General features: G+C 59.9%; 49 protein-coding genes and 1 other RNA gene. 28 read left to right on the top strand and 22 right to left on the bottom strand.

Annotation, left to right across the window (positions count from 1 at the left end):
• The first annotated feature begins 55 nt into the window (after positions 1–55).
• The gene (locus B2344_RS11270) at positions 56–601 is read left to right on the top strand and encodes a GNAT family N-acetyltransferase (RefSeq protein WP_290485238.1); all 546 of its coding nucleotides are present in this window, start codon (positions 56–58) and stop codon (positions 599–601) included.
• On the opposite strand, the gene B2344_RS11275 is transcribed toward B2344_RS11270, so the two are convergent.
• Both B2344_RS11275 and B2344_RS11280 read right to left on the bottom strand, forming a co-directional pair.
• Positions 598–1,812, bottom strand: a complete 1,215-nt coding sequence (locus B2344_RS11275; protein WP_206991291.1) for a saccharopine dehydrogenase family protein — start codon at positions 1,810–1,812, stop codon at positions 598–600. The two genes, B2344_RS11270 and B2344_RS11275, sit on opposite strands and share 4 nt — an antisense overlap.
• A 179-nt stretch (positions 1,813–1,991) precedes the next feature.
• Positions 1,992–2,183 (bottom strand): hypothetical protein, encoded by a 192-nt coding sequence (locus B2344_RS11280; RefSeq protein WP_290483555.1) that lies wholly within the window; start codon positions 2,181–2,183, stop codon positions 1,992–1,994.
• 192 nt (positions 2,184–2,375) lie between these two features.
• Between B2344_RS11280 and argF the strand changes: the two genes are divergently transcribed.
• A complete protein-coding gene (argF, locus tag B2344_RS11285; RefSeq protein WP_290483554.1) occupies positions 2,376–3,314 on the top strand; it encodes an ornithine carbamoyltransferase in 939 nt (312 codons plus the stop codon).
• 3 nt (positions 3,315–3,317) lie between these two features.
• On the opposite strand, the gene B2344_RS11290 is transcribed toward argF, so the two are convergent.
• Positions 3,318–4,625, bottom strand: a complete 1,308-nt coding sequence (locus tag B2344_RS11290; RefSeq protein ID WP_290485239.1) for an MFS transporter — start codon at positions 4,623–4,625, stop codon at positions 3,318–3,320.
• Positions 4,626–4,728: 103 nt separating this feature from the next.
• Here B2344_RS11290 and B2344_RS11295 point away from each other — a divergent pair, with 103 nt between their 5' ends.
• From B2344_RS11295 to B2344_RS11305, 3 genes are all read left to right on the top strand, one after another.
• On the top strand, positions 4,729–5,664 hold the full coding sequence (locus B2344_RS11295) for a radical SAM protein (RefSeq protein WP_290485240.1): 936 nt from the start codon (positions 4,729–4,731) through the stop codon (positions 5,662–5,664).
• A gap of 79 nt (positions 5,665–5,743) precedes the next feature.
• Complete coding sequence (locus B2344_RS11300; protein WP_290479914.1) at positions 5,744–6,676, top strand: Hsp33 family molecular chaperone HslO; 933 nt, start codon at positions 5,744–5,746, stop codon at positions 6,674–6,676.
• A 98-nt stretch (positions 6,677–6,774) separates the two neighbouring features.
• Positions 6,775–7,425, top strand: coding sequence for a CDP-alcohol phosphatidyltransferase family protein (locus B2344_RS11305; RefSeq protein ID WP_206991286.1), 651 nt, complete (start codon positions 6,775–6,777; stop codon positions 7,423–7,425).
• A gap of 357 nt (positions 7,426–7,782) precedes the next feature.
• On the opposite strand, the gene B2344_RS11310 is transcribed toward B2344_RS11305, so the two are convergent.
• Positions 7,783–8,256, bottom strand: a complete 474-nt coding sequence (locus tag B2344_RS11310) for an NUDIX domain-containing protein (RefSeq protein WP_290485241.1) — start codon at positions 8,254–8,256, stop codon at positions 7,783–7,785.
• A 261-nt stretch (positions 8,257–8,517) separates the two neighbouring features.
• Between B2344_RS11310 and B2344_RS11315 the strand changes: the two genes are divergently transcribed.
• From B2344_RS11315 to B2344_RS11325, 3 genes are read left to right on the top strand one after another with little or no spacing between them, the layout of a single operon-like run.
• A complete protein-coding gene (locus B2344_RS11315; RefSeq protein WP_290485242.1) occupies positions 8,518–9,507 on the top strand; it encodes a calcium/sodium antiporter in 990 nt (329 codons plus the stop codon).
• Positions 9,504–10,256, top strand: a complete 753-nt coding sequence (locus B2344_RS11320) for an SDR family oxidoreductase (protein WP_206991283.1) — start codon at positions 9,504–9,506, stop codon at positions 10,254–10,256. The genes B2344_RS11315 and B2344_RS11320 overlap by 4 nt, the downstream gene beginning before the upstream one ends.
• Positions 10,256–11,278 carry a threonine aldolase family protein gene (locus B2344_RS11325; protein WP_290485243.1) on the top strand — a complete coding sequence of 341 codons (1,023 nt, stop codon included), beginning with the start codon at positions 10,256–10,258 and terminating at the stop codon, positions 11,276–11,278. The genes B2344_RS11320 and B2344_RS11325 overlap by 1 nt, the downstream gene beginning before the upstream one ends.
• Before the next feature lie 51 nt (positions 11,279–11,329).
• On the opposite strand, the gene B2344_RS11330 is transcribed toward B2344_RS11325, so the two are convergent.
• The gene (locus B2344_RS11330) at positions 11,330–12,712 is read right to left on the bottom strand and encodes a DUF2330 domain-containing protein (RefSeq protein ID WP_290485244.1); all 1,383 of its coding nucleotides are present in this window, start codon (positions 12,710–12,712) and stop codon (positions 11,330–11,332) included.
• Entirely contained in the window at positions 12,709–13,620 is a 912-nt protein-coding gene (locus B2344_RS11335) for an RnfABCDGE type electron transport complex subunit D (RefSeq protein WP_290485245.1), read from the bottom strand. Before B2344_RS11335 ends, B2344_RS11330 begins: the two co-directional genes overlap by 4 nt.
• 147 nt (positions 13,621–13,767) lie before the next feature.
• On the opposite strand from B2344_RS11335, the gene B2344_RS11340 reads away from it, so the two are divergent.
• Complete coding sequence (locus B2344_RS11340; protein WP_206991279.1) at positions 13,768–14,430, top strand: DUF2959 family protein; 663 nt, start codon at positions 13,768–13,770, stop codon at positions 14,428–14,430.
• A 134-nt stretch (positions 14,431–14,564) separates the two neighbouring features.
• Here the strand turns inward: B2344_RS11340 and B2344_RS11345 are convergent, their stop codons facing one another.
• Entirely contained in the window at positions 14,565–14,957 is a 393-nt protein-coding gene (locus tag B2344_RS11345; RefSeq protein ID WP_290483666.1) for a hypothetical protein, read from the bottom strand.
• 159 nt (positions 14,958–15,116) lie between these two features.
• Here B2344_RS11345 and B2344_RS11350 point away from each other — a divergent pair, with 159 nt between their 5' ends.
• Positions 15,117–15,464 carry a DUF1428 domain-containing protein gene (locus B2344_RS11350; RefSeq protein ID WP_290483665.1) on the top strand — a complete coding sequence of 116 codons (348 nt, stop codon included), beginning with the start codon at positions 15,117–15,119 and terminating at the stop codon, positions 15,462–15,464.
• A gap of 188 nt (positions 15,465–15,652) precedes the next feature.
• Here B2344_RS11350 and rnpB read toward each other — a convergent pair.
• The 3 genes from rnpB to B2344_RS11365 all read right to left on the bottom strand — a co-directional run bounded on the left by rnpB (position 15,653) and on the right by B2344_RS11365 (position 17,603).
• Positions 15,653–16,025: RNase P RNA component class A (gene rnpB / locus B2344_RS11355), an RNA gene on the bottom strand.
• A 47-nt stretch (positions 16,026–16,072) separates the two neighbouring features.
• Positions 16,073–16,888 carry an enoyl-CoA hydratase/isomerase family protein gene (locus B2344_RS11360; protein WP_290485246.1) on the bottom strand — a complete coding sequence of 272 codons (816 nt, stop codon included), beginning with the start codon at positions 16,886–16,888 and terminating at the stop codon, positions 16,073–16,075.
• A 55-nt stretch (positions 16,889–16,943) separates the two neighbouring features.
• Complete coding sequence (locus B2344_RS11365; RefSeq protein WP_290483663.1) at positions 16,944–17,603, bottom strand: TetR/AcrR family transcriptional regulator; 660 nt, start codon at positions 17,601–17,603, stop codon at positions 16,944–16,946.
• 83 nt (positions 17,604–17,686) lie between these two features.
• Here B2344_RS11365 and B2344_RS11370 point away from each other — a divergent pair, with 83 nt between their 5' ends.
• Together B2344_RS11370 and B2344_RS11375 are read left to right on the top strand one after the other, a co-directional pair.
• Positions 17,687–19,219: an amidohydrolase family protein gene (locus tag B2344_RS11370; protein WP_290485247.1), complete on the top strand. Its 1,533-nt coding sequence runs from the start codon at positions 17,687–17,689 to the stop codon at positions 19,217–19,219.
• Between the two features lie 70 nt (positions 19,220–19,289).
• Positions 19,290–20,468: an acyl-CoA dehydrogenase family protein gene (locus B2344_RS11375; RefSeq protein WP_290485248.1), complete on the top strand. Its 1,179-nt coding sequence runs from the start codon at positions 19,290–19,292 to the stop codon at positions 20,466–20,468.
• 4 nt (positions 20,469–20,472) lie between these two features.
• Here B2344_RS11375 and B2344_RS11380 read toward each other — a convergent pair whose 3' ends face one another.
• On the bottom strand, positions 20,473–21,015 hold the full coding sequence (locus B2344_RS11380) for a low molecular weight protein tyrosine phosphatase family protein (protein ID WP_290483660.1): 543 nt from the start codon (positions 21,013–21,015) through the stop codon (positions 20,473–20,475).
• A gap of 170 nt (positions 21,016–21,185) precedes the next feature.
• Here B2344_RS11380 and B2344_RS11385 point away from each other — a divergent pair, with 170 nt between their 5' ends.
• Complete coding sequence (locus B2344_RS11385; RefSeq protein WP_290483659.1) at positions 21,186–22,130, top strand: YhjD/YihY/BrkB family envelope integrity protein; 945 nt, start codon at positions 21,186–21,188, stop codon at positions 22,128–22,130.
• Here B2344_RS11385 and B2344_RS11390 read toward each other — a convergent pair.
• Positions 22,109–22,858 (bottom strand): peptidoglycan recognition protein family protein, encoded by a 750-nt coding sequence (locus B2344_RS11390; RefSeq protein WP_290485249.1) that lies wholly within the window; start codon positions 22,856–22,858, stop codon positions 22,109–22,111. The genes B2344_RS11385 and B2344_RS11390 overlap by 22 nt on opposite strands.
• Positions 22,858–23,760: a DMT family transporter gene (locus B2344_RS11395; RefSeq protein ID WP_206991270.1), complete on the bottom strand. Its 903-nt coding sequence runs from the start codon at positions 23,758–23,760 to the stop codon at positions 22,858–22,860. The genes B2344_RS11390 and B2344_RS11395 overlap by 1 nt, the downstream gene beginning before the upstream one ends.
• A 227-nt stretch (positions 23,761–23,987) precedes the next feature.
• On the opposite strand from B2344_RS11395, the gene B2344_RS11400 reads away from it, so the two are divergent.
• The 6 genes from B2344_RS11400 to B2344_RS11425 all read left to right on the top strand — a co-directional run bounded on the left by B2344_RS11400 (position 23,988) and on the right by B2344_RS11425 (position 30,461).
• The gene (locus B2344_RS11400) at positions 23,988–24,707 is read left to right on the top strand and encodes a hypothetical protein (RefSeq protein WP_206991269.1); all 720 of its coding nucleotides are present in this window, start codon (positions 23,988–23,990) and stop codon (positions 24,705–24,707) included.
• Positions 24,708–24,769: 62 nt separating this feature from the next.
• On the top strand, positions 24,770–25,330 hold the full coding sequence (locus B2344_RS11405; protein ID WP_290485250.1) for a class I SAM-dependent methyltransferase: 561 nt from the start codon (positions 24,770–24,772) through the stop codon (positions 25,328–25,330).
• A 9-nt stretch (positions 25,331–25,339) separates the two neighbouring features.
• Positions 25,340–26,200: a heme-dependent oxidative N-demethylase family protein gene (locus B2344_RS11410; RefSeq protein WP_290485251.1), complete on the top strand. Its 861-nt coding sequence runs from the start codon at positions 25,340–25,342 to the stop codon at positions 26,198–26,200.
• Positions 26,201–26,638, top strand: coding sequence for an EVE domain-containing protein (locus B2344_RS11415; protein WP_206991266.1), 438 nt, complete (start codon positions 26,201–26,203; stop codon positions 26,636–26,638).
• Positions 26,639–26,761: 123 nt separating this feature from the next.
• Positions 26,762–29,494, top strand: a complete 2,733-nt coding sequence (locus B2344_RS11420) for a beta-glucosidase family protein (RefSeq protein ID WP_290483656.1) — start codon at positions 26,762–26,764, stop codon at positions 29,492–29,494.
• Positions 29,495–29,876: 382 nt separating this feature from the next.
• Positions 29,877–30,461: a TetR/AcrR family transcriptional regulator gene (locus tag B2344_RS11425; RefSeq protein ID WP_290483655.1), complete on the top strand. Its 585-nt coding sequence runs from the start codon at positions 29,877–29,879 to the stop codon at positions 30,459–30,461.
• Between the two features lie 16 nt (positions 30,462–30,477).
• Here the strand turns inward: B2344_RS11425 and B2344_RS11430 are convergent, their stop codons facing one another.
• Together B2344_RS11430 and carA are read right to left on the bottom strand one after the other, a co-directional pair.
• Entirely contained in the window at positions 30,478–31,140 is a 663-nt protein-coding gene (locus tag B2344_RS11430; protein WP_290485252.1) for a 2OG-Fe(II) oxygenase, read from the bottom strand.
• A 33-nt stretch (positions 31,141–31,173) separates the two neighbouring features.
• Positions 31,174–32,355: a glutamine-hydrolyzing carbamoyl-phosphate synthase small subunit gene (gene carA, locus B2344_RS11435; protein WP_290485253.1), complete on the bottom strand. Its 1,182-nt coding sequence runs from the start codon at positions 32,353–32,355 to the stop codon at positions 31,174–31,176.
• Positions 32,356–32,485: 130 nt separating this feature from the next.
• On the opposite strand from carA, the gene B2344_RS11440 reads away from it, so the two are divergent.
• From B2344_RS11440 to B2344_RS11460, 5 genes are all read left to right on the top strand, one after another.
• Positions 32,486–32,998, top strand: coding sequence for a GatB/YqeY domain-containing protein (locus B2344_RS11440; RefSeq protein WP_290483651.1), 513 nt, complete (start codon positions 32,486–32,488; stop codon positions 32,996–32,998).
• 94 nt (positions 32,999–33,092) lie between these two features.
• The gene (locus B2344_RS11445) at positions 33,093–33,860 is read left to right on the top strand and encodes a PRC-barrel domain-containing protein (RefSeq protein WP_206991262.1); all 768 of its coding nucleotides are present in this window, start codon (positions 33,093–33,095) and stop codon (positions 33,858–33,860) included.
• 122 nt (positions 33,861–33,982) lie between these two features.
• Positions 33,983–35,890 (top strand): DNA primase, encoded by a 1,908-nt coding sequence (gene dnaG, locus B2344_RS11450; RefSeq protein ID WP_084332938.1) that lies wholly within the window; start codon positions 33,983–33,985, stop codon positions 35,888–35,890.
• 410 nt (positions 35,891–36,300) lie between these two features.
• Positions 36,301–38,256, top strand: coding sequence for an RNA polymerase sigma factor RpoD (gene rpoD, locus B2344_RS11455; RefSeq protein ID WP_206991261.1), 1,956 nt, complete (start codon positions 36,301–36,303; stop codon positions 38,254–38,256).
• A gap of 12 nt (positions 38,257–38,268) precedes the next feature.
• Positions 38,269–38,910, top strand: a complete 642-nt coding sequence (locus B2344_RS11460) for a hypothetical protein (RefSeq protein WP_290485254.1) — start codon at positions 38,269–38,271, stop codon at positions 38,908–38,910.
• 62 nt (positions 38,911–38,972) lie between these two features.
• Here B2344_RS11460 and B2344_RS11465 read toward each other — a convergent pair whose 3' ends face one another.
• Positions 38,973–40,256, bottom strand: a complete 1,284-nt coding sequence (locus B2344_RS11465; RefSeq protein WP_290485255.1) for an O-acetylhomoserine aminocarboxypropyltransferase/cysteine synthase family protein — start codon at positions 40,254–40,256, stop codon at positions 38,973–38,975.
• Positions 40,257–40,306: 50 nt separating this feature from the next.
• Positions 40,307–41,149 carry a KPN_02809 family neutral zinc metallopeptidase gene (locus tag B2344_RS11470; RefSeq protein WP_290483647.1) on the bottom strand — a complete coding sequence of 281 codons (843 nt, stop codon included), beginning with the start codon at positions 41,147–41,149 and terminating at the stop codon, positions 40,307–40,309.
• A gap of 122 nt (positions 41,150–41,271) precedes the next feature.
• On the opposite strand from B2344_RS11470, the gene B2344_RS11475 reads away from it, so the two are divergent.
• Complete coding sequence (locus B2344_RS11475) at positions 41,272–41,691, top strand: secondary thiamine-phosphate synthase enzyme YjbQ (protein WP_206991258.1); 420 nt, start codon at positions 41,272–41,274, stop codon at positions 41,689–41,691.
• Here the strand turns inward: B2344_RS11475 and B2344_RS11480 are convergent.
• Both B2344_RS11480 and B2344_RS11485 read right to left on the bottom strand, forming a co-directional pair.
• Positions 41,683–42,294 carry an NAD(P)H-dependent oxidoreductase gene (locus tag B2344_RS11480; RefSeq protein ID WP_206991257.1) on the bottom strand — a complete coding sequence of 204 codons (612 nt, stop codon included), beginning with the start codon at positions 42,292–42,294 and terminating at the stop codon, positions 41,683–41,685. The genes B2344_RS11475 and B2344_RS11480 overlap by 9 nt on opposite strands.
• A 90-nt stretch (positions 42,295–42,384) precedes the next feature.
• Positions 42,385–43,722, bottom strand: coding sequence for a hypothetical protein (locus B2344_RS11485; protein WP_290485256.1), 1,338 nt, complete (start codon positions 43,720–43,722; stop codon positions 42,385–42,387).
• Positions 43,723–43,994: 272 nt separating this feature from the next.
• On the opposite strand from B2344_RS11485, the gene panD reads away from it, so the two are divergent.
• Complete coding sequence (gene panD, locus B2344_RS11490; RefSeq protein WP_206991255.1) at positions 43,995–44,351, top strand: aspartate 1-decarboxylase; 357 nt, start codon at positions 43,995–43,997, stop codon at positions 44,349–44,351.
• Between the two features lie 24 nt (positions 44,352–44,375).
• Here the strand turns inward: panD and B2344_RS11495 are convergent, their stop codons facing one another.
• A complete protein-coding gene (locus B2344_RS11495) occupies positions 44,376–45,359 on the bottom strand; it encodes an LLM class flavin-dependent oxidoreductase (protein WP_206991254.1) in 984 nt (327 codons plus the stop codon).
• Positions 45,360–45,524: 165 nt separating this feature from the next.
• Between B2344_RS11495 and B2344_RS11500 the strand changes: the two genes are divergently transcribed.
• Positions 45,525–46,700 (top strand): hypothetical protein, encoded by a 1,176-nt coding sequence (locus tag B2344_RS11500; RefSeq protein WP_290483300.1) that lies wholly within the window; start codon positions 45,525–45,527, stop codon positions 46,698–46,700.
• Positions 46,648–47,484 carry an alpha/beta hydrolase family protein gene (locus B2344_RS11505; protein WP_290485257.1) on the top strand — a complete coding sequence of 279 codons (837 nt, stop codon included), beginning with the start codon at positions 46,648–46,650 and terminating at the stop codon, positions 47,482–47,484. The genes B2344_RS11500 and B2344_RS11505 overlap by 53 nt, the downstream gene beginning before the upstream one ends.
• Before the next feature lie 6 nt (positions 47,485–47,490).
• Here B2344_RS11505 and B2344_RS11510 read toward each other — a convergent pair whose 3' ends face one another.
• Together B2344_RS11510 and lgt are read right to left on the bottom strand one after the other, a co-directional pair.
• A complete protein-coding gene (locus tag B2344_RS11510; RefSeq protein ID WP_290479887.1) occupies positions 47,491–48,537 on the bottom strand; it encodes a class I SAM-dependent methyltransferase in 1,047 nt (348 codons plus the stop codon).
• A gap of 7 nt (positions 48,538–48,544) precedes the next feature.
• The coding region (lgt, locus tag B2344_RS11515) for a prolipoprotein diacylglyceryl transferase (protein WP_290485258.1) at positions 48,545–49,249 on the bottom strand (705 nt) is incomplete at its 5' end.

Genomic DNA, 49,249 nt, shown 5'->3' on the forward strand with positions numbered 1-49,249 from the left:
GGCGCGCACGTTCCGGCTTTTGCGGAGTGTGCAGCGCAGATAGGATGCGGGTCGAATGACGGTAACATCTTCCCTGTATATGCGAGTCGCCACGCTGGACGACATTCCGGCGATTAAGGCGCTGATGGCGGAGTCCATGGCGCGACTCCTGCCACACTTCCTTGATTCAAAACAGGTCGAGCGCTCCAGCGAGAGCATGGGTGTCGATACGCTGCTTGTCGCGGATGGCACCTATTTTCTCGTCTTCGAGGGCGACGCGCTGGCCGGATGCGGGGGCTGGTCGCGGCGGCGCACGCTTTATGGCGGCAACACGACCGCCGGCCGGGACGATTCCCCGGCGGACCCCAAGGCCGAGCCGGCCAAGATTCGCGCCATGTATACCCATCCGGATTTCGTCCGGCGCGGCATTGGCCGCATGTTGCTCGACGCCAGCGAAGCTGCCGCGCGGGCCGAAGGGTTCTCTGCCATGGAGATGGGCTCAACCGCGCCCGGCGTGCCACTCTATGAGGCGTGCGGCTATCGGCTCGTCGAAGACCTCTCCAGGCCCAGCGAGGATGGCACCATCGTGCCGATCCTGCGCATGAGGAAAGAGCTGGCCTAGGTCTCCACCGCGAACAAGTCTTCCTGATCGCCGCCGTCCACGTCGATGACATGCCAGGGCAGGCCGCGTTTGGCGACGTCTTCGAGGAAGGGCTTGGACGGGAATTGCTCGACATTGAATACGCCGTGGCCGGACCATTCCCCGCGGAAGAACATCGCCGCGCCTGAAACGGGCGGCACGCCGGTCGTATAGGACACGGCCTGCGCGGAGACCTCTTCATTGGTCTTGGCATGGTCGGACACGTTGTAGATCATCTTTGCCTGTGGCTGGCCGTCCTTTGTGCCCCGCACGATCACGCCAATGCTGGTCTTGCCGGTATAGCCTTCGGCCAGGGATGACGGGACGGGCAGGAGGTCCTTCAGGAACTCCATCGGGATGATGTCCATGCCCTTGTGCTTGATCGGTTCGAGGCCGATCAGGCCAATCGATTTGAACACTTCGAGGTGCTTGATATAGGCCTCGCCAAAGGTCATCCAGAAGCGGATTTGTTTCAGGCCCTTGATGTGCTTGACTAGGCTTTCCTCTTCCTCGTGATAGATCAGGTAGGAGGCTTTCGGGCCGACTTCCGGATAGTCGATCATCGTCTTGATCGACAGGGCAGGAATTTCCACCCATTCGCCATCTTTCCAGTATTTGCCGTCCTGGGTCACTTCACGGAGATTGATCTCCGGGTTGAAGTTCGTGGCGAAGGTCTTGCCATGATCGCCGGCATTGCAGTCGACAATGTCGATATATTCGATCTCGTCGAACAGGAATTCCTGCGCATAGGCGCAATAGATGTTTGTCACGCCCGGATCGAAACCGCAGCCGAGAATGGCCGTGATGCCCTTGTCCTTGAACTTGTCCTGATAGGCCCACTGCCAGGAATATTCGAACTTCGCGACATCGCGCGGCTCGTAGTTCGCCGTGTCCATATAATTGCAGCCCGTTTCCAGGCAGGCATCCATAATCGGCAGGTCCTGATAGGGCAGGGCCATGTTGATCAGCAGATCCGGCTTCACCTTGTTGATGAGCGCGACGACCTCCGCAACATTGTCGGCGTCGACCTGGCTGATCTCGATCGGTGTCTGGCACAGCTTGGCGACCTTCTCGCAGCTTTCCAGTCGGCGCGAGGCAAGGTGGATATGCTTAAACGTGTCGCGGTCCATGGCGCATTTCTGCGCGACGACGGATCCGGCGGCACCGGCACCGATGATGAGAACATTGTCCATGAGTGATGAAGCTCCCTGGCTGGATGGGCACTGATGTGCCCGTGACATAGGGCAATCACGTCATCTTCGCCAGTATCGATCTGCGGGGGAGTTTCGGAAAGGAATTGCCGCAACGCAGGTGAGCGTATGGGAGGAAACGAGGTGGGCAAAACCTCGCCCTGCGTTGCGGCAAAGGGGTATCAGGCAGCGCGCCGGGGCGTATCCAGGCGGGATATTTCTTCGCTCAACCATGTGTAGTGCTGCTCCACACGATTGATCATCGTTTCGGTAGTGTCCGGGCGGCAAGTCAGCTCGTTTCGCCAGGCTTCCAGAACCGTCATCTGGCTCTTCAGCCAGCAAAGCATAGCGGTATCATCAATTGGCAGACACATGGGGCGCTCCTGTTGATTTGCGACTCGTTCTCAACTTATGTATTTCATGCCTGTCGGATGTTTGCAAGTCATTCTCAATTAGAATTTATTCATCTTGTCCAAAAGCTGGTGCAATCGCCCGGCCTGACTGGAATAATTGTCTGAAACAGGCTATCTGCCCCGCTTTCCCGCCCGCCTCAGGAGTATCTCCGGATGACAAGCTCAACCGCCCCGCGCCATTTCATCGACCTCTGGCATCTGGAGTCCGCCGAACTGCGCGAGATCCTGGATATGGCTCATGTGATGAAGAAAGCACGTGCGGGTTGGCCAAAGGGACGGGTGGACACGGGGGCCCCGCTGGAAGGCCATACGCTGGCAATGGTCTTCGAGAAATCCTCAACCCGGACGCGCTTTTCCTTCGACATGGCGATGCGCCAGCTGGGCGGCTCGTCGATCACCGCGACATCAAATGACATGCAGCTGGGACGGGGTGAAACGGTGGAAGACACTGCGCGCGTCCTGTCGCGCTTCGTCGATGCGGTGATGATCCGCGCCAATGATCATTCCGATGTCGAGACCTTTGCCGAGCATGCCACCGTGCCGGTCATCAACGGCCTGACAGATCGTTCGCATCCCTGCCAGATCATGGCGGACCTCCAGACACTGGAAGAGCATGGCCTCACACTTGAAGGTGCGCGGCTGGCCTGGGTTGGCGATGGCAACAACGTTTGCGCCAGCCTGATCCATGCCGCGCCGAAGTTTGGCTATTCTCTCGCCATTGGCACGCCTGCGCGCTTCGCGCCGGATGATGAGGATATTGAAATCGCCCGCGACCTGCAGGGCCGGATCGACCTCTATGAAACTGCGGAAGAAGCCGTGGCCGGCGCCGACGTCGTGATTGCCGACACATTTGTCTCCATGGGCGATGCAGACGCTGAACGCCGCCTTGAAATTCTTGAGCCCTATGCGGTGACGGAAGAATTGATGGAGATGGCCGCTGGCGGTGCGAAATTCCTGCATTGTCTGCCGGCGCATCGGGGCGAAGAGGTCGACGCCGAAGTCATTGACGGGCCACAGAGCCTTGTCTTTGACGAGGCCGAGAACCGCATGCACGCCCAGAAGGCCATCCTGCGCTGGTGCCTCGATAAATAGGCGTCAGCGCTCCTGCACTTCCTCAAGACCCATGGCGACCGGAATGGCGAGCGCGCTCATAACGGCGAGCAAGCCGAGGACCGCTGCTTCTCCTGCCATGTGCGCAACGATGCTGAACCCGCCACCAAGAATGAGCAGCGTGCCGATGATCGTGTTGGAAAGGGCGGTATAGGCCGCACGGTTGTCCTGGCTCGCCATATCCACCAGATGCGTGGAACGACCAAGGCGCACGCCCTGATAGGCTATCATCAAAACGAACAGAACAAGCGGGAGTGCCCAGACATCCTGCAGTCGCCCCGCCGCATTCAGGCCGAGTGTCGTCAACAGGGCAAGCGTTGCTGCGGCCGCTGTCAGGATCAGCACTTTCCGGCTCGACCGGTCGGCAAGCCGGCCCCAGACATAGGAGCTGAGCAGGCCTGCGCCCGCAGATGCAATAACGAGCAAGCCGAGTCCCCCAAGCATTTGGTCAGCTTCTTTGTTCCTTGCGCCCATCGCGACCATGAAGGGCGGAGCAAGTGCAGTTGAGATCAACAGGCCACGGGCCAGGATGAAACGGCGCAATTGCTGGTCTTCAGCGAGCAGCTTGAAGTTGTCCCGGAAGGATTCGATGGGGTTGCCTCCGCCTTCGGTCGATCCCGGTTCTTCTTCCAATGTCATGAAAAGCGCTGCGCCCGTCATCCAGAGCCCACCCGCGAGCAACAGCCCGCCAATCACGAGGCTCATCCGGTCGACCCAACCGACGGCCAGGAGCGCGCCATAGATCAGGACCGCTGCAGCGCCTACCGTGCTGGCCGCGCCGGTTGCTGTTCCGCGTCGGGATTTGGAGACCGTCTTGCCCAGAACGTCCTTGTAGGTGACCGAGCAGACCGACCGCGCGAGCGCGAGAACCGCCAGCGCGCCAAGGATGGCGTAACCCGACGTCTTACCCTCCAGGAAAAACGCTGCGAGCCCCATACTGGCCGCTGACAATCCCTGGACTGCCGAGCCGACTGACCAGGCCCACTTGCGCTGGGGCAGGCGGCGCAGCGCGGCGGCCGTGAACAATTGCGGCAACAGCGCTCCCGCCTCGCGTATGGGGACAAGCAGGCCGATCATCCAGCCCGGTGCGCCCAGCGTGGTCATCAACCAGCTCAATACAAGCTTGGGGTCGATCAGCCCATCCGAGATCTTGCTGGTCGACAGGCTGGCAACATGGGTGAAGAAATTGCCGGCCTCTTCGCGACAGGCGCTGTCGGGAATGTCTCTGCACACCCGGCCATCATCGCCTGAGGTGAGCATTTCGAACACTTGCTGCTGGGTGGTTTCAGACATGACGGCCAAACTAGCGCTCACGACGAGTACGGCAATCTTCACGTTAGGGTGTGCTGCTGCAAAACCGCTGGAAGCGCCGCCGGATCGCGCTAAACGTAGATGAATGGCCGATAGTGATTATACCCCGACGAAATTTTCTGACCCGAACGTGACGGCGAAGGGCGAGACCCGCGCCAGCGTCGGATGGACGGGCTTGAAGACGCTCTGGTTGAACACCGGAACGCTGTGCAACATTGAATGCACCAATTGCTACATTCAAAGTTCACCCCGCAATGACCGACTGGTTTATCTCAGCCGATCTGATGTGCGGCAGTTCCTCGACGAGATCGACCAGCCCATCGAGATCGGCATTACGGGCGGCGAGCCCTTCATGTGCCCGGATATTCTCCACATCATGGAAGATGTTTTGTCGGATGGGCACAGCCTGCTCCTGCTGACCAATGCCATGCGCCCGATGATGCGGCCGCGCATCCAGCAGGGTCTAGACCGGCTGGCGGCGCACTATGGCGAACGGATGGTGCTGCGTGTCTCGCTGGATTCCCATGATCCGGCCATTCATGACGCTGAACGCGGAGAAGGGGCCTTTAAAGAGGCCTGCAAGGGCCTGAAATGGATGGGAGAACGCGCCGTACAGGTCGCCATTGCCGGACGTCAGGCCCTCAATGAGGATGATGCCGAGGCCCGCACAGCTTATGGTGCGCTTGCTGGCACACTGGGTCTATCGATAGATCCCACCAATACAAAGCAACTCGTCCTGTTCCCTGAAATGATCGCCCGGGACGACCCACCTGAAATCACTACGGATTGCTGGGGCATTCTGAACAAGTCCCCTGACGACATCATGTGCGCCAACCAGCGCATGGTGATCCGCCGCAAGGGTGCCGGCAGGGCGACCGTGACAGCCTGCACGCTATTGGTGGACGATCCGACCTTCGAACTGGGCGCCACACTTGCCGAGGCGACAGCCAATCCGGTCAAGCTGAACCATCCCTGGTGCGCCAGCTTCTGCGTGCTCGGCGGAGGTAGCTGCTCGGCCTGATCCCCCGTCTGACAGGTGGCCCTCTTGCGATAGGCGCATGCCGCTGCCACATGGGGGCACCTAATCGAGGTATTCTCCCATGACCGACGCTGCTTACGCCGTCACCGACTTTGTCACGAATTTCCAGATCGTGGACCGTCCCATTCGCGGGCGTGCCGTTCGTATGGGCGAGGGCAGCCTGTCGGGCATCCTGCAACGGCATGACTATCCGAAGAATTTGGCGCGCATCCTTGGCGAAGCCGTGACGCTTGCGACGCTGGTAGGCGCGTCGCTGAAATTCGAGGGGCGTCTGCTGGTTCAGGCCGAAGGTGATGGTCCCGTGTCGATGCTGGTCGGTGAGTACCGCTCTGATGGCGGTGTGCGCGGCTATGCCAAATTTGATGCCGAAGCCTGGGCGCAACTGGACAAGGTGAACAAGGGCGACGCTCCGCACATGCCTCAACTGTTCGGCCCGAGCGGGCGTCTGGCCCTGATCATCATCCAGGACAATCCGGCGATCCAGCCCTATCAGGGAATCGTGCCTCTTGCGAAAGGGACTCTGAGTGAATGCGCTGAGGACTATTTCGAGATGTCGGAACAGGTGCCGACGCGCCTCAAACTGTCGGTCGCCGAACTGGACCGGAAAGACGGGCATCCGGTTTGGGTGTCTGGCGGCATGATGGTGCAGAGGATTGCGGCAGATGATGCGCGCGGAGAGACCGAAGAGCCTTGGCGTGAAGCCGAGGCCCTGTTTGCCACGCTGACCGATGCCGAACTGGCCGATCCGGACCTTCCAATGGAAGAGCTGCTCTATCGCCTGTTCCACGAACAGGGTGTGACGATGGAAACGCCACAAGCGCTGGATGACCGGTGCACCTGTAATCAGGAGCGCCTCGTTGAGACTCTGAAACAGATGCCGGACGAGTCCCTGCGCGAGATGACCGAAGAAGATGGTACGCTGGGTATCGACTGCCAGTTCTGCAATCGCCATTACGATGTCGCGATCGAGGATGTAACCGGCGATACCAACTAATGAGACTTTCGCCTCTCACCCTGTAGGGCGGGGGGAGGCGAGAGGCTCCACAGTTTCATGATTGCGCGGGCGCGCGGGCGCTGGCACAGGTGACAGCCATGAATTTCAAATGGCTCCCCAATGCGTTGACCATCGCCCGCTGTGTGTTTGCCGGGTTTGTGCTGGTCGGTTTCTGGCAGGCTATGCGCCTCAGCCCGTTGCCGAATGGACTTGATGCCGACGCCGTGTCCCGGCAGATCACGCTGCAACAGCTCTGGTTCCAGTTTGCCTTCCTTGCTTTCCTGGCCGGGGCAATCACGGATTTCCTGGATGGCTGGCTTGCCCGCAAGCTGGACGCGCACAGTCGGTTCGGGGTCTGGCTGGACCCCATCGCCGACAAGTTGCTGATCGCGGCGGCCCTGCTGGGTCTGGGGCTGAAATTCCAGACCTGGCTAATCTATGTGCCGGCGGCCATGATTATTGCACGCGATGTGTTTATGACCTGGTTCCGCGCCACGCCGCGCGGACGCTCTGCCATCGTGCCCTCTAATCTGGCGAAGTGGAAAACAGGGTTTGAGATGGCGGCGATCATCGGCCTTATGTTGCCGCTGGCTGTCTTGCGCCCGGATGCCGGGGGCGAAGTCTCCACGGGAACGTCAGTCTTGGCGATTGTGGCCACGGTCGCCGTTGTCGGACTGCTCTGGACGGCGGCGGTTCTGTCCTGGTGGACGGCCGGACAATATATGAGAGCAGCCGGCCGGGTGAAATAGAACGCTGGCCCCAAGGGGCAGAGCCAGCGTTCCGCATTTCAATTCGCGAGCGCAAGGATGAGGGGCAACCTTGGCGCCCGGAAGGGCCGTTCATGCGATGGGGCGTGTCTGCTTTCATGTCCCACCACGCATTTACAATCATCCGTGATGGCAAAGGTTCCGTTAAAACTTGAGGCACCAATGGGGCAGCAAAATCACGAACTTTCCGGCGAATGGCCCGCATTGAGACTTAATGTCGGCAGACAAGGAGTGGATGAGATCACGCACCACTCCCACGACCCGTCTGGTCATTGTCGCGCTGGCGGCGCTGATGTTCCTGTGCCTGCCAGCCTTCCTCGCAATGGCGGGTGCCTGAACTCAGCGTTTTGAGCCGGTCCAATACGGGCTGAGGGGTGCTTTCCCGTAGAATTCTACCAGTCTCTGGCGCGTGCCGTTGGTTGTTCCGTCAGGCAAGTCATCCGGCGAGCACCATCGCGTTTCGGCAATCTCGGCGACCGCCGTTGCCTTGCCTTGCGTCCATATTCCCGAAGGAATGTGATAGAGCAGGACATGATCATTCGGGAAAGATGCGTGATTGGAGAATATCCCGACCAGGCTCGGGGTCCCGTTCAACAGAATGCCGCCTTCTTCCTCCACTTCCCGGCGGAGCGACTCGATGCAGGGCTCGCCCCGCTCCACACCGCCGCCGGGCATGTGCCAGCCTGCAATATACGTGTGACGTACCAGCAGGATCTTTCCGTCTGGATTCTCGACGAGGCCGCGCACGCCCAGAGTCATGGGACGGCGAAGGCGGGCATAGATGTGGAACAACCTGGTTCTGAGGGAAGGCATGCGGTGTCCTGACACTATGGGAGGAGCGCGTCCAATATGAAAATTTACGCAAAGAGAGGCCAAACTTCCTGCCGTTTGAGGCTCGCCAAGCCGTGCAACGCACGCTATTAGCGGTGCAAAGCATGGAAATGCTCAAGAAAACAACAGCGAGACGGCACCATGATCCATCCTTCTCTGATCGCCATTGCCTCCATAGTGGTCGTGTTCGGCATCCTGAATTTCATTGAATACAAGCGCCTCGACTAGAAGCGAGCCTGGCGAATGCCTGAATTAACCCTGATCGCCGCCCTGATCGGGGGGCTTGTTATTATGGCGTTTGCGGGGGATTTCCTGGTAAACGGCGCGGTTGCCGTTGCCCGACGCCTTGGCGTTTCTCCCCTGATTGCCGGTATCTTCATTGTCGGTTTCGGCACGTCGGCCCCTGAAATGGTCGTGTCGCTGAATGCGGCTCTGGAAGACCGGGCCGGTCTCGCGTTAGGCAATATTGTCGGCTCCAATATAGCGAACATCTTTCTTGTGCTCGGCATTCCCGCGCTGATCATGCCGTTCGTGGCCGGTGGTCACGGGCAGGGCCGCGCGCTGACGGCGATGCTCGTTGCCACAGCCGTCTGGATCCTGCTGACCGGAATGGGCCCCCTGACTGTATTAGGCGGTATTCTGTTCCTGGCCATTCTGATCGCTTATTGTGTTGTCACTTTCTACATGGCGCGCAAGGCCGTTGCGACGGGCGAAGATCCCGGCGTGGAACTGGAAGAGGCGCCAAAACTCAGCCTGCCGCGCTCTCTGGCCTATATCGTTCTCGGCATTGGTGGCCTCGTGCTGGGTGCGCACCTGATCATTGCCGGCGGCGTTGGAATCGCCGAGTTCTACCACGTGCCGCAGGAATGGATCGGCCTGACCTTGCTGGCGATCGGGACCTCCCTGCCGGAGATCGGCGCGGCCATTGCCGCCGCCCTGCGCCGCCATGGCGAGGTCGCTATCGGCAACGTACTAGGCTCCAATGTTTTCAACATCCTCGGGGCGGGCGGCATCATCTCGCTCTTCGGGCCGATTGAGATTGCACCGACTTTCACCCATTATGACCACTGGGTCATGGCCTTTGCCGCGCTGTTGATTGGTGGGTTCATCCTGACCCGCGCGCGGCTTGGTCGCCTGATGGGGATATTGATGCTGCTGATCTATGCGGTCTACATCTACGGACTGGTGAACGGGTTCGACATATTGGGCCTGTTCCTGACCCCTCCGGAATGAGGCCGGGCGCGGCGCTTGTCACCGGCGCGGGCGCGCGAGTGGGGCGGGCCATGGCCGAAGCGCTGGGCGCAGATGGCTGGCAGGTCATCGTCCATTACAATTCCTCCGCTGATGGCGCCGAAGAGACCGCCAAGGCCATTCGTGCGGCAGGTGGCGCGGCGATCACGCTTCAGGCCGACCTCTCGGATGAGACTGCAACTGGCGATCTGATCCTGCACGCCGCGGAGAAGCTCGGCCAGCCGGTGACATTGCTGGTCAATTCCGCCTCCGTTTTCGATGAAGACACGGTTTCCAGCCATACGCGCGAGAGCTGGGACACGCACATGAACGCAAATCTGCGCGCGCCGGTCCACCTGGCGCAGGCCTTTGCCGATGCGCTGCCGAAAGGGGAGAAGGGGCTGGTCGTGAACATGATTGACCAGCGGGTCTGGAAACTGACACCGAACTTCTTCACCTACACGCTTTCCAAGGCCGCGCTCTGGCAGGCAACGCAGACCTTGGCGCAAGCTCTCGCGCCGGATATTCGCGTCAATGGCATCGGGCCAGGGCCGACGCTGCGGTCTAAACACCAAAGCGAAGAAGAGTTCGCTGCCGAGAAAGCCGCGACTTTGACCCAGGAAGGCTCCAGCCCGGAAGAGATCATCAAGGCTTTGCGCTATTTCATTTCCGCCAACAGCGTGACCGGCCAGATGATCGCCAGTGATGGTGGCCAGCATCTGATGTGGCAGACTCCGGACACGCAAATCTGATGAATTTCTCTTCCGACACATCCGCGCCAGCCCATCCGAATGTGCTGAAGGCGCTCGCCGCCGCGAATACGGGACTGGAGGCGAGTTACGGGAATGACGCCGTCACGCAGCGTTTGCGTCCCATACTGGCGGATGTGTTCAGTACGGATGATTTCGACTATTGGCTGACCGCCTCCGGCACAGCGTCGAACGCCTTGGCACTGTCCTGCTTTTGTCCGCCTACCGGCGCTGTGCTTTGCCATGCCGGGGCGCATATCGCCGTGGACGAGCGCGGCGCGCCGGAATTTTTCTCTGGCGGTGGTAAGTTGCATTTGTTGCGGGGGCCAGATGGAAAGATCGGCGCGGCACAACTGGACGAGGCACTGGCTCGCATCAATCATGATTTCGTGCATGAGACGCCGGCGCATGTCCTTTCACTGACGAATTTAACGGAGAACGGCACAGCTTACAGCGTCGCGGAAGTTTCAGACTATGCCGCAAAGGCGCATGCGACGGGTTTGGTGGTTCATCTGGACGGCGCGCGGCTGGGAAATGCGTTGGTCGCGACCGGGGCCAGTGCAGCCGAGATAAGCTGGAAGGCAGGCGTCGATGTGCTCACCTTCGGCTTGACCAAGACCGGCGCGATGGGCTGTGAGATCATTCTGCTGTTCGGCGAGGCGCGGCAGAAGAAACGTGAACTCGAAGCGCGCGCCAAGCGCTCCGGCCACATGCCGCCCAAGATGCGTTATCTGGCTGCGCAGGCCGAAGCGATGCTGGCGGATCGGCTGTGGCTAGACCTTGCGACCCATGCGAACGAGATGGCGCGGCGCATGGCTGAGGGCTTGCGGCGGCAAGGCGTGGACTTGGCTTTCGAGCCACAAGGCAACGAAGTCTTCGCGCTGCTAAGCGAGGCGCAAGTCTCGGTACTCCACAATGCAGGTGCGGTGTTCTATCCTTGGATGGGCGGCAGCCAGCGGCTGGTCTGTTCCTGGGCCACAACGCCTGAGGAGGTTGATGCCTTCCTTGGTGTGCTGAAGGGCTGAAGGCGGACCTGTTCATAGCCCGCCTTCGCCAGATGGTAACTCAGATTGGGGTCAGTTGCCCCAAAGCTTTTGCCACCAGTTCTTTTTCTCTTTCGGCTCGACGCTGACATTGTTCAGGATCGCGTCGGAATAGCCGAGCGATGCCATTTTGGTCTTGATGGCATCGAAGTCGCGGCCGGTCAGCTTGGCGAGCTCATTTGCTTCGTCGTCCCAGCGCTCGACCAGATTTACGGCATAGTCGCCAGCTGCTTCACACTCACCATAGTCGCCGCGCCAAGGGTGACGCAGGACGTAGCGACCCTGGTAATTGGAGCGGTCGCCGGTAACCTGGAATTCCAGATCTTCCGGGAATGTCTCGGCGTCATAGCGCACATGAAGGCGAGTCACGAATGCATCGACCGGCTGGGGACCGAAGCCGGGGCGCATGTCATCATCGGTGTCTTCGTCCAGCCACATCACGCCGAGTTCGCGCAGCTCCGAGCGAGAGAGCGGCTCGGCCGCACACGGATCGCACCAAGACATGTCCCAGGCATATTCCATGAACACGGCCTTGCCGTTTTGCTTCTCGACCTGATGGGCGAACATGTCCTTATAGAAATCGGCAAACTCGTCCTTGATATAGATCGGCACATCCATGTCAGAGGGTAGTTTCACGGTGCGGTAATTCTTGGTTTCCACACGGCCTTCGCGAGTCAGGGCGAAGACGAACAATTCCTGCTTGCCTTCAGCGTTCACTGTGCCGAGACGGATCGGCAACATGAAGTCCTCATCCTCATAGGCAACCTGAAGCGGACGCAGCATGGACGAGCCGTCATGGCGTTCGAGGTTTACCTTGGCGACGAAGAATTTCATTCCGCGCTTGAGGTAGGCACCTACGGTTTCTTCTGCGCCATCTGGAATCTTGTAGCCATTATTGTTCAGCCAGGTGATCAGTCCATCGGACTCCTCTGCTGACAGGATCAAGATATCATATTCGCCAACCTCGTACTCGGCTTCAATGGTGACGCCGAGCTCTTCGGCCTCTTCCATCATGCCGGCGGCGGTTGGCGCAGGCATCATTGCCATGTCTTCCATCATCTTTTCGCGGCGCGCCATCTCGCAGGGGTTCTCGTCGTAATATTCGACAAGACGCGGGGCAGTGTACGCGTCGATATGGTCGATCAAGGCCGGGTTGGCGACGTGGATCTGTTCTTCGGTCGGAATATCGACCACGGGCACGACCATCGCGAATTCGGAAACATCACCGCGAAAGTCGGATGCCATCGTGATGACGGTGCGTTCGCCGTCACGGGCGAGCACGACCTTGGAGGCGTCGTTGAAGAGGTCGGTATCCGCCTTGGCGACATAGAAGCCGCAAAAGGCCGAAGCCGGCGCTGCGAAGGCGAGGCCGAGCGCGGGCAACGCCAAGGCTGCGGCTAGCGATTTGAGTCTCATGGGTGTGTCTCCTTTGTCCCCTGAAGTGGCATGAGCGAATAGTTCAACTGTTTGGGCGAAGCGGCCGACCGTGGCTGGCTCCACTGGAAGCGGTGGGCGGGCAGAAACCGGTCCAGAACCGGTGTGGTCGAGGCGAGGGCGGCCAGCGCCATCAGCGGGGCGCCGCGCACATTCGGGCCGATTGTGAACCAGGCGGCGAGGCCGGCGACCATCAGCGCGAAGAGAATGCGGCCAAGGCGGCTGTCTGGGGTGGAGCGCGGATCAGTGATCATGAAAAAGGCAAAGATCAGCAAAGCGCCGGAACTCATCTGGTGCATCGGGATCACCATCGGGTCGCCGAGCCAGGCCGCGCGGACAAACAGGATTGCGGCAAACCCGAGCAGGAAGCCGAGGGCGATATCGAGTCGTTTGGCGCTGGACAGGGTCAGTGCGGCCAGCGCCATCGCATAGCCGGCGACCAGGGGGGCCTGACCCCATTGACCGGGCGAGACCCACGCCTTGTTGCCGAGCAGAAGCATCATGATGACGATGCCGATGCAGCCGGGATTGAAAATGTGCTTGCCATCAATGCGCACGAGAAATTTCAGGGCAATGCCGACAAAGCCCGCCGCGAACCAGATCCACGGATCGGCCGCACGTAGCAGGAGTGTGATTCCAAGTGCTGTGATCAGGGCAGACTTCCATTCGAAGCGATACAGGAAGGGATTGCCGTCTCGGGCATTTGATATTGTGGTGCCGAGCAGTTGCGCGATCATGGCTCCGGTAAATGAGAGGCACAGGGTCGGCAGGGTGACGCCGAAATCGCTGGTCATCCAACTGAGCGTGAACAGTCCACCCAAGGCCGCGACCTGCCAATGGCGCGGATCGGCGTCCATTTGTCGGTAGAGACGGAAGGGAAATCGAGCCACGGCATCCATAGGATTCAGAACATACAGCAAATGCGATCACATTACGGCAGGGTCATGAAACCTTTTTGCCCGCGCAACTGGACGGATCGGGCGACGCACGGCAAACAGGGGCGATTGAATTCACGGGGAAGGGGTTTCGTGTCCATCATGTCCAGTCGTCTACACGCTGCAATGCTCGCAGCAGCTCTCGCCACGTCCACACTATCTGCTTGCTCGACCGCCTATTACGGCGCGATGGAGCAGTTCGGATACCAGAAGCGCGATTTGCTCGTATCCAGGGTCAATGATGCAGCGGATGCCCAGGCGGATGCAAAGACGGAGTTTTCCAATGCGCTGGAAGCCTTCCGGTCGGTTGTGGCGTTTGATGCTGGCGAACTGGAAGCGTCTTACGACTCCCTGAATCGCGCCTATGAACGGTCCGAGGAGAAGGCGGATCGCGTGCGCGAACGCATCAAGGACATGAAACAAGTCTCCCGCGACCTGTTTGTGGAATGGCGCAAGGAACTGGAAGAATATTCCGATCCGGGCCTGCGCCGTGCCTCGGCCGAGCAATTGGAGGCGACACGCGACCGCTATGCCGTGCTGGTCGAAAAGATGGACCGGGCTGCCGCGTCGATGGATCCGGTGCTGGCCGTGTTCAAGGACCGGGTCCTGTTTCTCAAACACAATCTGAATGCGCGCGCGATCGCGGCGCTGGGCGATGAGACACGTAATATCGAGACCGATGTCGCGGCCCTGATTGCCGAGATGGAGCGTTCCATCGCCGATGCGGATGCCTTCATCCAGGAAATGCAGGCCGGTTCGGTCTAGCGCATTTTCAACGGGAAACTTGTTCAGACAATGGGGCCAGATGGCCCCATTGTTGTATCGTGCTTTGGATGCTGCACAAATGACGCCGGAAAAGGCGCTTTTTTGGGAACCTAATTGTGGGGCGCGAGTTCTGTTCAGGTCTCTGGCAGGGGCAAGCTCACCGAAGTCTGCTCATTCCGGTCTCGGCCGGAATCTGGAATTGAGGGGACACATATTTCAATTCCAGGCCTCGAATGCGTTCGGGGTGAGCAGATACCGCCCCGCTCGGGTTCAAATCCTGACATGGCTGCAAGAAATGCCCGCGAAGGCGCAAAGCTGAGCGGGTCAGCTTTGGCTGTGCCCGGCATATCACCAATGACCGCGATATGGACCGCGCCGGACGACGTGATTTGCACCAGCATCTGCCGCGCATCCCTGCGAACATGGCGCACAAAGAAAGTCAGCACCACAATCTGCACCCATATCCAGAACCGATGGGTCTGGAGATGGGGCGGCAGATTTCGCAATGTGGTGAAGGCGTCAGTCATGTGCGCAGTGTAGGCACGGCCATGGGTGCGTCGGATAAGTTTCTGGTCAGATCAATGGCGACACAGGGGCCGGACTCGTCATGTGTGGGATAATTCCTTTCGGCAAGGTAGGATAAGGCGGGCTCCGGCAGGTTGTCGGGCAAGAGGGAGAAATAGCTGATGACTTATGTCGATTGTTTCATGGCGGCCGTACCGGAGGCGAACAAGGCGGCCTATCTGGCGCAGGCGAAGATGATGGCCGGCCTGATGAAGGAATACAGCGCGCTGAGCGTCACCGAATGCTGGGGCGTGGATGTGCCGGAGGGCAAGAAGACATCCATGCATCTGGCGGTCATGCGCGAAGCGGACGAAGGGATCGTGTTTTCCTGGGTGACCTGGCCGTCAAAGACGGTGCGTGATGCGGCCTGGGCGAAGCTGGAGAGTGATGAACGGATGCAGGGCATGGAGATGCCGTTCGATGGTGCGCGCCTGATCTTTGGCGGGTTCGAGACGATGCTGGAGGCTTAGGCAGCGTCTCAAGGGCATTTCATATCTTTTCATGGGGTTTCATATGCGGGGGGCAGTGCGTGCACATTGCGTCTCGCTTCCCGACCATTGATTCTCGGGCAGGAGACCAGCCCTTGCTTGCGCTGCGGGCCTCTTCTTCCTTCATTCGATCTTCGATCAAATGCTGCCGTATGGCGGCACCGGGAAGTAAGACCAGACGGCCTGTAAGCCGGGTTCTGTTCGCCGTGTTGCCACGGTCTGGCAGCCATTCCTCTGGGATGCCTGTTGCCAGGCACCTCACGCGACACACCCGGGGCACGGGCGTGAAACAGCCCATATGTGCCCCCTATTCGGTCTTGCTCCGGGCGGGGTTTACCGTGCCAGTCCTGTCGCCAGGCCTGCGGTGGGCTCTTACCCCACCCTTTCACCCTTACCTCTCCCGAAGGGGAGGCGGTTTGCTTTCTGTGGCACTTTCCCTCGGCTCACGCCGGGCGGCCGTTAGCCGTCGCCCTGTTTCCCTGGAGCCCGGACTTTCCTCCAGTACGCAGTTACCCGCGCACCAGCGGCTGCCCGGCCGTCTGGTCTAGAGGGGGATATAGGCGGAAAACCTGCTCGGCGCCAGTCATGCTTCAGTCGCCCGAGAAGTCGGGGGTGCGCTTTTCGAGGAAGGCGCGGATTGCTTCGGCCTGGTCATTCGACTGGCTGGCGAGCAGGAATTGATCGCGGTCCATGAAACTGGTGGCAAAGGCAAGGGGCTGGGCGGTGGTGTCGATGGCCTGTTTGGTCATGCGCAGCGCGATCGGGGGCAGGGCCGCATAGTCGCGGGCGAGACGGGTGGCAGCTGTGAGCGACTTGCCGGACGCGGCAATCTCGTCGACGAGGCCCCAGTCCAGCGCCGTCTGGGCGTTCAGTTTCCGGCCCAGCATGATGAGTTGCTTGGCGCGCGATGGCCCCATCAGGGCGACGAGCCGGGGGACCGAGCGCCAGCTCATATTCATGCCGAGCGGGACTTCCGGCAGGCGATATTCCGCCGTGTCCGAACAGACCCGGTGGTCACAGGATGCGACGAGCGCCAGACCGCCGCCTATGCAGAAGCCTTCAATGGCGGCGATGGTGACCTGTTCAAGATCGGCCCAGGCCTGGCACATGTCCGGGCCGAGCCGGACGGCGCTGCGTTGCTGCAGCAGGGTCATCTCGTCACGGCCCTTGCGGTCGGGATCCTTCAGGTCTGCCCCTGCAGAGAAGACGGATGTGCCGGTCAGGACAATAACGGAACTGGAATCATCGTCTGCCAGTGCCCGCGCCACATCCCGCAGTTCGGTCATGCCCTGGATGGAGAGCGCATTCAGTCCGTCGCCGCGATCATAGGTAACGGTGACGAGGCGGCCTGCGCGTTCCAGCGAAACGAAGTCGCCAAAGCGCTCTGTCGTGGTTGTGTCCGGCATAAACCCTCCCGTCCGGCTGGCCGCCTTTCCGGCGTGCTCCCTGTCAGCGTCACGATCAGGGTGCAGGCGGTGGGAAGTCAACTGCGAACCGGACGTCAAGCTGGCTGGCCATCAGGTCCGAGAGGAGAGCGTCGCGCTTTTGGGGGGACAAGGCACTGAAGTTCAACGGACGTTCGGCCCGGCCCGAGACGATGAGATCGGCCAGCCCGTGCGCCATGGCCCAGGAGGCCATGACGTGTTTCATCGCGCCGGGATCATCGGGGGGATTGTTTCCGACGACGCTGCGCACGCCCGACATCAGTTTCTCATAGGCAGCGATGGAGGCCGCTCCGAGATCTGCCACGGTTCGGTCAGGCTTTTCCGAGCTGAACATCAGGCGAAACAGGGCCGGGTTCTCCAGCGCGAAATCGATATAGCCAAGCCCCACCGCAATCTGTTGTGAGCGCACATCGCGCTCGGCCGCGTCCTGACGGGCTTCCTGTGTGGCGACCAATCGCCGGAAGCCGGACGCCGCCAGCGCGGTGAGCAGGCCGCGGGCATCCCTGAAATGATGGGCAGGGGCCCCGTGGCTGACGCCCGCGCGCTTGGCGACCGCGCGCAGGGAAAAGGATTCAATACCGTTTTCGGCAAGTTCCCTCTCGGCCGCGCGCAACAGTTCACTGGCGAGATCGCCATGATGGTAAGTTTTCCGGGAAGACTTTTCAGTTGAGGCCATCCGTCTTGATAGCACGTCACTTGACACTGTCTAGATGCGCAGGCAGAGACAATGTAGACAGTGACTAGATGAAGGCTGGCGAAATGAGAAAATGGATTGTCAGGATCGTGTTGGGCGTTGCGGCCGTCATGATGGTCGGCGCGGTATCTTCCTACCTGTTCATCGATCGTGAGCTGACGAGAATGTATGGCGGCCTGACCGAAGTGGCCGATCCTGCATTGTCGAAAGAGGGTATGGACAGTTATGCCATCTTCCATGTGAACGTGCTTGCGCCGGAAGGAGATCGCTTTCTGCCGGACCAGATCGTGACGATCAGGGACGGGGAAATCCGATCCGTCGGCAATTCGACGACAGTTCCCAGAGGCATCCCCTCGCTTGTCGGGCGCGACATGTATCTCGTGCCGGGTTTTACAGACTCGCACGTCCATCTCTGGGAAAGCGAGAATGATCTTCTGCTCTATGTGGCCAATGGTGTGACGCAGGTGCGGGACATGAACAGCCTGCCGGTCAATCTACGCTGGAGGGACGAGATCGACAGCGGCAGGATCGGACCGGACATTTTTGCGGTCGCGCCACAATTTGCGACCTTTGGACCGATGGAGGGCGCATTTGTCGGCTGGGTGCAGCACAAGACCATCGTGCGGACAGCAGAGCAGGTCGACAAGGCGGTCCAGGACTATGTCGCCAAAGGGTATGACGCGATGAAAGCCAGCAGCTATCTGGATCGCGAAGGTTACATCGCCCTCAGCGCAGCGGCGGCCAAGCATGATATTCCGCTGGTCGGGCATTTGCCGGTGGCGACCGGTCTGGAGGATTTGTGGGCATCCCATCAGAGCGAAGTCGCCCATGTCGAAGAATTCGTCAAAGCGCTGGACCGCGAGTTTGGCGGCTATAGCGCCGACACAGCGGAAGACTTCCTGACCTTTGTCCGGGGACGGAGCGAGGATGTCGCGGATCAGATGATCGCGCACGACATTTCGGTGACCTCCACGCTGGAACTGATCGACAGTTTCCAGAGGCAGAAGTCGGACCTCCAAACGGAATTGGGCGCCGCAAAGCTGGTCTATGAAAATCCCGGCATCGCGGAAGGCACCGTGATCACGTCACGCGGTATGGGGTGGCTGCCGGATGTGAACATTTACCGCTGGCCAGACCAGTGGGATGATGATCGCAAGGCGCGCAGCCGCCTCTATTGGCAAACCTATGCCGAAGCCCAGCACATCCTGTTCGAGGCGTTCATGGCGCGCGGCGTGGCGATCATGACCGGGACAGACGCAAACGTGCCCGTCCGGGTGCCGGGCTTTTCCCTTCATGAAGAAATGGCAGCTTTGCAGGCGGCTGGCATGAGCCCGGCGCAGATCCTTGCCTCGGCCACGTCAGTTCCCGGGGATTTCATGGGTACGTCCACGGGCCAGGTCCGTCCTGGCCAGAAGGCAAATCTCGTCTTGTTGCGGGAAAATCCGCTGGAGGATATTGGCGCGACGGACGCCATTGAAATGGTCATTATTGGCGACAGTGTTTTCAACCGAAAAGACCTGGATCAAATGCTGGATACGGTGAAGGCCGCAAATGATGCGAGCCGGACCGTGCCGATACCGGTCGCTGAAGGCGGGTGATCGCCCGTCTGCCCGCCATCGCGCCACGTCAGGACTGGGCAAGGGAAGGCAGGCTGGGGTAGCGTGAGCCATGACCGAGATCACGACTTACGAGACCTTGCAGGCGGCTCTGGACGCGCTGACGCCGGAGTTGGCCGACCGGGCGGCCGAGATGGAAGACGCGCGGCGGCTGCCTGCCGACCTTGCCGGGAAGATGGCGGCGGGGGGCGCGTTCCGCATGATGACGCCAAAGACCTATGGCGGGCTGGAGTTGACGGCGCGAGAATTCATCGAGGGCGTTGAACAGATCGCGCGCGCCAATGCCAGCGCCGGGTGGTGCTCCATGATTGCCTGCACGACCTCCATGAACGCCGCCTATATGGCGCCGGACATGGCGACGGAAATCTATGCTGACCCGTTGACGATCACAGGCGGCGTGTTTGCGCCGATGGGCCGGGCTGACGTGGAAGGCGATGGCTATCGTGTCAGCGGGCGCTGGCAATGGGGTTCCGGCTCAGCCAATTGCAGCTGGCTGGCGGGTGGCTGCATGGTGTTCGAGGATGGCGAGCTGAAACGCCTGCCATCCGGCGCGCCAGATCAACGCATGATGGTGTTCCCGGCCAGCGAGGCGACCCTGCACGACACATGGCATGTGATGGGCCTGAAAGGGACTGGTAGCGGCGATCTGTCGGTGGATAATATCTTCGTGCCGGCGGCGCGGTCTGTTTCTCTGATTACGGATGTTCCCCGCGAAACGGGGCCGCTCTATACGTTCCCGGCCTTTGGCCTGTTGTCGTTGGGCGTATCGGCCGTGGCGATGGGCAATGCGCGGGCGAGCCTCGATGCTTTCAAGGATCTCGCCAGCGCCAAGAAGAGTCAGGGCAGCAAGAAAACGCTGGCCGAGCGCCAGACTATTCAGGCGAGCTTTGCCGAGGCCGAGGCCCAGTGGCGCGCAGCCCGCGCCTATATGATGGCGGAGTTGGACGAGACCTGGGCCGTCGCGCTTGGCGTGAAGCCGGGTGAAGGCATTCCGGTCGAGCGCCGCGCAGCCTTGCGCATGGCGTGTACGCACATGACGCGGACCGGCGCAGACATCTGCCGTACCCTGTATGACCTTGGCGGCGGCGCGTCCCTGTTCGAATCCTCTGATCTGCAGCGCCGCTTTCGCGACGCGCACGCGATGACGCAGCATATCGTGACCGCCCCCGCGACATGGGAATTGACCGGGCGATTGCTGCTGGACCTGCCGACGGATGGGGGCATGGTCTGACGGGTCAACTGTTTCCAAAAATCAGCGGCTCTGCTGCTGTGCGGATCAGTGCGACCAGATCGGTGTCCATGAATTTGTAGTCGTCCGGAATGTCGAGCACGTGCAGGCGTTTGAACCGGATATCCTGACGGAAATCGGCCTTGAGGCGTGCGGCATGCTTTTCCTCCATCACGAGGATAAGGTCAGCCCAACGAATGTCTTCCAGCGAGACCTGCCGCCGTGCGCTGCGGGCGGTGCCGGCAGAGCGTGTCGCAATGCCGTCGGCTTTGGCGAAGATCGCCTCGCCAGTGGGGCTGCGCCACTGGTTTTTCGAGCAGACGAACAACACGTTTACGGGGTCGGCCTCGGCCATCAGTTTCTCCCATTCGCGGCGGGGCCACAGCTTTCCGAGCTGTTGCGCGCGGCGAAGTTTCACGCTTCGCCCATAAAGGTGTTTCCATTGCTTCTCAACGCCATAGCGGTCGATCCGCTGGCTGCGGGAAAGGTATGTGTCCGGGCGGTGGCGATTGATGCGCCGACGCGCCCCACGATCCTGTGGGTGTGTCATGGTGGTGATCCTCATACTGTGCGGGTCAGCAGCCGCGGCAATACGAGGAATGCGGGGGTCATAGCGTAATGTGTCCCTGTCCGGCAAGGGGCCGGAAAGGACCAGATAGGGAAAAGGTGGGACGGGGACGCGAATTGCTCCATATGGAAGGTCTCACCAATGGAGGCTGTATGCTGAAGTGGATCAAGAAGCTGCCTGTGCCCCAGCCGGTCCGCCACTGGGTGATCTCGCCGCTCTGGTGCGCCATTGTCCGCCTGTCGAAGCCGGAAGTGCGGATCGTGACCGGTGGGATCAGCTTCTATGCCTTGTTCTCCATCTTTCCGATTGTCTATCTGACCCTGACCTTGCTGTTTGCGCTGCTACCGGCAGATCTCAGCCGCCAACTGGGCGATACGGTCGATCAGGTGTTGGTCTCAGCCGTGGCCCCGCTCAGCAAGGCCGACCTTGATGTGATCCATGAGTCCACGCCGCAGGGCGTAACCTTTCGCGCGCTATTGGCGGTGATTGTGGTGTTTTACACCGCAAGCTCAGGCGCGAAGGCTGCGATTACCGGCATCCGCATGGTGGCAGGCAGTGAACGGCGCACACGGATTATCCGCTTCCAGGGCGTATCGATCCTGATGACGGCGCTGCTTATCCTGTCGGTCTGGATCCTGGGCGCGCTGCAACTGATCCTGTCGCTGATCACCGAGCGGGAAGGCTATATTGCGTTCGAACTGGCGCAGACCGTATCGGACATTGCCTCCACCCTGTGGCTGGGGAAGGGGATCGCCTGTTTTGCGGTGTTCTATCTGATTATTGCCCTGTCCCTGCACGGGCGGGTGAAGGGGCACCGGGCCAAGGCAATGGGGGCTGCGGCTGGCGCACTGGCCTGGCTGGTCGCGACCTGGGGCTATCACCTCTACCTCAAATTCAGTGCGCTCGACACATTCTATGGTGCGCTGGCTTCGGTGATCCTTGGCTTCATCTGGTTGTCAGTGTCGGTTTCGGCGCTTCTGTTTGGCGCAGCGCTGGCGGTCGAATGGGCCGCACGTATGCAGCGGGAAGAGGTGATTGCGGAAGATGAGGATGAAGAGATCGAAGCGGTTGAGTCTCAGGCCGTAAACAGCGCGTGAATGACGCCAATGCGGCGCAGCGTATTGAGGTCGGCTTGCCCGGTGACATGCTCTGGCAGCCAGCGGCGCTGGAAGGCGGTGATCACCTTCTCGCAGGTCTCGCCATAGATGTCGGTCACGTCGAAGCCATAGCCGATTTCTGACAGCATGGTCTGGAGACGCCAGACGCTGGAGCCGGAGGTGCCGCGTTCGAGCCCTTTGCCGATGGTCTCTTTCGTCGTGCCGTCGAATTCCGGCCACAGGCTGATGCCGGCGCGGGCGAGCCGTTCCCACGGGAAATGCTCTCCGGGGTCCTGCTTGCGCAGGGGCGCGATGTCGGAATGACCGAGGATGCGCGTGGCTGGAATATCGTGGCGACCGAGAATGTCGTGGACGAGATCCAGCAGGGCATGGATTTGCGGGCGCGGATAGGGTGGCAGGCCGCCATCGGGCAAGGGGAAGTCATGCCCGCCATTGACGATCTCGATGCCGATGGAACGGGAGTTGAGATCCTGCTGCCCCTGCCAGCTGGCGACGCCTGCATGCCAGGCGCGCTTGTCCTCATCGACCAGCTGGGTGATGCGGCCATCCTCCCAGACCATGTAATGGGCAGAGACTTCGGCGGCCGGGTCGCACATGCGCTCCAGGGCCTCTTCGCCGGTCGCCATTCCGGTATAGTGCAGGACCAGCATGTCGAGCTTGTGCTTGCGCATGTTGAAGTTCGGACTCGGCGTTTGCGTGATGTCCATCAGCTGCCTCCGGATCCCATTTTCTTGACGATGGCCGCATCCGGCAGGGTCTTGTTCTGGCGCACGGCGATGACAAACACGCCAGACAGCGAGATGACGGAACCGAGTATCAGGCGTGCCGTGATGGGTTCGTTCAGCAGGACGATGCCGAACACGACGCCCCAGACGGGCGTCATCAGGGTGAGCGGCGAGAGCAGCGAGATGTCATATTTCTTGATCAGCGTATAAAAACCGCCATGGCCAAAAATGGACACGCCGACCACGGCGAACAGCCAGGCCACGGCCAGCTGCCATCCGCCGCGTGACAAGGCCTCCAACTGGCCTGTCTCGATCATGCTGGACGTGATCAGGAGCGGGGCGAAGCTGAACAGGCCGACCCAAGCCTGCAGGCGCAATGCCTTGATCGGGGCCATACGCTTCATCAGGATGCCGCCCACCGAGCCGACAAAGGCAGCGATGGTGATGTAGACCAGTCCGATGGAGATGGTGAAACTGGCCGGGTCGAATGCGATCAGCACAACGCCGGCAAAGGACAGCATGATGCCGAGGCCGCGCCGCCAGCCGATGGTTTCGCCGAGAAATGCCATGCTCATCAATGTCGAGAAGGGCGCGCCCAATTGGCCGGTGATCGAGGCCGCGGACGCTTCGGCATTCTGCAATCCCATGAAGAGGAGAGAGAAGTGTACCGCGCCAATGAACATGGCGATCAGGAACAGCATTTTCAGGTCTTCGGGCTTTGGCCGCAGGAATGCGAGCAGCAGCAGGGCGACTCCGGCAAAGCGGATGCCCGCGAAGAAAATCGGCGGCACACCGATATCGGCCACAACCCATCGCGTGACGACGATGTTGAGGCCCCAGACAAGGCACACGGCGAACAGGAGAATGAAATCGCGAAAGGACATGCTTTGGCGGTTAGCAGGATTTATCCGGGCTGGGCAGGGGGCTTTGGACTTTCTCTTGCTGGCCGGGCAGCTGTAGAGCAGATTGGTATATTCAGCTTGCAGTCAGGTGAGGCTTGCGAGGGAACTGACGGCTGCGGGATGCGCTAAACAATCGTTAAGAAGATGTTATAGTCATTGGCAGGTGGAAGGCGGGGCCAATCCGGACCTGTTATCAGGAGGTGTGGTGTATGGGACTGATCTGGTGGATTTTGCCAGCAATTGCGGCCGTGATCGGTCTGATGTTGCTGTTTGCAGGTTTTGGAAAACTGGCACGCCTGAAAGCAGGTTCTGGTGCCGTTCGCCTGACCTTTGGCGCCGGAATGCTTGCTTTGGCGGGGGTCGTGGCCTTTGCCGGGCTCAACCTGCAGACCTACAAGCGCCTGACAAAGGAACGCTACGCCGCCAATATCAAGTTTGAAGCGGTCGAAGGCGAAGCTAATGCCTACACACTGGATCTGACATTTTCCGATGGTCGCAAACTGGTTGAGGCCAATGGGGCCCAGCCAGTGCTGCGCGGCAACGAATTCGAGATCGGTGCGCAGGTCATCAAGTTCAAGCCGATGGCCAATATGCTGGGATATGACTCGATATACCGGCTCGACTTCATCGAAGGCCGCATGTCGCGCCGCTTCACACCGGATTCAGTGACCGAGGCGACAACCAATGGGATCGCCCTGGCAACCAATCCGGGGCTGGATGTGCATCGCCTGGCCGAGGAGCAGGGCGGGCGGTTCGGCATTGACGCGCAGTACGGCTCGGCCACTTACCAGCCCATGGGCGACCGGTTTGAGTATGTTGTGAACATCTCTCAGGACGCGCTCATTGCGCGCCCATCCGAGGCGACCAAGACGCTGATCCAGAAACAGCGCTTCCCGGGCTATTCCTCCACTGAGGAGCCGGGTCAGTGAACCCGTGGGATCGCTACGTTGTCCCGCACATTGTAGCGTGTGCCTGCAGCACCAAGCCGATCATGAAACAGCGCGAGAAAGTCGTGCCGAAGGCCACCGGCCAGGTGCTGGAAATCGGTGCAGGATCCGGTACGAATTTCGCGCTCTATGATGGCAACAAGGTCGACCATCTCTATGCGCTGGAGCCTTCCGAATTGATGGTCAACAAGGCTCGCCGCGAAGCGGGACGCCTCGGCATTGGCCACCATATCGATTTTCTTCAGACCGGAGCAGAATCCATTCCGCTGGAAGATGATTCCATCGACACGGTCGTCATAACCTTCGTCCTGTGCACAATTCCGGACTGGGAGGCGTCGCTGAAGGAAGTGCGACGTGTTCTGAAACCCGGCGGCAAGATCCTGTTCTCCGAACATGGCCTTGCGCCCGATGAAGGCGTGTCGAAGTGGCAGCGACGGATCGAACCTGTGTGGAAGCCGCTTGCGGGCGGTTGCCACCTGACGCGCGATACCGAGGCCATGTTTGCCTCGGCCGGGTTCCGGCTGGAAGGCGCTGAGACGATGTATCTGCCATCAACGCCCAAAGTGGCTGGCTTCGTCAGCTGGGGCACAGCGGTTCCGGTCTGACACCAAGGCATGCGTGCACCACCCTATCTGCCTTTTCTGGACGGGCCACCCAGCATTGCGCCGGGACTGAAGCCGATTGCCCCCGAAGCCTGGTTGTGGCCGGACACCGAGGCCGCGGTGTGGCTTGCCCCCAAACGTGAATTGATGCGAACGCGCCGATCAGACGTCTTTGCAGCCCATAACGCAGACGCCGAAATGACAGAGGCTGCGACGACTGTACTGGCAGCAACCGGTCCGGCAGTTGGCGACTGGTCCACTCCGCTGGAAGCGGCTTCCGCAATGGTTTCGGATGATCTCTGCATCATGGTGCGTGACGCTGAGGGGCTATGGAGACTGAAGGCCGCGAGCCTCTGCACGCCAACCTATTGGAGCCTCGCCGAGAAGTTTGGCAAGCCGCTTAGCGGACTTCACGCGCCGGTGCCGGGTGGTGACCCAGGCCTTGCGGCGCGTATCTCTCGCATCTTTGATGGGCTCAGGCCGGGCCTCGTGCTGGAACGGTGCAATTGGTCGGTCCAGCCAGGGGATGAGCGGTTCACGCCCAGCTCTGCGCCCCTGAAAGCACGCGCGCAGGCAATGCAAGAGGCAGACGCGCTGGACCAGCTGCACCTGCGCGTGGAACGCCAGACGATCCGGAAATTGCCCGAGACGGGCGCGTTGCTTTTTACCATCCGTATCGTGATTGATCCGCTGCGCGCAGCGATCTCGATGTCGCACCATGCAGAGGCTTTTGCATCGGCCTGGCAGAGTGTTGATCCGGCCATGGCACACTATAAAGGCTGGGCAATCTATGATCGTCTGGTTCGGGCTGCACTGGACGCCAGCCTGAATCCGGTTACTTCCAAACGCAGCAGAAAAGACGAGGCAGGATAAATGAAATACTGGCTGTTCAAATCCGAACCCGACGCGTGGAGCTGGGACGAGCAAAAGGCCAAGGGCGATGAGGGCGAGGAATGGTCCGGCATCCGCAATTATCAGGCCCGCAATTTCATGCGCGACATGAAGATTGGCGACCGGGCCTTCTTCTATCACTCCAACAAGGGACTGGAAGTCGTGGGCGTGGTGGAAGTTTCTGCCGAGAGTGCACCCGATTCCACGACAGATGATGAGCGTTGGGACTGTGTGTATCTGCGCGCGCTGGCCGACATGCCCAAGCCCGTGAAGCTGAAAGACGTGAAGGCCAATCCGAAGCTGGAAGACATGAGTCTGGTCACGTCATTTCGCCTGTCGGTTCAGCCTGTGAAACCGAATGAATGGAAGGAAGTCTGCCGGATGGGCGGGCTCGATCCGAAGACTTTGAAGCCGGTCTGACCACAGGTAAAAAAGCCAAAAAAAGCGTCTGGCGTAAAAAATGTTAGCGTGCAACAATACGCCCCAATAAGGGGGTGTATGCGCATGGTCGCCGCCCCTGAGAAACGTCACAGGGAGACCGGCATGGCTATGCAGCGGCATAAAATTCTGAATAAATTCAATCTTCTGGGGGCTACGGCATCCATCGCACTGTTGACCGGGTGCGCGAGTCTGGACGCACGGGAAACGCCTGCTGAGCTGGTGGAGACCACGGCCGAGACGGCGCCGGTAATCTTGCCCTATATGGACGCGTCCCTGAGCCCGGAAGCCCGCGCCAGGGATCTCGTCAGCCGCATGACGCTGGAAGAGAAAGCCGCCCAAATGTATGACAAGGCTGCCGGCATTCCGCGCCTTGGTCTGCACGAATACAATTGGTGGAACGAGGCCCTGCACGGGGTCGCGCGCGCAGGGCACGCAACCGTCTTCCCGCAGGCAATTGGCCTGGCCTCGACCTGGGACGAAGACCTGATGCTTGAGATCGCCACGACGATTTCCGACGAGGGCCGCGCCAAGCATCACTATTATGCCTCTGAAGATGTCTACGCCATGTATGGCGGGCTGACCTTCTGGTCGCCGAACATCAACATCTTCCGCGACCCGCGCTGGGGCAGGGGTCAGGAAACCTATGGCGAAGACCCGTTCCTGACGGGCCGCATGGCTGTGAATTTCGTCAACGGCATCCAGGGCGATGACGATAAATACCTGAAAGCCATTGCGACAGTGAAACATTACGCCGTCCATTCCGGCCCTGAGCCGTCGCGCCACCGCGATGACTATCATGCCTCCGATGCCGACCTCTGGGAAACCTATCTGCCGGCCTTCAAGATGGCGTTCGACGAGACAGATGTCGGCTCGGTCATGTGCGCCTATAACGCCGTCTGGGGTGCGCCAGCCTGTGGCAGCGAACGGCTGATGGTGGATTTGCTACGCGATGAATTGAAGTTCGACGGCTATGTGGTTTCCGACTGCGGCGCGATTGGCGACTTCTATTATGACGAAGCGAAACATGAGGCAGGCGAAGCGCCCTATGCGGCGCATGACTATGTTGATACGCGCGCCGAAGCAGCAGCCCTGTCGGTGAAGATGGGAACCGACCTCAATTGCGGGGATGGCGAAGGCAACAAGATGGATGCCTTGCCAGACGCCGTGGCACAGGGCCTGATCGATGAGGCCACCATCGACCAGTCGGTTGAGCGGCTCTACACTGCACTGTTCCGTCTTGGCATGTACGATGATCCGGCATTGGTGCCGTGGGCCGATACGCCGCTCGATATCGTGGCGAGTGACGAACACATTGCCCTGTCTGAGCAGGCAGCGCGCCAGTCCCTTGTCCTGTTGAAGAATGACGGCATCTTGCCGCTGGCGCCCGAGACCAAGGTTGCCGTGATCGGTCCGAATGCCGACAATTGGTGGACGCTGGTGGCAAACTATTATGGCCGCCCAACCCAGCCCGTTACGGCGCTGGAAGGCGTGAAGGAAAAGATCGGTGCCGAGAACGTCACCTATGCAGTCGGCTCGACCATCGCGGGCGACAATTACTCCAACTACAAGCCTGTGCCTGCTTCCGCTCTGTTCCATGAGGATGCCGACGGCAATCTCGTGCCGGGCGTGAAGGCTGCCTACTATCCCAACAAGACGCTCGAAGGCGAGCCGACGCTGGAACAGGTCGAAGAGAAGATCGACTTCTACTGGGACCGCACCCCCAGCACAGGCGGTTTGAATGACGAATTCAGCGCGACGTGGGACGGCGTGATCGTACCCGAAGCTGATGGCGTCTATCGTTTCCAGCCTTCGCGCTGGAGTGAGGTCGAGATCAATGGGGAAGCAGTCGGTGAGATGGACGGCGTCGAAATGCAGGCAGGTGAAGCCTATTCGGTCCGTATGGTGCTGAAATTCGACAGTGGCTGGCCGCGCGACCAGCTGGACAAATACGCCTATCTCAACTGGACAGATGTTTCCCGTGACCTGAAAGCCGAAGCCATGGCGGCGGCAGAAGATGCAGACGTGATCCTGTTCTTCGGCGGCATTGATGCCAATCTCGAAGGCGAGGAAATGGGCGTCGAGCTCGATGGCTTCCTCGGCGGTGACCGCACGCATATCAAGCTGCCGGAAAGCCAGGAGACTTTGCTGAAAGCGCTGCACGCCACGGGCAAGCCTGTCGTGATGGTGAACTTCTCCGGCTCGGCGATGGGGCTGAATTGGGAGAACGAGAATTTGCCGGCCATCGTGCAGGCCTTCTATCCGGGGGAGCAGGCGGGCAAGGCCATTGCAGACCTGCTCTGGGGCGAATTCAGCCCGTCGGGCCGGCTGCCGGTGACCTTCTACAAGTCAGTCGATGATCTGCCGGACTTTGGCGACTATTCGATGGCGAACCGGACGTATAAATATTACGAGGGCGAGCCGCTCTATCCATTCGGCCACGGCCTCTCTTATACCAGCTTCGACTATAGCGGCCTGTCGGTGCCGGAGACGCATGACGCTTCAGAGCCTCTGCCGGTCAGCGTGACTGTGACAAATACGGGCGACATGCCCGGCCGGGAAGTGGTGCAGGCCTATATCCAGCATCAAGACCGGGCGCACGCCGCCATTCCCCAGGTCGAGCTGGTGGCGTTCGAGGTCGTGGAACTTGCCCCTGGAGAAAGCCAAACTGTCAGCCTTACGCTATCGGCAGAGCGCATTGGCTACTACGCGATCGATGGGAAGTTCGTCACACCGCAGGGCACCGAAGCCATCCTCAGTTTGGGCAGTGGTCAGCCCGGCTTTGTTAAGGATAGTGCCATCGAAACCAGTTCTGTTCGCTTTGAGCGGAACGAGTAGTTCTACCTCACAAGTTGATGGATAGTTGAGACGGGCCTGCCTCCAAGCAGGCCCGTCGCCTTTTACATGACAGGTGGACGCCAGTCCTTGCAAACGACTTGCAAAACCCTTTCGATCCTGTAGTGTTTATTACAGATTGTGCGGGGGGATGATTGCCGGAAGTGACGACCTGTGCCGACAAGTGGAAAGACGGTTACGGCGTCAGGCAGTCTGCCCGTTTCCGTAACCGTCCCGCGTCCCACTTTGGCAATGCAGTATCGGAATGCCACCCAGCCTGGTGTCTAGTTGGTGGTACCTTATCGGGAACGAACCGTTCTCGAGCCTCCACATTGGTAATTTTACATACCACTGGTATGTTAGATCGACAACCGAAAAGCTAAACATGTCCAACCGTCGATCCAAAAAGGCCAGTGAGACACGCTCAGCCATTCTGAGCGCGGCGCGGCAACGTTTTACCGATGAAGGATTTGAAGCGAGTCTCTCAAGTATTGTGGAAGATGCGGGGATCACCAAGGGTGCCCTGTTCCATCATTTCGAGAACAAGCAGGCGCTCTATTATGAGGTCTGGCGAACCTTGCAACAGGAAATGAACCAGGACACGCAGGCGGCCGCCGCGGAGGGCCGGTCTCCGGGCGATCCATATTCGGCAATGCTCGCTGGCGCGCGCCGGTATCTGGAGTGGGCCGCGCGGCCCGACTATCAGAGGATTGTGCTGATCGATGGTCGTGCGGCACTGGGACGGGACTGGTATGAGGCTGACTTTGACCTCAGCCAGAAAAGTGTGCGGGTTGGCGTCCAATACCTTGTCCAACAGGGGGCTATAGCGACCGAAAATGCGGCATCTTCTGCAATCATCCTGCAGGGGGCGTTGAATGGGGCGGGCGTCGCGCTCAGCCGGCAAGTGCCGGGTGTAACAGTCGAGTCGATCTACAACACGATTGAACACCTATTGCGGAAATTGTCCTGATTCAGTTGGCCGTCGCTCAGTCCAGCGGGATCGCGAGCCCATTTATCGTGGGATTTACGCGCCACCACCCTGCAATGCCATAGCGCAGACGCGCTGTTGGCTCGACGGCATGCGGGATTGTCTCCGACAGCATGAACACCACCCCGCCGCCTTCTGGGACAATGCAGGCAACGGGAGAGGCTTCATCTCTCGCCCCTTCAGGCCAGACCAGCAGCGCGCCACCATCGTCTACGCTCCAAGCCTCGTTCAGGTAGACCACAATCGACACGATCCGATTTTTCGCGCCTTCGAAACTATCGAGATGGCGATCATAGAAGCCCCCTTCCGGATAGACGGCGTAGCAGGCTTCGAACTCGAACAGGCCAAGCAGAAGGGTGCGGTTGAGAAACTCCCGCCAGTGTTCAGCCCATTCGGCAAAGGTCAATTGGGCGGCGCTGGAGCCATCAAGCCATGTGATGCGTGTCTTGCGGATGGAGCGGTCGACCTGAAAGTCATCATCGCGCCCGATTCCGGCCGGGGCCAGTGTGGCGTCTGCGTCCAGTCTCTGAATCTCTGCGCGCATGGCGGCCAGCAAGGTATCTGGCAGCAAGCCCGGCTGCCATGACCAGCCCTGGCTTGCGAGGTCTGCGGCGACGCAGCCGAGACGGTTGTCACCCGGTAGGGGAAGGGGAGCGTCCATGCTGGGCCGGAATGTCGGTCGCGGTGGCCGGTATCAGGACTTGTGCGCGGCCATCAGGTCCGCAAAGCGCTGGAACAGGTAGAAGCTGTCCTGGGGGCCGGGACTGGCTTCCGGATGATGCTGTACGGAAATGATCGGGCGGTTTTTCACGGCGAGGCCAGAATTGGTGCCATCAAAGAGTGAGCGATGGCTCTCCTCGACCCCCTCAGGCAGCGTGGACGGGTCTACTGTGAAGCCATGATTCATCGACACAATCTCGACCTTGCCGGTGACCAGGTCTTTTACCGGGTGGTTTGCGCCATGGTGACCCTGAGCCATCTTCATGGTCTTGGCGCCAAGTGCGAGGGCGAGCAGTTGATGGCCAAGGCAAATGCCGAGAATTGGCAGGCCCTTGTTGATGACTGCGCGGATCATGTCGCCGGAACGGGCAATCGTCGCGGCGGGGTCGCCGGGACCGTTGGAAAAGACCACACCATCGGGATTAAGGGCGAAAATCTCGTCCGCGGTGGCATCGCCATTCACGACACTGGTGCGGATGCCAGTCTGGGCCAGATTGCGCAGGATGTTCTTCTTTACGCCGAAATCAACAACGACGACATGGTGTTTGGCGTCGGCCATGTCGCTATAGCCGCCGGAAACCTGCCACAGGCGCTGAGCATTCTCGAAAGGCGCATCTGTATCTACATCTGCGGCAAGGTCAGCAGTTTCCAGGCCGTTCCAGGCGCGGGCAGCCTCAATGAGCGCATCAAGGTCGATATTACCGTCCTGCTTGTGGCAAATTGCAGCTTTCTGCATGCCTTGCTCGCGCACGATGCGCGTGATGGCGCGGGTGTCGACGCCTGACAGGGCAACAATATTGCGGCGGGTCAGCCAGTCGCCGAATTCCTCGCCAGACCGCCAGTTGGACGCCGCTGTGATCGGCTCGCGGAAAATCGTGCCGCAGGCCCCATTCGCGCCGGGAAGCGAGGATTCCTCGTGATCATCAGCATTTGCGCCGACATTGCCCACATGCGGGAAGGTGAAGAGCACGATCTGCGATGAGTAGGAGGGGTCTGTCAGGATCTCCTGATAGCCTGTGATGGCTGTGTTGAAACAGAGCTCACCGACGTGTACGCCCTCGGCACCTGCACCTTTTCCCAAGAAAATAGTGCCGTCAGACAAGGCGATAGCTCCCGTGGCGGTTGAGCTGGCTTGCTTTTTGCTTTGTTCGGACATATTTGGCTGGCCTTCCGGGATCGTTGTCAGACGGTTAACTCTCTCCGCCGACATTTTTCCGGGTAATGGGACTGAGTCCCTGCAACGTCAAGCATAGACGAACGTTGCTGGTGTGAAAGGCGTATTTTGAATGGGCCACGAAGATAAATCTGACATGATGACGCTTAAAGCGCGCGTTGCGCAGGCATTGCATGCCGAGCGCGAAAAGGACGGTGGCTGTACCACCCGCCTGTCGACGCTGCGCCTGATTGATGCGGCCATTCGTGACCGTGATGTGTGCGCCCGTGGGCGTGGCGACAGCGAAGGCTGTCCGGATGCCGACGTGCGTAACGTGCTCGAAATCATGATCGCCCAGCGCGAAACAGCAGCCGACGAGCATGATGATGCCGGCCGTATCGAAGATGCCATTCGTGAGCGCGAAGAAATCGAGATTATCCGCAAATTCCTGCCTGAGCCGCTCTGTACGAAGGCGCTTGAAGAGGCTGTTGAAGAAGTGGTTGAAGACCTCGGCGCCAGCAAACTGAAGGATATCGGTCGATGCATGTCGGCCCTGAAACAGCGCTATCCCGGAAAGATCGAATCCGGCACCGCCGGCAAGGTCATGCGCAAGGCGCTGACATCGAACAAGGCGTCGGCAAAATAGCCGATGGCCCAGCTGGTTAATTCTGCGAAAGGTTGGAACAAAGGCCGCTAGAGGTCCGTTGGTTGTGCATTGATCACAACGAAAGGACTTTGAAATGAAACGGCTTTTTCTGACTACGAGTGCGGCTGCCCTGATGATGGGTGTTGTGGCCTGTTCGGGCGCTGATACCCACACACAGACCGCTGAGACCGATACAACGGCGATGACCGAGACCGCGACCTATGATGGCGAGTTCGACACCGAAAATGATGTTTACGGCGATGCGACGACCGAGACCAATATGGCCGAGGCTGACCGCGACGACTATGTACTGACATCTGGCGAATTCCTCACATCTGAGCTGATCGGCGAAGAAGTCATGGACTCCAATGGCGAGGAAGTTGGCGAAGTTGAAGATGTCATGCTGGCGTCGGGTACGATGGAACCAATGCTGATCATTCGTGATGGTTTTGCCGGTGATCTGCACGCCGTGTCATTCGAGCAAGCCTCAATCTGGTTCGACGAGGAAGGTGAACCTGCTGCGCGTATGGATCTGACCGAGGAAATGCTGGATGACCTCCAGGAGTTCGAGCAGAATGGCATGAACGACTATCGTCTTGCGTCAGAGCTGACTGGCACGAACATCAATCTGGCTTTCAATGACAAGGATGTGCGCGTCACAGACCTGATCATGAAGACAGACGGCCAGGCCAAGTATGCTGTTGTGTCTGATGGCATCGTCGAAGCTGTGACGGACAAACGCTTCCTGATCGATCCATCGAAAATCATGGTTGCCCAAGGCGACAGCGATGGCGAGATCGTCATCGACCTGAGCGAACAGGAATTCAACAGTGCTTTGGGTTTCACGGCTGACATCGACTAAGCCATTTCCTTTGGCATCAAGATCAGGCCCCGCTCGCGCGGGGCCTTTTTTGTGCAATTCCGGTTCCTCAGCAGGCAGGGGAGCGTTCCCCCAATTCCCCATTGAGGCTACACTGCGCCGCTATGAGTTCCCCTGTCCGCATTCCTGATGGCTTCGTCGATGAACTGAAGGCCCGTATCCGGCCTTCGGATGTGATCGGCCGCAAGGTGAAGCTGACCAAGAAGGGCAAGGAATGGGTCGGGCTGTCGCCGTTCACGGCCGAGAAGACACCGAGCTTCTACGTCAACGACCAGAAGCGCATCTTCAAATGCTTTTCGTCCGGCATGGGTGGTGATGTCATCAGTTTCGTAATGGAGACCGAGCGGCTCTCCTTCATGGAAGCGGTTGAGAAGCTGGCCGAAGAGGCCGGCATGGAATTGCCGAAGTCCGATCCGCGTGCCGCCGAAGCCTATGACCATCGCAAACGGTTGCAGGAAGTCTGTGAAGCAGCCGCGTCGTATTTCGAAGAACGACTGCAATCGTCCGAAGGCGCCGCGGCGCGCGAATACCTTGAGGGCAGGGGATTGAAGCCCGCGGCCTGGAAGCGCCACAGGCTGGGCTATGCGCCGGATGATTGGCGCAAGACGAGCGCGCACCTGAAGGCCGAAGGGTTCACCGCCGCCGAGATTCTGGAAGCAGGCCTGACCAAGGAAAGCGACAAGGGGGGAGAGCCCTATGATGCGTTCCGGGGCCGACTCATGTTTCCGATTCCTGACAGCCGGGGCGGAATCATCGCCTTTGGCGGTCGCGGGCTGACGCCGGACGCGAAGCCGAAATACCTCAATTCCGGCGACACGCCGCTATTTCACAAATCTCGCGTGCTCTACCGCTACAAGGCGGCCCGTGAAGCACTGGGGCATGGCGAAGGCGGCGGCCTGATTGTCTGCGAAGGCTATATGGACGCCATCGCACTGACCGAAGCCGGTTTCGGACAGGCGGTTGCCCCTCTTGGCACGGCGCTGACCGAGGAGCAGATCAGCCTGCTCTGGCGCGCTGGCCCGGAGCCGGTATTGTGTTTCGATGGTGACCGGGCTGGTCTTGGCGCCGCCTATCGCGCCGTTGACCGCGCGCTGCCGCATGTCGAGCCAGGCCGGTCCTTGTTCTTCGTGCTGTTGCCAGACGGTATGGATCCGGATGACCTGATCCGCGAGCGTGGACCGATGGCGATGGGCGAAGCACTGGACGGGCGAATCGCCCTGTCGGAACTGCTCTGGCTGCGCGAGCGCGATGCCGAACCGCTGGATACGCCGGAACGTCAGGCCGGATTGGAGGCGCGGCTGATGCAGGCTGCAGCCCAGATCAAGCATCCCGGCGTCAAGGCGGCCTATGAGCGTGACTTGCGCGCGCGCATGAAGGATCATTTCTGGCAGATCCGTCAGGCCAAACGGCAGAGTTCCTTTACCAAGGGCAAGCCCGGAGGACGGGGGCAGGGCGGCGCGTCCCCCTATGGAGGAAGCCCATCAACAGGTCCGCAAACCGGCGGCAAACAGAGCCCCGGTGTGCTGTTGCTGATGCAGGCCATTGCCAGTCCTGCAATCTTGTCCGGGATGGAAGAGACGCTGATCGCGGCGGATTTCCGCAATGTAATGTCCAACCGGTTGCGCGACCTGCTCGTTGATTTCCTGATCGAAAACAGGGAGCTGACTTTCGACGCCGTATTGGAATTGCTGGCGCGGGAGGGGCATGAGCGGGAAGTCTCCCAGATCGACATGACGCAGGTGTCGCGGATCAATGTTGACGATCCGGCCTACCGGTCCTGGAAAGCTGCGATCGAGGTGTTCATCCCGGTCGATACCGCCCCATCTGCGGATGACGAAGTGAGGCGTCTCAAATTGAAACGTCGACTGGTGGCCGAGAAGCGCAAGGCCTATGAGGAGCGTGTTCTGGTCGATCAGCAGGAAAAGGCGATGGGCAAGGCGAATATCGGCGATTTCTGGAAACAGTTCGAAGAGAAGAACCCCTGGTTCAAGCCAGATGGCTCCAGCAATTAGGCATCGCGGCTTCAAACGCAGGAAAACCTATTGACCGCAACGCAATCCATGCCCATTTACTGTAAGCAGGGAACATGCGCGCTGACAAACTGCTCAAACACTATCCTCATCTGCCTCTGAACGCGGTTTTTGAACCCGAGGCAAAGGACTGGCCAACGGCCATCGAGCAATTTCTGGAAGACGGACGTTCACACGAGCCTGCTCTTGACCGTGGCATGGATGCTGCGTGCAAGGGATCGACCCTGCCGTCATGTATATGGCACAGGCGTCTTCAGCTCGTTGAGAACCGAACGGTCCTGCGGGACCGCATGTACGAGGCAGCAGGAACAGTCAGCGAAAGCTAACAGGCAGGTATTATTTTGGGAGAGTTCTCGGCAAGCGCAGTCGGGGTCCTCACAGGAGAGATTTGAATGGCAACAGCCACCAAGAAAAAGAACGTCTCCGGCGATGGCGACCGTGATGACGACAAGGACAATGAAAACGGCCTGGTCGATTTCAATGCGACCGACGTCAAGAAAGTCCTGAAGCGCGCTCAGAAGCGCGGCTTCATCACGCATGACGAAATCAACGCTCTGCTTCCCAATGACGAAATGACCTCCGACCAGATCGAGGACGTGATGTCCCAGATCTCCGAGCAGGGCATTGCAGTGGTCGAGAGCGAAGAAGAAGCCGAAGCCGAAGGCAAGGCGCTCACCAAGATTGAAGACAAGAAAGTCGTTGCCAAGAAGGGCAATGCGCGCGGTTCTGACCGCACCGATGATCCGGTCCGCATGTACCTGCGCGAAATGGGCGCTGTTGAGCTGCTGTCGCGTGAAGGTGAGATCGCGATTGCCAAGCGCATCGAGGCTGGACGTGATGCGATGATCCGCGGCCTGTGCGAAAGCCCGCTGACCTTCGAAGCCATGATGGTCTGGCGCGACGAGCTTGTGAACGAGCGCATCCTGCTGCGTGACCTGATCGACCTTGAGGCCACCTATGGCGCGGAAAACCCGCCGCCTGAGCCAAAGCCCAAGGAAGAAGAAGACGAAGCGGACGAGGCGAAAGCCGAAGGCGAAGAATCCTCAGACGATGATGACGACGAGGACGAGGATGATGCTGCGGCAATGTCCATGTCCGCCATGGAAGCCGAACTGCGCGATGGCGTTCTGGCCAAACTGGACGAGATCGCCGACGATTTTGCGAAATACCGCAAGCTGCAGGACAAGCTCGTCAACCGCCGCCTCGAAGGCAAGGACCTGACGCCGAAGGCTCAGGAAGAGTATGACTCGCTGTCAAACTCGATCGTCGAAAACCTGAAGACGATCCACATCAACAATGCCCGGATCGAAGCGCTGGTCGAACAGCTCTATGCCATCAACAAGAAGCTGATGGGCATGGAAGGCAAGCTGATGCGCATGGGCGATGCCTATGGCGTGCCGCGCAAGGAATTCCTCGAGAACTATTTCGGCCGCGAGCTGGAGCCGGACTGGATCGAGGCTGTTAAAGGCCAGTCGGCCAAGTGGAAGCGCTTTGCCGAAGGCAAGGAAGCCGAGATCACCGAGTCCCGCGACAACATTTCTGAAATCGCGCAGGAAATCGGTATTCCGATCGATGATTTCCGCCGCATCGTGCAGACGGTGCAGAAGGGCGAACGCGAAGCGCGCATCGCCAAGAAGGAAATGGTCGAGGCCAACCTGCGCCTCGTGATCTCCATCGCGAAGAAATACACCAACCGTGGCCTGCAATTCCTGGATCTGATCCAGGAAGGCAATATCGGCCTGATGAAGGCGGTCGATAAATTCGAATACCGTCGCGGTTACAAATTCTCGACCTATGCAACCTGGTGGATCCGTCAGGCGATTACCCGGTCCATCGCGGACCAGGCCCGCACGATCCGTATTCCGGTGCACATGATCGAGACGATCAACAAGATCATCCGTACACAGCGCCAGATGTTGCACGAGATTGGCCGCGAGCCGACCCCGGAAGAGCTGGCTGAGAAGCTGGGCTTGCCGCTGGAGAAAATCCGCAAGGTTCTGAAGATCGCGAAAGAGCCTATCTCGCTGGAAACGCCGATTGGCGACGACGAGGATTCAAACCTCGGCGACTTCATCGAGGACAAGATGGCGCTTCTGCCCGTCGACGCCGCGATCCAGTCGAATCTGCGCGAAACGACGACGCGCGTGCTCGCCTCGCTCACGCCGCGTGAGGAACGCGTGCTGCGCATGCGCTTCGGCATCGGTATGAACACGGATCACACACTGGAAGAAGTCGGCCAGCAATTCTCGGTGACCCGTGAACGCATCCGCCAGATCGAAGCCAAGGCGCTCCGCAAACTGAAGCATCCAAGCCGCAGCCGCAAACTGCGCAGCTTCCTGGATACCTAGCCTCCCGTGCGAGTGGCCCAACCAGAGGGAACTCGCGGAAGCCTGAAGTGGCTGCAAAGAGCAATTGAACAGGACGGAGCGATGCTTCGTCCTGTTTCACTTTCAGGGGACATTCGTTGGGTATCGCCACTACGTGTAGATGATTTCGCTGAGTACAGAGATGCTGCTTTTCTGGATGTCATAGGGCAGGGGCATCTCAAGACGGCGTTGGCGGATTTCTGGCCAAGAGGCGGTCCTCAATGGGACGCACTAGGACTCATGGGTGACAAGCCAATCTTGGTGGAAGCCAAGGCACATATTGACGAATTTTTCTCGCCCGCGTCGCAAGCTTCAGAGCGTTCGTTGACGAAGATTCGTGCCGCTCTCGACAGCGTTTCCGCCAGACTTGGGGCGCGTGAGGGATCCGATTGGACGAAAGTTTTCTTTCAGTATACAAATCGTATAGCGCATTTGGACTTTTTGAGGGCTCACAACGTTGATGCTCATCTTCTCTTCGTCAGCTTTATCAATGACGAAGACATGAATGGACCGAACTCATCGCTCGAATGGTCAGGAGTGTTCCGATCAGTTGACTACGCACTGGGCCTGCCGAAACGACACCCATTGCGCCCCTATATTCATCATGTGTTTCCGGACGTTAATGCCTTGATGTAACTCGTCCGCTTAAAAAAGGCGCCCCAAATGGGACGCCTTTTCTTTTGGTGCATAGGCGTGTCTTAAGCCTTCAGCGCCTGATCCAGATCCGCGATCAAATCGTCGGCGTCTTCGATGCCGATGGAGAGGCGGACCGTGTTGGGCGCGGCGCCAGCGGCGATCTGCTGTTCTTCGGTTAATTGGCGGTGCGTGGTCGAGGCCGGGTGGATGACCAGGCTGCGCGCGTCGCCGAGGTTTGCGACATGGCTGAACAGGTTCAGGCCGCCGACAAATTTCGTGCAGGCTTCATAGCCGCCCTTCAATTGGACCGTGAACAGCGCGCCAGCCCCTTTCGGGCAGATTTTCGGGATGCGATCCTTGTAGGGCGAGGAGTCGAGCCCGGCATAGGTGACACCAGCAACCGCATCATGACCTTCCAGCCACGCGGCAATCTTCTTGGCGTTTGCAATGTGTTTCTCCATCCGCATGGAGAGCGTCTCGATGCCCATCAGCGTATAATGCGCCGCCTGCGGGTTGAGCGTCATACCGAGGTCGCGCAGGCCGATGGCAATGCCGTGGAAGGTGAACGCGGCGGGGCCGAATGTCTCGTGGAAATTCAGGCCGTGATAGGCCGGTTCTGGCTGCGACAGGGACGGGAATTTGTCAGAGGCTGACCAGTCGAATTTTCCGGAATCGACAATCGCGCCGCCGGTCACCGTGCCATTGCCGGTCATGTATTTCGTCAGCGAATGAACAACCAGCGTCGCGCCATGTTCGATCGGGCGGCAGAGATAGGGCGTGGCTGTCGTATTGTCGACAATCAAGGGGATGCCGGCTCCGTCGGCGATTTCGGTGATCGCGTCGAGGTCCGTGATATAGCCGCCCGGGTTGGCGATGGTCTCGCAGAAGATGGCGCGCGTGTCGTCGTCAATCGCGGCCTTCACGGCGTCGAGATCGTCAAAGTCCACGAAGGTGGCCGACCAGCCGAAGCGTTTGAAGGTCTGGCTGAACTGGGTGATCGTGCCGCCATAGAGGCGCGTGGAGGCGACGATGTTGCGGCCGGGGGCCATCAACGGGAACAGCGCCATGATCTGGGCCGCATGACCGGACGAACAGCAGACAGTGCCCGCGCCGCCTTCCAGCGCGGTGATCCGGTCGCCAAGGGCGGCCACGGTGGGATTGGTCAGGCGGGAATAGATATAGCCGACTTCCTGCAGGCCGAAGAGCGCGGCGGCATGGTCTGCGTCGCGGAAGACATAGGCCGTTGTCTGGTAAATCGGCACCTGACGCGCGCCAGTGGCGGGGTCCGGGTTTGTGCCCGCATGAATCTGCAGGGTGTCGAACCCCATTGGCTTGCCGTCGGTCATGTCGGCTCTCCCTCTTTGAGTGGTGTTGCTTCCCCCGTTCGGGCAGGGGCTCAGTTGAACGTATCACACTGGCGGGGGTCGCCGCTCTCATAACCCTGGGTCAGCCACTCCATGCGTTGTTCGGCCGAGCCATGCGTGAAGCCTTCGGGCGAGACGCGACCGGTCGAGCGCTTTTGCAGCATGTCGTCGCCGATGGCATTGGCGGTCTTCAGTCCCTCTGCCATGTCACCGCGTTCGAGTGCGACCTGACCATTGGAGGCCTCTGCAGCGCGGGCGGCCCATACGCCGGCATAGCAATCGGCCTGCAGTTCGAGCGCGACCGAATACTTGTTGGCTTCGGCCTGATTACGAGCCTGTTGCTGTGCCTTGCGGACCTGTTGTGAGGCGCCGGTCAGCGTCTGCACATGATGGCCGAACTCGTGTGCGATGACGTAAGCGCGGGCGAAATCTGCGCCGGACGCGCCCAGCTGGGTTTCCATCTGCTGCCAGAAGGAGAGGTCGAGATAGATGGTCTGGTCGGCCGGGCAATAAAAAGGCCCCATCGCGGCCTGGCCATAGCCGCAGCCCGTGCCCGTGCCTTGCGTGTAGATGACGGTATTCGGCTTCTTATAGCCGTCGAGCAGCTCGGCCCAGACATCGTTGACGTTCGTCCCGACAACATCGACGAACTGGCCGGCCTCATCCTCTGGGGTGCCGACTTCGCCGGATTGCTGTTGCTGGCCGGATGACATGCCGCTGCCGGCCTCAAGCAGGGGCTGGGGGTCAATGCCCAGGAAATAGGACACGACCAGCGCGATCAGGACAAAGCCGATGCCGCCGCCCGCAAGCTTGCCGCCGCTCATGCCGCGCCTGTCCTCGACGTTTCCGCCTCTGCGTCCACCTTTCCAGCGCATGTCCCACTCCGTGCAATTGGTTAATCCAGGTAAATATTTGGATACAGGGCGCAGCGTGAGCCGTCACCCCGCAAAGTCATCTGCCGATTGCCCGGCGCAAGATGGACAGGTATTCGGAAGCGATGCAGACCCAACTCACGATTTCGACGCGCGGTTCCGGCCTTTATGAGTTCACCCGCGATGCGGCAGCCTTCGTGGCCGGAGAGGGCGATGGCCTGCTGACCCTGTTCTGCCAGCACACCTCCTGTTCGCTGCTGGTGCAGGAGAATGCCGATCCGGACGTGCAGCGGGATTTGCAGGCCTTCTTCCGGCGCCTTGTGCCGCCCGCCAATGACCCTTCCATGGACTATCTGGTGCATCGCACCGAGGGGCCGGACGACATGCCCGCCCACATCAAGGCCGTCCTCACGCAGACCTCGCTCTCTATTCCGGTGTCGGGCGGGCGCATGGCGCTTGGCACATGGCAGGGCATATATTTGTTCGAGCATCGCGACGCCCCGCATACCCGGCGCGTGGTTGCTTATTTCCTCACATCAGGCTGAGGATTGCTGGGCGGGCAAGCCAAACGCGCTTCGCAAATGCGCATCGAAGCGTTCGAAGTCTGCCGCGATTGTCGGCGCCTTGGAAACATCATATGCCGCAAAGCTCGGCAGGGCCTGCATACCGAAAAATCGGAAATTCAAATGCACCGGCCAGAGCAGGTCTTCGACGGAGCGACCTTCAAAGAAATTCTGGTTCGGATCGCCAAATGCCATTCGCGGCGCATTGAGTGTGAGCGACAGCATGTATTGCGTTTCGGTCAGGTGACCGCCGCTGCCATATTGGCGGGACGGGTCCTTGCGGCTGCGCCCGTCTCCCTTTGACAGGCGGCCATCCATACCGGCGGTGTATACCTCATCGAGATAACGCTTCAGAGGCCAGGGCAAGCCCATGGAGTTCAGGGGGAACTGAAAAAGTATCTGACCGGCCCAGAGTTGATTGGCGACCTCTTCTTCCGTGTCCCATCCATCTGCAACATGAGTGGTGCGAATGTTCCAATCGGCCGCCTCGAATATACGCCGAGCGCGTTCGACAAAGGCAGAGTTCAGTGTACCGGGAGAGGTTGGAAAGGGCTGGTGACCATTGACGATGAGGACATTTGTCATCCTCTCCTTCTGGCCGGGCCACTAAAGGACCGCAACTGCATGGGGCCATAAGTGCTGCTAACAGGGGAGGGTTATGGTCGCGTGAGCGGATCAGCCGCCCAGTGCTTTCCAGCGTATCATGGCCTCGCATGTGTTTTCGCCCTGGAAGGCAGACTTGGCGGCGCCATTGAATTGATCGGAGACGGATGCGGCCCAGACCGCAGCGGCCGCGTCATAGGATGTGAATCCGATCTCGGAAAGGCCACGCTCAATCCGGTTGCAGATCAGGCCGGCAACGTCCGGGTCAGCCGAGCTGTTGAGGTAGGAGATGCGATCTGACAGGTCGAGCCGTGAGAAGATGTAATCATACACGGTCAGGTCTTCACCAACATCAAAAGCCAGGATGTCGCCTGAAGTGACGCCGGTAAAGTCCGGGTATCCGGTATCCGAAACACCTGCTGTGAAAATGGACGGGATCGGCTGGTCCAGATACACGGCCCATTGACCGATGGCGCCTTTGCCGCGCGTGTCCTTGATATCATTCGTGTCCGGCAATTGTGCGGAGACAACGAGGATCGGCTTGTCGCTCCATGCCTTCACGGAAAACGCGCTGACCGATTGCTCCGTGATCGACTGACCGAACAGGGTGCTGGTGGAGTTATTCAGGAAGTTGGAAGCCTCCATCATCAGGGGCGCATTGAAATAGGTGACCAGTGTGGAAGTCGGTGCGATCAGATTGGCGGCGGTGGTCAGCGCCCCCATCACATTGGCGCTGGCTGAAGATTCCTTTTCATCCGACAACTGCAGGCGAAAGCGTGCCTCAATGGTCGTGTTGGGTCCGACCTTGAAGTAAGGCGTGGCATAGACCGAGATGCTTTCGTTCGTCGTCCAGGATTCGCCCTCGCGGTTATTCGAGGAGAAGGTGGAGGAGAAGAGCGCGTTGGTTGCGGTGATGTCCGGCTTGGCCACATCGAATTCGGCGATCAGGGTGCGGGTAATGCTGCGCGAAGACATCATGCGAGAGAACCAGCCCCGGCTCTCCTCGTCATAATTGCGAGCCTCAACTTCCTGACTGCGCACGCCGGACGTCACGCCTTCCATGTCATAAGCGTCGGGTTTCAGCGTGACGATCTGGATGCGCGTGTAACGGTCCTGCAGCATGTCTCCGAACTCGGAATAGACGGCTGCCTCGTCAATCGCGACATCGATATAGGGGAGGTAGTCCTTGGCGGGCACGGCGCCGCCGCTGGCGCGGCCGGTATGGCGCCGCACGGTGGGGGTTGGCGCGCCGAGAAAGTCATCATCACCGGGATTGGGTATGCCGCGCACGGGTCCGTTGGGTGCCTGCCCGTCTGCGGGCGGCGGAGACGCGGGTGCGGGTTCCGGGCTGGACGCGCAGCCGGCGACGATCATTGCGATGGCGATGGCGCTTGCTGACACCTGTTTCATGTCGTTCTTCCCCTGTATTATTCCCCAGCCTTACAGATTGTTAACAGACGAAATCCTGCAAGGCGACCCATTTTGATACGGAATTCGCGAGATAGGGGTATGGGAGCGAGGGTATGTCATGACCTCGCGTGAAGGTGAGGCCCAAGCGTCCAATATCGTCTTTACTCACATTTGCTGCGATGCAATAAGCGCCTTGCGCAAGGCCGCAGGCCTTCCTATATGCTCACTATGAGCATAATGGTGCGCTCTTAATAATCCGGGAGGATCCATCCTTGTTGCTCAATATGCTGAAAGCGAAACTGCATTCTGCGACCGTCACGCAGTGCGACCTTCACTATGAAGGCTCGGTCTCGATTGACCAGGACCTGCTCGACGCTTCGGGCATCTTGCCGAATGAGCGCGTGGATATCTGGAACGTCACCAATGGCGCTCGCATTCAGACCTATGCTTTGGAAGCTCCTCGCGGTTCGAAGACGATCGGTGTGAACGGCGCGGCGGCCCGCCACTTTGCGGCCGGTGACAAAGTCATCATTGCGGCCTTTGCCGGGATCGATGCCGACAAGGCCCGCCAGCATGCGCCGACCGTTGTGCTGCTGGACGACCACAACGAGATCAAGCGCCCCGTCTAGCCGGGGCGGTCATCAAACGACAATTCAGTCTTTCAGGACGTTCGCGATGATTTCGAACGAGCGTAGGCGCTTGTCGACATCATACATGTCGGAGACGATCATCAGCTCGTCGGCCTGTGTGCGGGCGAGCAGGGCCTCGACGCCGCGTTTCACCGTATCCGCGTCCCCGATGATGCTGAAATTCAGCATGTGTGACGCGCGCATTTTCTCTTCCGGGGTCCAATAGGTGTCGATGTCGTCAATCGGCGGCTGGGTCAGCTTGCGGTCGCCGCGCACGAGATTTGCGAACGACATCTGCTGGGAGGTGGCGAGATATTCCGCTTCCTCATTCGTCTCGGCAGCGATGATGTTCACGCCGATCAGGGCATAGGGGGTCTTCTGCTGATCTGATGGCTGGAAGTTGGCGCGATAGGTAGCCAGCGCATCATCCAGCGCCTGCGGGGCGAAATGGGAGGCAAAGCCATAGGGCAGGCCATAGGCGGCCGCGACCTGCGCGCCGAACAGGCTGGAGCCGAGGATCCAGAGCGGGACATTCGAATTGGAGCCGGGCACAGCCTCGATCTTCTGGCCGGGCTCGACCGGGCCGAGAAAGGCCTGCAGTTCCAGAACATCCTGTGGGAAACGGTCGGCGCTGGTCGGGTCACGCCGCAGGGCGCGGAGGGTCATCTGGTCCGTGCCGGGGGCGCGGCCAAGGCCGAGGTCGATGCGGCCCGGATAGAGCGCCTCCAGCGTGCCGAACTGTTCGGCGATGATATAGGGCGCGTGATTGGGCAGCATGATGCCGCCAGCGCCCACGCGGAGGGTCTTCGTGCCAGCCGCAATGTGCGAAACGACGAGCGAGGTGGCCGCCGTCGTGACGGCTTTCATATTGTGGTGCTCGGCGACCCAGAGCCGCTTATAGCCAAGAGCCTCGGCGTGCTGGCCGAGGCGTCGGGCATCGTTCAGCGCGTCGGCGCGGGTAAAGCCCTCGCGCACGCGTCCGAGTTCCAGGATCGAAAGTTCAGCCACATCAAGGCCCCTTGCATTGCATCCCTGAGACATGGGGACCGCGCCGCCAAAGCCAAGCCCGGCTTGCGCAGCGGAAGGGTGGAGTTGGTCGGAATCGGGCGGTTTCGGTGTTGCCTCGCCTTTCCATCCAAAATAGCCTGAACGCAGTTATTGGGGAGATCCTGTATGAGAGTATTGGTCCTCGCCGTTCTGGCGGCATGGCTCGGCTTTGGCTTCAACACGGCCAGCGCCGAGGTCACCCATCCGCCGCTGGAAGCCTATGGCGACCTGCCCTCAATCCGGTACATGGCCCTGTCTCCGGATGGATCGATCGTTGCCTTTGCCGAGCGCCGGGAACGGGCGGACTATCTGGTCACGTTTGACTTCGCGACGCGACAGAAGACCTATCACGTGAAGATCGACGACGTTGCCACGCGTGACATCTGGTTCGCCGATGAGGAGAACATCGTCATCCTTGCTTCGGAAACGAAGTTCGTGATCGGGTTTCGGGGGGAGTTTGAATATTCGGGCGCTTTCTCTTTCAGTCTGAAGACTAAGAAACTGACATTCCTGTTGAGGGGTACGGACAACATCTATCCTGCCCAGGGCCGTCTTGGGCGGATTGTCGGTGACGATGCCGACCCCGGCTACATCTTCATGCCGGCTTATGTCGGAGATCGCTATTCTCATCCGAATTACAGCCTGCTGCGCGTCAATTTGAAGACCGGCAAAGGAAGACGGTTCAAGAGCGGTGTCGACAATACGGTTGATTGGTTCGTGGACGAGGATGGGACGGTACTTGCGCGGGAGGACTATAATAACACCACGGATACCTACAGGGTTTATACCTATGTGAACGGGAAGCGTGAGCTCATCTATGAACTCGAAACATCGCAACTTCCCCCCGGTGTCACGGGTATCAAGGCTGACCGGTCCGCCTTGCTGTTTTCCGACGGTAGTGATGCCGATGATTCCGGAAACGTTTATGAGCTCGATTTCTCGGGGCATTTGACGCCTGCATCGCTCGGCGGGAAGGGCGGTACGATCGAGCGGATCATCAAGGATGGGAACCGGTTCGTTCTCGGTGTCGAATATTCCGGCGCAGTGCCCTCGTACAAGTTTTATGATCCGGATGTGGACGCGGCCGTCTCGGGCATGGTGAGCCAGTTTTCCACGGCCTCCGTAAATCTCGTATCCTGGACCGATGACTGGTCGAAGCTACTCTACCTGATCTATGGCAGCGACACGCCCGGCAGCTATGTCCTGCAGGATCGGGAAACCGGCCAAATGATGCTCGTCGCGGATGAGCGTGACAACATACCCCCCAGACGCCATCGGCCAGATGGTTTCTGTCAATTATAAAGCCCGGGATGGGCTCAACATTCCGTCGATCCTGACCTGGCCGGCAGGCGTGGATATTGAAACGGCCAGCAAGCTGCCTCTGGTCGTGATGCCACATGGTGGACCAGAATCGTATGACGCGGTGGGGTTCGATTGGATGGCGCAGTATTTCGCCAATCGGGGCTACCTCGTGCTTCAGCCGAATTTCCGGGGGTCGTCAGGCTACGGAACTGAGCACCGGATTCTCGGCAAGGGGGAGTGGGGCGGCAAGATGCAGGATGACATCACTGATGGCGTGCAGACGCTGGTGGAGCAGGGCCTGGCAGACCCGACACGTGTCTGCATTGTCGGGGCCAGCTATGGCGGCTATGCGGCGCTCGCGGGCGGTGCGTTCACACCTGACCTGTACAAATGCGTCGTGGCGATTGCACCCGTGTCGGACATTCGACCCCTCCTCGTGGATGTGAAGTGGGATAATGGGCGCAAGCATTGGGCGCTGGACTACTGGCAGGAAAACATAGGCGATCTTGATGAAGAGCGCGAGAAGCTGGATGCTATCTCGCCAGCCAGAGCCGCAGACAAGTTCACGGCACCCGTACTGTTGATCCATGGCAATGACGACACCGTCGTGCCGATCAAGCAGAGCGAGATCATGGAACGGGCTCTCGAAAAAGCCGGCAAGGATGTGACCTTCCTCGAACTGGAAGGTGAGGATCACTGGATGTCGGATGGCGATACGCGAATTGACGCATTACGCGCTATGGCGACATTCATAGACCAGCATATCGGCGCTGAAGCCGAGTAGGGGCGCCTAGAACCCAACCGGCGCGGGCAGGCCCGTGCTCGACAGGCAGATCGCCTTGAAGCGGCTGCCCATGTCTTTCGGGTCGATCAGCCGCTGGGCATTGTTGAAGATCGCGTCGGCATGGTCGGGATTGGCCTCGACCAGCTGGTTGAGCCGTGCCTGTGCCCCGAGCCCCATCAGGAACATGCCCTGCGGTGTCGGCCCGGCCACATCCAGTCCCATGCGCGCGGCAAGCCGTTTCAGGCGTCCGAAATCCACGTCCACGGTCAAATCGGTTTCGCCGGGGCGGGCGAGGGGGGAGACCTGCTCGCCCTGGCTGAAGGCGCGGAGGCTGTCGCCCGGCGTCGCATCGGCGGGGCCGTAGTCAATGAACAGCGCGCGCATCGGCGCGGGGCGGGTGAGGAGGTCTGCAATCAACAGGTCGAAGCCGATCTGGACCTCGACCGCCTCTGACGTTTCGGCGGCGCCATCGGGCGCGCGCTGCTCGTCGGCGGCAAGACCGAAGGCCAGCGCTCCGTCCGCATCCAGCCCGACCACGCATTCGCGCCACTGGCCATCCGCCTTGCGGAACTGGCGGGCGGGCAGGCAGTCGAGATATTCATTCGCGACCAAGATCATCGGCCCGGCGGGCACATTGCCGAGCGTGTCGGCAAAAGACGGCGTATAATCGCTGAGACGCTCTGCCTGCACCTTGCGCAATTCCGGGCTCGGCTCGACGAGGGTGAGTTTGGCGGCATCGGCAAATTCGCGGCCGCCCGCGACATAGGCGAGGCGCAGCGCATCCGCCATCAGCGTGCCGCGACCGGGACCAATCTCGACCAGATGAAACGAGTCCGGCGCGCCCATGGCCCGCCATTCATTCACGACCCACAGGCCGATCAGTTCGCCGAAGACCTGGCTGACTTCCGGCGCCGTGATGAAATCAGTGCCAAGGCCGGGGCGCGTGGCATAATAGCCTTGGGCCGAGTCATGCAGGGCAAGCTGCATATAGGTCGAAACCGGGATGGGGCCGCCGGTCTCGATCAGGCGGATGATGCGATCCTTGAGGGTCATGGGCAGATCAATCCGCGGCTACAGGCTTTGTCTTCAGCGCATTCCAGACCAGCCAGGCGCCGCCGATCCACATCGGGATGGAGAGCAGCTGGCCCATCGTGATCCAGTCCGGCAGGCCCTCGACGAAACTGTCGGGCAGGCGGAAATTCTCCACGATGGTACGGCCGGTCGCATAGATCAGCAGGAACAGGCCGGCGATAAGGCCGGGCCGCTTCAGCGCACCAAAGCGCCAGATCAGGATCGATCCCACAATCAGCGGTAACCAACCCTCCAGCACGCTTTCATATAGCTGGCTGGGGTGGCGGGCGGTCTCGAAGTCTGTATAGGCCCATTCGCCTGTATCCCAATTATAGGCCGGCGGCGTCGAGCCGCGCACATAGCCTTCCGGGAACACCATGCCGATGGGCGCATCCGTGTGGCGACCATAGAGTTCGGCGTTCACGAAATTGGCGAGACGGACGAGGCCGATGCCAATAGGCGCGACGACGCCGGCAATATCGCCAATCGAGAGCAGAGACACTTTGCGACGGCGCGCGAACAGGATAAGCGCGATGGTAACGCCCAGAATGCCGCCATGAAATGCCATGCCCCCATCCCAGATCTTGAAAATGGTCAGCGGGTTCGCCGCGATCACGTCGAACTGGTAGGGCACCATGTAGAACAGGACATAGCCGAACCGTCCGCCGAGAATGATGCCGACAATGATCCAGAA

It is taken from the genome of Hyphomonas sp. UBA3195, from assembly GCF_002366485.1.
In the GTDB taxonomy this organism is placed as follows: Bacteria; Pseudomonadota; Alphaproteobacteria; order Caulobacterales; family Hyphomonadaceae; genus Hyphomonas.

What these genes read in the sequence shown, in the direction of transcription:
- B2344_RS11270 (WP_290485238.1), top strand. Translation starts at nt 56, where the DNA reads ATGACGGTAACATCTTCCCTGTATATGCGAGTCGCCACGCTGGACGAC.
- B2344_RS11275 (WP_206991291.1), bottom strand. Translation starts at nt 1,812, where the DNA reads ATGGACAATGTTCTCATCATCGGTGCCGGTGCCGCCGGATCCGTCGTC.
- B2344_RS11280 (WP_290483555.1), bottom strand. Translation starts at nt 2,183, where the DNA reads ATGTGTCTGCCAATTGATGATACCGCTATGCTTTGCTGGCTGAAGAGC.
- argF (WP_290483554.1), top strand. Translation starts at nt 2,376, where the DNA reads ATGACAAGCTCAACCGCCCCGCGCCATTTCATCGACCTCTGGCATCTG.
- B2344_RS11290 (WP_290485239.1), bottom strand. Translation starts at nt 4,625, where the DNA reads ATGTCTGAAACCACCCAGCAGCAAGTGTTCGAAATGCTCACCTCAGGC.
- B2344_RS11295 (WP_290485240.1), top strand. Translation starts at nt 4,729, where the DNA reads ATGGCCGATAGTGATTATACCCCGACGAAATTTTCTGACCCGAACGTG.
- B2344_RS11300 (WP_290479914.1), top strand. Translation starts at nt 5,744, where the DNA reads ATGACCGACGCTGCTTACGCCGTCACCGACTTTGTCACGAATTTCCAG.
- B2344_RS11305 (WP_206991286.1), top strand. Translation starts at nt 6,775, where the DNA reads ATGAATTTCAAATGGCTCCCCAATGCGTTGACCATCGCCCGCTGTGTG.
- B2344_RS11310 (WP_290485241.1), bottom strand. Translation starts at nt 8,256, where the DNA reads ATGCCTTCCCTCAGAACCAGGTTGTTCCACATCTATGCCCGCCTTCGC.
- B2344_RS11315 (WP_290485242.1), top strand. Translation starts at nt 8,518, where the DNA reads ATGCCTGAATTAACCCTGATCGCCGCCCTGATCGGGGGGCTTGTTATT.
- B2344_RS11320 (WP_206991283.1), top strand. Translation starts at nt 9,504, where the DNA reads ATGAGGCCGGGCGCGGCGCTTGTCACCGGCGCGGGCGCGCGAGTGGGG.
- B2344_RS11325 (WP_290485243.1), top strand. Translation starts at nt 10,256, where the DNA reads ATGAATTTCTCTTCCGACACATCCGCGCCAGCCCATCCGAATGTGCTG.
- B2344_RS11330 (WP_290485244.1), bottom strand. Translation starts at nt 12,712, where the DNA reads ATGAGACTCAAATCGCTAGCCGCAGCCTTGGCGTTGCCCGCGCTCGGC.
- B2344_RS11340 (WP_206991279.1), top strand. Translation starts at nt 13,768, where the DNA reads ATGTCCAGTCGTCTACACGCTGCAATGCTCGCAGCAGCTCTCGCCACG.
- B2344_RS11345 (WP_290483666.1), bottom strand. Translation starts at nt 14,957, where the DNA reads ATGACTGACGCCTTCACCACATTGCGAAATCTGCCGCCCCATCTCCAG.
- B2344_RS11350 (WP_290483665.1), top strand. Translation starts at nt 15,117, where the DNA reads ATGACTTATGTCGATTGTTTCATGGCGGCCGTACCGGAGGCGAACAAG.
- B2344_RS11360 (WP_290485246.1), bottom strand. Translation starts at nt 16,888, where the DNA reads ATGCCGGACACAACCACGACAGAGCGCTTTGGCGACTTCGTTTCGCTG.
- B2344_RS11365 (WP_290483663.1), bottom strand. Translation starts at nt 17,603, where the DNA reads ATGGCCTCAACTGAAAAGTCTTCCCGGAAAACTTACCATCATGGCGAT.
- B2344_RS11370 (WP_290485247.1), top strand. Translation starts at nt 17,687, where the DNA reads ATGAGAAAATGGATTGTCAGGATCGTGTTGGGCGTTGCGGCCGTCATG.
- B2344_RS11375 (WP_290485248.1), top strand. Translation starts at nt 19,290, where the DNA reads ATGACCGAGATCACGACTTACGAGACCTTGCAGGCGGCTCTGGACGCG.
- B2344_RS11380 (WP_290483660.1), bottom strand. Translation starts at nt 21,015, where the DNA reads ATGACACACCCACAGGATCGTGGGGCGCGTCGGCGCATCAATCGCCAC.
- B2344_RS11385 (WP_290483659.1), top strand. Translation starts at nt 21,186, where the DNA reads ATGCTGAAGTGGATCAAGAAGCTGCCTGTGCCCCAGCCGGTCCGCCAC.
- B2344_RS11390 (WP_290485249.1), bottom strand. Translation starts at nt 22,858, where the DNA reads ATGGACATCACGCAAACGCCGAGTCCGAACTTCAACATGCGCAAGCAC.
- B2344_RS11395 (WP_206991270.1), bottom strand. Translation starts at nt 23,760, where the DNA reads ATGTCCTTTCGCGATTTCATTCTCCTGTTCGCCGTGTGCCTTGTCTGG.
- B2344_RS11400 (WP_206991269.1), top strand. Translation starts at nt 23,988, where the DNA reads ATGGGACTGATCTGGTGGATTTTGCCAGCAATTGCGGCCGTGATCGGT.
- B2344_RS11405 (WP_290485250.1), top strand. Translation starts at nt 24,770, where the DNA reads ATGAAACAGCGCGAGAAAGTCGTGCCGAAGGCCACCGGCCAGGTGCTG.
- B2344_RS11410 (WP_290485251.1), top strand. Translation starts at nt 25,340, where the DNA reads ATGCGTGCACCACCCTATCTGCCTTTTCTGGACGGGCCACCCAGCATT.
- B2344_RS11415 (WP_206991266.1), top strand. Translation starts at nt 26,201, where the DNA reads ATGAAATACTGGCTGTTCAAATCCGAACCCGACGCGTGGAGCTGGGAC.
- B2344_RS11420 (WP_290483656.1), top strand. Translation starts at nt 26,762, where the DNA reads ATGGCTATGCAGCGGCATAAAATTCTGAATAAATTCAATCTTCTGGGG.
- B2344_RS11425 (WP_290483655.1), top strand. Translation starts at nt 29,877, where the DNA reads ATGTCCAACCGTCGATCCAAAAAGGCCAGTGAGACACGCTCAGCCATT.
- B2344_RS11430 (WP_290485252.1), bottom strand. Translation starts at nt 31,140, where the DNA reads ATGGACGCTCCCCTTCCCCTACCGGGTGACAACCGTCTCGGCTGCGTC.
- carA (WP_290485253.1), bottom strand. Translation starts at nt 32,355, where the DNA reads ATGTCCGAACAAAGCAAAAAGCAAGCCAGCTCAACCGCCACGGGAGCT.
- B2344_RS11440 (WP_290483651.1), top strand. Translation starts at nt 32,486, where the DNA reads ATGGGCCACGAAGATAAATCTGACATGATGACGCTTAAAGCGCGCGTT.
- B2344_RS11445 (WP_206991262.1), top strand. Translation starts at nt 33,093, where the DNA reads ATGAAACGGCTTTTTCTGACTACGAGTGCGGCTGCCCTGATGATGGGT.
- dnaG (WP_084332938.1), top strand. Translation starts at nt 33,983, where the DNA reads ATGAGTTCCCCTGTCCGCATTCCTGATGGCTTCGTCGATGAACTGAAG.
- rpoD (WP_206991261.1), top strand. Translation starts at nt 36,301, where the DNA reads ATGGCAACAGCCACCAAGAAAAAGAACGTCTCCGGCGATGGCGACCGT.
- B2344_RS11465 (WP_290485255.1), bottom strand. Translation starts at nt 40,256, where the DNA reads ATGACCGACGGCAAGCCAATGGGGTTCGACACCCTGCAGATTCATGCG.
- B2344_RS11470 (WP_290483647.1), bottom strand. Translation starts at nt 41,149, where the DNA reads ATGCGCTGGAAAGGTGGACGCAGAGGCGGAAACGTCGAGGACAGGCGC.
- B2344_RS11475 (WP_206991258.1), top strand. Translation starts at nt 41,272, where the DNA reads ATGCAGACCCAACTCACGATTTCGACGCGCGGTTCCGGCCTTTATGAG.
- B2344_RS11480 (WP_206991257.1), bottom strand. Translation starts at nt 42,294, where the DNA reads ATGACAAATGTCCTCATCGTCAATGGTCACCAGCCCTTTCCAACCTCT.
- B2344_RS11485 (WP_290485256.1), bottom strand. Translation starts at nt 43,722, where the DNA reads ATGAAACAGGTGTCAGCAAGCGCCATCGCCATCGCAATGATCGTCGCC.
- B2344_RS11500 (WP_290483300.1), top strand. Translation starts at nt 45,525, where the DNA reads ATGAGAGTATTGGTCCTCGCCGTTCTGGCGGCATGGCTCGGCTTTGGC.
- B2344_RS11510 (WP_290479887.1), bottom strand. Translation starts at nt 48,537, where the DNA reads ATGACCCTCAAGGATCGCATCATCCGCCTGATCGAGACCGGCGGCCCC.